Annotated in this window: 55 protein-coding genes, 4 tRNA genes and 2 pseudogenes (1 of these 61 only partly in view); 41 read left to right on the top strand and 20 right to left on the bottom strand. The window is 58.9% G+C overall.

Annotated elements, in window-relative coordinates:
• On the bottom strand, nt 1–1297 hold the 5' portion of the coding sequence (locus AGR2A_RS12415; RefSeq protein WP_080822951.1) for an ATP-binding protein. 710 nt of this gene lie to the left of the window's left edge; 1297 of the gene's 2007 nt are visible here — the first part of the coding sequence; the start codon lies at nt 1295–1297; its stop codon lies beyond the left edge, outside the window.
• Between the two features lie 381 nt (nt 1298–1678).
• On the opposite strand from AGR2A_RS12415, the gene AGR2A_RS12410 reads away from it, so the two are divergent.
• From AGR2A_RS12410 to AGR2A_RS12395, 4 genes are all read left to right on the top strand, one after another.
• Nucleotides 1679–3472, top strand: coding sequence for an acetolactate synthase 3 large subunit (locus tag AGR2A_RS12410; RefSeq protein ID WP_004442729.1), 1794 nt, complete (start codon nt 1679–1681; stop codon nt 3470–3472).
• A gap of 19 nt (nt 3473–3491) precedes the next feature.
• A complete protein-coding gene (gene ilvN, locus AGR2A_RS12405) occupies nt 3492–4064 on the top strand; it encodes an acetolactate synthase small subunit (protein WP_004442728.1) in 573 nt (190 codons plus the stop codon).
• Nucleotides 4065–4197: 133 nt separating this feature from the next.
• A complete protein-coding gene (locus tag AGR2A_RS12400; protein WP_006697797.1) occupies nt 4198–4566 on the top strand; it encodes an ArsR/SmtB family transcription factor in 369 nt (122 codons plus the stop codon).
• Nucleotides 4559–5092 (top strand): SRPBCC family protein, encoded by a 534-nt coding sequence (locus AGR2A_RS12395; RefSeq protein WP_035209722.1) that lies wholly within the window; start codon nt 4559–4561, stop codon nt 5090–5092. Before AGR2A_RS12400 ends, AGR2A_RS12395 begins: the two co-directional genes overlap by 8 nt.
• Nucleotides 5093–5256: 164 nt before the next feature.
• Here AGR2A_RS12395 and AGR2A_RS12390 read toward each other — a convergent pair whose 3' ends face one another.
• The gene (locus AGR2A_RS12390) at nt 5257–6102 is read right to left on the bottom strand and encodes an aldo/keto reductase (RefSeq protein WP_072494618.1); all 846 of its coding nucleotides are present in this window, start codon (nt 6100–6102) and stop codon (nt 5257–5259) included.
• A 162-nt stretch (nt 6103–6264) separates the two neighbouring features.
• Between AGR2A_RS12390 and AGR2A_RS12385 the strand changes: the two genes are divergently transcribed.
• Complete coding sequence (locus AGR2A_RS12385) at nt 6265–6858, top strand: LysE family translocator (RefSeq protein WP_004442723.1); 594 nt, start codon at nt 6265–6267, stop codon at nt 6856–6858.
• Between the two features lie 18 nt (nt 6859–6876).
• Here AGR2A_RS12385 and AGR2A_RS12380 read toward each other — a convergent pair whose 3' ends face one another.
• From AGR2A_RS12380 to AGR2A_RS12370, 3 genes are read right to left on the bottom strand one after another with little or no spacing between them, the layout of a single operon-like run.
• A complete protein-coding gene (locus tag AGR2A_RS12380) occupies nt 6877–7665 on the bottom strand; it encodes an anti-sigma factor family protein (protein WP_072494617.1) in 789 nt (262 codons plus the stop codon).
• Nucleotides 7662–8213, bottom strand: a complete 552-nt coding sequence (locus AGR2A_RS12375) for an RNA polymerase sigma factor (RefSeq protein WP_072494616.1) — start codon at nt 8211–8213, stop codon at nt 7662–7664. The genes AGR2A_RS12380 and AGR2A_RS12375 overlap by 4 nt, the downstream gene beginning before the upstream one ends.
• Nucleotides 8197–8577 carry a COG4315 family predicted lipoprotein gene (locus tag AGR2A_RS12370; RefSeq protein WP_048902723.1) on the bottom strand — a complete coding sequence of 127 codons (381 nt, stop codon included), beginning with the start codon at nt 8575–8577 and terminating at the stop codon, nt 8197–8199. Before AGR2A_RS12370 ends, AGR2A_RS12375 begins: the two co-directional genes overlap by 17 nt.
• 207 nt (nt 8578–8784) lie before the next feature.
• Here AGR2A_RS12370 and AGR2A_RS12365 point away from each other — a divergent pair, with 207 nt between their 5' ends.
• A complete protein-coding gene (locus tag AGR2A_RS12365; protein ID WP_006697803.1) occupies nt 8785–9912 on the top strand; it encodes an ATP-dependent DNA helicase in 1128 nt (375 codons plus the stop codon).
• Between the two features lie 6 nt (nt 9913–9918).
• Here AGR2A_RS12365 and AGR2A_RS12360 read toward each other — a convergent pair whose 3' ends face one another.
• Entirely contained in the window at nt 9919–10617 is a 699-nt protein-coding gene (locus AGR2A_RS12360) for a MerR family transcriptional regulator (protein WP_072494615.1), read from the bottom strand.
• Nucleotides 10618–10851: 234 nt separating this feature from the next.
• Here AGR2A_RS12360 and AGR2A_RS12355 point away from each other — a divergent pair, with 234 nt between their 5' ends.
• Both AGR2A_RS12355 and AGR2A_RS12350 read left to right on the top strand, forming a co-directional pair.
• The gene (locus AGR2A_RS12355; RefSeq protein WP_072494943.1) at nt 10852–11607 is read left to right on the top strand and encodes a pyridoxine 5'-phosphate synthase; all 756 of its coding nucleotides are present in this window, start codon (nt 10852–10854) and stop codon (nt 11605–11607) included.
• A 174-nt stretch (nt 11608–11781) separates the two neighbouring features.
• Nucleotides 11782–13047 (top strand): NAD(P)/FAD-dependent oxidoreductase, encoded by a 1266-nt coding sequence (locus tag AGR2A_RS12350; RefSeq protein WP_080822949.1) that lies wholly within the window; start codon nt 11782–11784, stop codon nt 13045–13047.
• Between the two features lie 69 nt (nt 13048–13116).
• On the opposite strand, the gene AGR2A_RS12345 is transcribed toward AGR2A_RS12350, so the two are convergent.
• A complete protein-coding gene (locus tag AGR2A_RS12345) occupies nt 13117–14163 on the bottom strand; it encodes an NAD(P)-dependent alcohol dehydrogenase (protein WP_072494613.1) in 1047 nt (348 codons plus the stop codon).
• 189 nt (nt 14164–14352) lie between these two features.
• Here AGR2A_RS12345 and AGR2A_RS12340 point away from each other — a divergent pair, with 189 nt between their 5' ends.
• The 5 genes from AGR2A_RS12340 (at nt 14353) to AGR2A_RS12320 (ending at nt 18036) form a co-directional block, all read left to right on the top strand.
• Nucleotides 14353–15258, top strand: coding sequence for an AraC family transcriptional regulator (locus AGR2A_RS12340; protein ID WP_004442707.1), 906 nt, complete (start codon nt 14353–14355; stop codon nt 15256–15258).
• Nucleotides 15259–15655: 397 nt separating this feature from the next.
• Nucleotides 15656–16309 carry a TetR/AcrR family transcriptional regulator gene (locus AGR2A_RS12335; RefSeq protein WP_004442706.1) on the top strand — a complete coding sequence of 218 codons (654 nt, stop codon included), beginning with the start codon at nt 15656–15658 and terminating at the stop codon, nt 16307–16309.
• Between the two features lie 49 nt (nt 16310–16358).
• Entirely contained in the window at nt 16359–17378 is a 1020-nt protein-coding gene (ilvC, locus tag AGR2A_RS12330; RefSeq protein WP_003495030.1) for a ketol-acid reductoisomerase, read from the top strand.
• Nucleotides 17379–17515: 137 nt separating this feature from the next.
• Nucleotides 17516–17770 (top strand): type II toxin-antitoxin system Phd/YefM family antitoxin, encoded by a 255-nt coding sequence (locus tag AGR2A_RS12325; protein WP_037089948.1) that lies wholly within the window; start codon nt 17516–17518, stop codon nt 17768–17770.
• Entirely contained in the window at nt 17767–18036 is a 270-nt protein-coding gene (locus AGR2A_RS12320; RefSeq protein WP_037089950.1) for a Txe/YoeB family addiction module toxin, read from the top strand. Before AGR2A_RS12325 ends, AGR2A_RS12320 begins: the two co-directional genes overlap by 4 nt.
• A gap of 4 nt (nt 18037–18040) precedes the next feature.
• On the opposite strand, the gene AGR2A_RS12315 is transcribed toward AGR2A_RS12320, so the two are convergent.
• A complete protein-coding gene (locus AGR2A_RS12315) occupies nt 18041–18490 on the bottom strand; it encodes an RbsD/FucU family protein (protein ID WP_072494612.1) in 450 nt (149 codons plus the stop codon).
• 272 nt (nt 18491–18762) lie between these two features.
• Between AGR2A_RS12315 and AGR2A_RS12310 the strand changes: the two genes are divergently transcribed.
• From AGR2A_RS12310 to AGR2A_RS12290, 5 genes are all read left to right on the top strand, one after another.
• On the top strand, nt 18763–20007 hold the full coding sequence (locus tag AGR2A_RS12310; RefSeq protein WP_080822948.1) for a PLP-dependent aminotransferase family protein: 1245 nt from the start codon (nt 18763–18765) through the stop codon (nt 20005–20007).
• Between the two features lie 335 nt (nt 20008–20342).
• Entirely contained in the window at nt 20343–21326 is a 984-nt protein-coding gene (locus tag AGR2A_RS12305; protein ID WP_004442696.1) for an ABC transporter substrate-binding protein, read from the top strand.
• Nucleotides 21327–21335: 9 nt separating this feature from the next.
• Nucleotides 21336–23030: an ABC transporter permease gene (locus AGR2A_RS12300; RefSeq protein ID WP_072494611.1), complete on the top strand. Its 1695-nt coding sequence runs from the start codon at nt 21336–21338 to the stop codon at nt 23028–23030.
• A complete protein-coding gene (locus AGR2A_RS12295) occupies nt 23018–24046 on the top strand; it encodes an ABC transporter ATP-binding protein (protein ID WP_072494610.1) in 1029 nt (342 codons plus the stop codon). Before AGR2A_RS12300 ends, AGR2A_RS12295 begins: the two co-directional genes overlap by 13 nt.
• A 75-nt stretch (nt 24047–24121) precedes the next feature.
• A complete protein-coding gene (locus AGR2A_RS12290; protein WP_072494609.1) occupies nt 24122–25231 on the top strand; it encodes an endonuclease/exonuclease/phosphatase family protein in 1110 nt (369 codons plus the stop codon).
• A 29-nt stretch (nt 25232–25260) separates the two neighbouring features.
• Here the strand turns inward: AGR2A_RS12290 and AGR2A_RS12285 are convergent, their stop codons facing one another.
• Nucleotides 25261–27000: a GGDEF domain-containing protein gene (locus tag AGR2A_RS12285; RefSeq protein WP_004442688.1), complete on the bottom strand. Its 1740-nt coding sequence runs from the start codon at nt 26998–27000 to the stop codon at nt 25261–25263.
• 212 nt (nt 27001–27212) lie between these two features.
• Between AGR2A_RS12285 and AGR2A_RS12280 the strand changes: the two genes are divergently transcribed.
• A tRNA-Thr gene (locus tag AGR2A_RS12280) sits at nt 27213–27288 on the top strand.
• A 61-nt stretch (nt 27289–27349) separates the two neighbouring features.
• Here AGR2A_RS12280 and AGR2A_RS12275 read toward each other — a convergent pair.
• A complete protein-coding gene (locus AGR2A_RS12275; protein WP_004442686.1) occupies nt 27350–27703 on the bottom strand; it encodes a nuclear transport factor 2 family protein in 354 nt (117 codons plus the stop codon).
• A gap of 394 nt (nt 27704–28097) precedes the next feature.
• On the opposite strand from AGR2A_RS12275, the gene AGR2A_RS12270 reads away from it, so the two are divergent.
• Entirely contained in the window at nt 28098–28700 is a 603-nt protein-coding gene (locus AGR2A_RS12270) for a J domain-containing protein (protein ID WP_072494608.1), read from the top strand.
• Between the two features lie 7 nt (nt 28701–28707).
• Here AGR2A_RS12270 and AGR2A_RS12265 read toward each other — a convergent pair whose 3' ends face one another.
• Together AGR2A_RS12265 and AGR2A_RS12260 are read right to left on the bottom strand one after the other, a co-directional pair.
• Nucleotides 28708–29274, bottom strand: a complete 567-nt coding sequence (locus AGR2A_RS12265; protein ID WP_153776300.1) for a DUF922 domain-containing Zn-dependent protease — start codon at nt 29272–29274, stop codon at nt 28708–28710.
• Between the two features lie 201 nt (nt 29275–29475).
• Nucleotides 29476–29931, bottom strand: coding sequence for a PRC-barrel domain-containing protein (locus AGR2A_RS12260; RefSeq protein ID WP_004442682.1), 456 nt, complete (start codon nt 29929–29931; stop codon nt 29476–29478).
• 140 nt (nt 29932–30071) lie between these two features.
• Here AGR2A_RS12260 and AGR2A_RS12255 point away from each other — a divergent pair, with 140 nt between their 5' ends.
• Nucleotides 30072–30491, top strand: coding sequence for a DUF1801 domain-containing protein (locus AGR2A_RS12255; protein WP_004442680.1), 420 nt, complete (start codon nt 30072–30074; stop codon nt 30489–30491).
• A 40-nt stretch (nt 30492–30531) separates the two neighbouring features.
• On the opposite strand, the gene AGR2A_RS12250 is transcribed toward AGR2A_RS12255, so the two are convergent.
• Entirely contained in the window at nt 30532–31500 is a 969-nt protein-coding gene (locus AGR2A_RS12250; RefSeq protein WP_037089963.1) for an alpha/beta hydrolase, read from the bottom strand.
• 181 nt (nt 31501–31681) lie between these two features.
• Between AGR2A_RS12250 and AGR2A_RS12245 the strand changes: the two genes are divergently transcribed.
• Nucleotides 31682–32278, top strand: coding sequence for a hypothetical protein (locus tag AGR2A_RS12245; protein ID WP_004442676.1), 597 nt, complete (start codon nt 31682–31684; stop codon nt 32276–32278).
• Nucleotides 32279–32368: 90 nt separating this feature from the next.
• On the opposite strand, the gene uvrB is transcribed toward AGR2A_RS12245, so the two are convergent.
• Nucleotides 32369–35338 (bottom strand): excinuclease ABC subunit UvrB, encoded by a 2970-nt coding sequence (gene uvrB / locus AGR2A_RS12240; RefSeq protein ID WP_072494942.1) that lies wholly within the window; start codon nt 35336–35338, stop codon nt 32369–32371.
• A 264-nt stretch (nt 35339–35602) separates the two neighbouring features.
• Between uvrB and AGR2A_RS12235 the strand changes: the two genes are divergently transcribed.
• Together AGR2A_RS12235 and AGR2A_RS12230 are read left to right on the top strand one after the other, a co-directional pair.
• A complete protein-coding gene (locus tag AGR2A_RS12235) occupies nt 35603–35956 on the top strand; it encodes a DMT family protein (protein WP_003507620.1) in 354 nt (117 codons plus the stop codon).
• A gap of 102 nt (nt 35957–36058) precedes the next feature.
• The gene (locus AGR2A_RS12230) at nt 36059–36481 is read left to right on the top strand and encodes a GNAT family N-acetyltransferase (protein WP_080822947.1); all 423 of its coding nucleotides are present in this window, start codon (nt 36059–36061) and stop codon (nt 36479–36481) included.
• Between the two features lie 39 nt (nt 36482–36520).
• Here AGR2A_RS12230 and AGR2A_RS12225 read toward each other — a convergent pair whose 3' ends face one another.
• Nucleotides 36521–36904: a winged helix-turn-helix transcriptional regulator gene (locus AGR2A_RS12225; protein WP_004442667.1), complete on the bottom strand. Its 384-nt coding sequence runs from the start codon at nt 36902–36904 to the stop codon at nt 36521–36523.
• 145 nt (nt 36905–37049) lie between these two features.
• On the opposite strand from AGR2A_RS12225, the gene AGR2A_RS12220 reads away from it, so the two are divergent.
• Nucleotides 37050–37661, top strand: a complete 612-nt coding sequence (locus AGR2A_RS12220) for an NAD(P)-dependent oxidoreductase (protein WP_072494606.1) — start codon at nt 37050–37052, stop codon at nt 37659–37661.
• Nucleotides 37662–37673: 12 nt separating this feature from the next.
• Nucleotides 37674–38150 carry a nuclear transport factor 2 family protein gene (locus AGR2A_RS12215; protein WP_004442663.1) on the top strand — a complete coding sequence of 159 codons (477 nt, stop codon included), beginning with the start codon at nt 37674–37676 and terminating at the stop codon, nt 38148–38150.
• A gap of 65 nt (nt 38151–38215) precedes the next feature.
• On the opposite strand, the gene AGR2A_RS12210 is transcribed toward AGR2A_RS12215, so the two are convergent.
• The 3 genes from AGR2A_RS12210 to AGR2A_RS12200 form a co-directional block, all read right to left on the bottom strand.
• Nucleotides 38216–38809 carry a hypothetical protein gene (locus AGR2A_RS12210; protein WP_035209760.1) on the bottom strand — a complete coding sequence of 198 codons (594 nt, stop codon included), beginning with the start codon at nt 38807–38809 and terminating at the stop codon, nt 38216–38218.
• Nucleotides 38810–38814: 5 nt separating this feature from the next.
• Nucleotides 38815–39207, bottom strand: coding sequence for an acyl-CoA thioesterase (locus AGR2A_RS12205; protein ID WP_004442658.1), 393 nt, complete (start codon nt 39205–39207; stop codon nt 38815–38817).
• Between the two features lie 76 nt (nt 39208–39283).
• Nucleotides 39284–40171, bottom strand: coding sequence for a TrmH family RNA methyltransferase (locus AGR2A_RS12200; protein ID WP_006700352.1), 888 nt, complete (start codon nt 40169–40171; stop codon nt 39284–39286).
• A 209-nt stretch (nt 40172–40380) separates the two neighbouring features.
• Here AGR2A_RS12200 and AGR2A_RS12195 point away from each other — a divergent pair.
• Both AGR2A_RS12195 and AGR2A_RS12190 read left to right on the top strand, forming a co-directional pair.
• Nucleotides 40381–40465 (top strand) — tRNA-Tyr (locus tag AGR2A_RS12195).
• A 25-nt stretch (nt 40466–40490) separates the two neighbouring features.
• Nucleotides 40491–40564, top strand: a tRNA-Gly gene (locus tag AGR2A_RS12190).
• Nucleotides 40565–40702: 138 nt separating this feature from the next.
• On the opposite strand, the gene AGR2A_RS12185 is transcribed toward AGR2A_RS12190, so the two are convergent.
• Nucleotides 40703–41023: a BA14K family protein gene (locus AGR2A_RS12185; RefSeq protein WP_072494605.1), complete on the bottom strand. Its 321-nt coding sequence runs from the start codon at nt 41021–41023 to the stop codon at nt 40703–40705.
• 263 nt (nt 41024–41286) lie between these two features.
• On the opposite strand from AGR2A_RS12185, the gene AGR2A_RS12180 reads away from it, so the two are divergent.
• Together AGR2A_RS12180 and AGR2A_RS12175 are read left to right on the top strand one after the other, a co-directional pair.
• Entirely contained in the window at nt 41287–41736 is a 450-nt protein-coding gene (locus AGR2A_RS12180; RefSeq protein WP_004442652.1) for a hypothetical protein, read from the top strand.
• A 499-nt stretch (nt 41737–42235) separates the two neighbouring features.
• The gene (locus AGR2A_RS12175) at nt 42236–42643 is read left to right on the top strand and encodes an MliC family protein (RefSeq protein ID WP_080822945.1); all 408 of its coding nucleotides are present in this window, start codon (nt 42236–42238) and stop codon (nt 42641–42643) included.
• A 416-nt stretch (nt 42644–43059) separates the two neighbouring features.
• Here the strand turns inward: AGR2A_RS12175 and AGR2A_RS12165 are convergent, their stop codons facing one another.
• Complete coding sequence (locus AGR2A_RS12165) at nt 43060–43692, bottom strand: TerC family protein (protein ID WP_004442646.1); 633 nt, start codon at nt 43690–43692, stop codon at nt 43060–43062.
• Between the two features lie 400 nt (nt 43693–44092).
• Here AGR2A_RS12165 and tuf point away from each other — a divergent pair.
• The 11 genes and pseudogenes from tuf to AGR2A_RS12110 all read left to right on the top strand — a co-directional run.
• Nucleotides 44093–45267: pseudogene (tuf, locus tag AGR2A_RS12160) on the top strand (elongation factor Tu).
• Nucleotides 45268–45409: 142 nt separating this feature from the next.
• Nucleotides 45410–46303: an NAD-dependent epimerase/dehydratase family protein gene (locus AGR2A_RS12155; RefSeq protein ID WP_072494603.1), complete on the top strand. Its 894-nt coding sequence runs from the start codon at nt 45410–45412 to the stop codon at nt 46301–46303.
• 125 nt (nt 46304–46428) lie between these two features.
• Nucleotides 46429–46504, top strand: a tRNA-Trp gene (locus AGR2A_RS12150).
• 183 nt (nt 46505–46687) lie between these two features.
• Nucleotides 46688–46888 (top strand): preprotein translocase subunit SecE, encoded by a 201-nt coding sequence (gene secE, locus AGR2A_RS12145; protein WP_004442643.1) that lies wholly within the window; start codon nt 46688–46690, stop codon nt 46886–46888.
• Nucleotides 46889–46909: 21 nt separating this feature from the next.
• Nucleotides 46910–47440 (top strand): transcription termination/antitermination protein NusG, encoded by a 531-nt coding sequence (gene nusG, locus AGR2A_RS12140; protein WP_003523721.1) that lies wholly within the window; start codon nt 46910–46912, stop codon nt 47438–47440.
• 144 nt (nt 47441–47584) lie between these two features.
• Nucleotides 47585–48016: a 50S ribosomal protein L11 gene (gene rplK / locus AGR2A_RS12135; RefSeq protein ID WP_004442641.1), complete on the top strand. Its 432-nt coding sequence runs from the start codon at nt 47585–47587 to the stop codon at nt 48014–48016.
• Between the two features lie 2 nt (nt 48017–48018).
• Nucleotides 48019–48714, top strand: coding sequence for a 50S ribosomal protein L1 (gene rplA / locus AGR2A_RS12130; protein WP_003507704.1), 696 nt, complete (start codon nt 48019–48021; stop codon nt 48712–48714).
• Between the two features lie 355 nt (nt 48715–49069).
• Nucleotides 49070–49588 carry a 50S ribosomal protein L10 gene (rplJ, locus tag AGR2A_RS12125; RefSeq protein ID WP_004442637.1) on the top strand — a complete coding sequence of 173 codons (519 nt, stop codon included), beginning with the start codon at nt 49070–49072 and terminating at the stop codon, nt 49586–49588.
• A 59-nt stretch (nt 49589–49647) separates the two neighbouring features.
• Complete coding sequence (gene rplL / locus AGR2A_RS12120) at nt 49648–50025, top strand: 50S ribosomal protein L7/L12 (protein WP_004442635.1); 378 nt, start codon at nt 49648–49650, stop codon at nt 50023–50025.
• A gap of 263 nt (nt 50026–50288) precedes the next feature.
• Complete coding sequence (gene rpoB / locus AGR2A_RS12115; RefSeq protein ID WP_022556539.1) at nt 50289–54425, top strand: DNA-directed RNA polymerase subunit beta; 4137 nt, start codon at nt 50289–50291, stop codon at nt 54423–54425.
• A 180-nt stretch (nt 54426–54605) separates the two neighbouring features.
• Nucleotides 54606–55773: pseudogene (locus tag AGR2A_RS12110) on the top strand (DNA-directed RNA polymerase subunit beta'); the annotation flags it as partial.

Here is a 55773-nt window from a genome sequence, read left to right as displayed (position 1 = left end):
CCTTGGCAATCTGGGCGATGGATTGCCGGGTGGGGAAAAAGCCGCGCTCGGGGTCGGCGGGAACATAACGGTGCGCTTCCTCGCACACCACGAGCATATGCAGCGAACCGCGCGCCAGCACCGCCAGTTCGAAGGACATACGGCAAAGAACGGAAACCACCGAGTTTACCACTTCGGACGGGATGCCCGACAGTTGGAATACCGAAATCGGTTTGCCTTCCCCGGGAATGCGGAAAATATGCGCCACGGTTTCCAGAATCGTGTCGCTGATCGTATTGCTGGAGAACATGAAATTATAACGCGTGTCGTTGATGGCCGAAAGAATGCGGCCTTTCAGCGTGCGTAGCGCCGGTTTTTCGCCACGCCCCTCCAGCCGCCCGATGCGCTCGTCGATGAGGGCGAGAAGATCGGCGATGCGGTAGGGAACCGGCGTGTCCGGTGTGATCGCGCTCTTGTCGGAGGTGCGGCGAACGGCCGAACCTTCGGTTCCGCGAAACGCTTTTTTCGCCTCGGGAATCAGATCCCGCAGAACATCCATTTCCTCCGGCACGGGTTTGCGGCCGCGGAACACAACTTCCGCGAACTCCTCAAGGCGCATCAACCAGAAGGGAAGGTCCAGCGTATCGGTGTCGATGACGACGGAATGATCTGGGAAGGCGGCGGCGAATTCGTTGTGCGGATCAAGAATGAGGACACGCAGTTTCGGGTCGGTCTCGATTGCCTTGTTCAAAAGCAGGGAGACCGCAGTGGTCTTGCCCACACCGGTCGAACCGACAACGGCGAAATGTTTGGCCAGCATCTGCGGAATATTGATGGCGGCATTGATCGTATCGTCCTGCGTCAGCTTGCCGATGACGCAGGCGTCGCGCTTGCCGCCGTCGTAAATCCTGGAGAGGTCGCTCGCACGGATACGATGCGCGACCGCGCCGAGATAGGGATAACGGGAGATGCCGGTGGAAAAGCGTTCGCTGCCATCTTCGGTGCGATAAACCTCGCCCACGAGTTCAACGTCGATCAGCAGCCTGTTCGGCTTGTCTGGCGCCCAGTATTCTTCGCCGGTCCGCATGGCAAAGACAAGCGCGGCGACGCGGCTTGTGCCCATTTCAATGGAGATCAGGCGTCCGACGGACCAGAGCTGCGATACGTCTGTGGTGCCCGGTTCGGTTTCCGCAACAATGGTGGCGCGTGCGCCGTCGCAGGCGATGACACGGCCGAGCATGCGGTTCGCCGGCTGCTCGCCGGATCGCCGTTCGTTTTCGCCCATGCGGGACGCGTTATGAAACGTGTCGTTACTCACATTTTTTCCCGGTACATGCGGATGATCGCGGTGGTTCCGGCAGCATCTGCCTTCCCGGTATAAAAGATTATGCTTAACAACAGGTGTATCGCTTGTGTTCGAAAATTTCGCGCAGCCGCGCTTTCCGGCAATAAAAGAAGGCGACGGTGATTTTTTCATGCAATATGCGTTGACGGCTGGGGCTTTTGTGGCTAACACTCCGGCCCATGAAAAATCTTAACGTACTTATCGTGGTGGGACGGCGCATGGGCAGGATGGTGTAACCATCCGGCGAAAGCACCCATGCGCTGAACGAGGCTCCTCTAGGGGCCTTTTTTTATGTCTTCAAACAGGCCCTCGGGCTCCTCGATATCCAAAGCCAAAGCGGGATGGAAACAGGCAATGACGGATAAGGACAATACGGAAAACAGCAATCGCATGACAGGTGCGGAGATCGTTCTGCAGGCGCTGAAGGACAACGGCGTCGAGCACATCTTCGGTTATCCCGGCGGCGCCGTACTTCCGATCTATGACGAGATTTTCCAGCAGGAAGACATCCAGCATATTCTCGTGCGCCATGAGCAGGGCGCTGGCCATGCGGCTGAAGGTTATGCCCGCTCGACCGGCAAGGTCGGTGTCATGCTCGTCACCTCAGGTCCCGGCGCGACCAATGCGGTCACCCCGCTGCAGGATGCGCTGATGGATTCCATTCCGCTCGTCTGCCTGTCCGGCCAGGTTCCCACCACGCTGATCGGCTCGGACGCGTTCCAGGAATGCGATACTGTTGGCATCACGCGCCCCTGCACCAAGCACAACTGGCTGGTAAAGGACGTCAACGAACTGGCTGGTATCATCCATGAGGCTTTCCGCATTGCGCAGACCGGCCGCCCGGGTCCTGTCGTTGTCGATATCCCGAAGGACATCCAGTTCGCCACCGGCACCTACACGCCGCCTTCCGCCGCCGTCCAGCAGAAGAGCTACAAGCCGAAGGTTCAGGGTGACCTTAATGCCATCCATGCCGCCATCGAACTGATGTCGAAGGCGAAAAAGCCGGTTTTCTACACCGGCGGCGGCGTCATCAATTCCGGCCCGGAAGCAACCCGGTTGCTGCGTGAACTGGTCGAGCTGACCGGCTTCCCGATCACGTCGACATTGATGGGTCTCGGTGCCTATCCGGCGTCCGGCAAGAACTGGCTCGGCATGCTGGGCATGCACGGTTCCTACGAAGCCAATATGACGATGCATGATTGCGACGTTCTCGTCTGCGTCGGCGCGCGTTTCGACGACCGTATTACCGGCCGCATCAACGCTTTCTCGCCGAATTCGAAGAAGATCCATATCGATATCGATCCCTCCTCGATCAACAAGACGGTTCGCGTCGACGTTCCGATCATCGGTGATGTCAGCCATGTCCTGGAAGACATGGTTCGCCTGTGGCGCGCTTTGCCGAAGAAGCCTGAGAAGGCGCAGACGGCGGATTGGTGGGCGCAGATCGAGCGCTGGCGTGCCCGCAACTCCTTCGCCTACAAGAATTCCAACGATGTCATCATGCCGCAATATGCACTGCAGCGGCTTTATGAGGCATCGAAGGGGCGTGACACCTACATCACGACAGAAGTCGGCCAGCACCAGATGTGGGCGGCGCAGTTTTTTGGCTTCGAGGAGCCGAACCACTGGATGACCTCGGGCGGTCTCGGCACGATGGGTTATGGCCTGCCTGCTGCCATCGGCGTTCAGGTCGCGCACCCCGAAGCGCTGGTTATCGACATTGCCGGTGACGCCTCGATCCAGATGTGCATTCAGGAAATGTCCTGCGCCATCCAGTATGGCCTGCCGGTGAAGATCTTCATCCTCAACAACCAGTATATGGGCATGGTGCGCCAGTGGCAGCAGCTGCTGCACGGCAACCGCCTGTCCAACTCCTATACGGAAGCCATGCCCGATTTCGTGAAGCTGGCCGAAGCCTATGGCGCGGTTGGCATGTATTGCGACGACCCGAAGGAATTGGATGACAAGATTGCCGAGATGATCGCAGTCAAGAAGCCGGTCATTTTCGATTGCCGCGTTGCCAATCTCGCCAATTGCTTCCCGATGATTCCGTCTGGTAAGGCTCATAACGAGATGCTGTTGCCGGATGAGGCGACGGATGAAGCAGTTGCCAACGCCATTGACGCCAAGGGCCGTCAGCTAGTCTGAGCCGGGAGAGGAAAAGGACATGAACGCACACCTACAACCCACCGGCTCCGCCTACTTCATCCAGAAGGAGACGGCCGCCGTCGAAAACCACACGCTGTCGGTTCTCGTCAACAACGAGCCGGGCGTTCTCGCCCGGGTCATCGGCCTGTTTTCGGGCCGAGGCTACAACATCGAAAGTCTGACGGTTTCGGAAACCGAACATGAGGCGCATCTCTCGCGCATCACCATCGTCACGCGCGGCACGCCCATCGTGCTGGAGCAGATCAAGGCGCAGCTGGAACGGATCGTGCCGGTGCACCGGGTTCTCGACCTGACCGTTCGCGCCCGCGAACTGGGGCAGGAGCGGCCGATCGAGCGGGAAGTGGCGCTGATCAAGGTTGCCGGCACCGGTGAAGTCCGTGCCGAGGCGTTGCGGCTTGCCGATGCGTTTCAGGCCAAGGTCGTGGATGCGACGGTGGAGCATTTCATCTTCGAAATCACCGGCAAGTCGTCGAAGATCGACCAGTTCGTGGCGATCATCAAGCCGCTCGGACTGATCGAAATCTGCCGCACGGGTATTGCCGCGATGAACCGTGGGTCGCAGGGGATGTAATTTCTCCGAGTGCAGAGCAGATGTTGGAATACAAGCCCGCGGTTCGCCGCGGGTTTTTTTATGGCCTGCTCTTGGCTGATATATATTCAACCATATGGTTGACTTTCTTGGGCGGGAGTCTATATTCAACGACATGGTTGAATTATCCGCTTCACATCTAGACACTGTCTTTCATGCCTTGGGCGACGCCACGCGACGCACGATGCTGCGGGATCTTTCCCGCGGTGAGCGAACGGTGACACAGTTGGCTCAGCCGTTCGACATCTCGCTCGCTGCGGCTTCAAAGCACATCAAGGCGCTGGAAAATGCGGGGCTCATCCGCCGCGAGGTGAGGGGGCGTATCCATGTCTGCCGCCTAGCGCCGGAACGGCTGGAAGAAGCGCATGAATGGCTGGATTTCTACCGGCAGTTCTGGGGCAGCCGCCTCGATATTCTTGAGCAGATGCTCAGGGAGGAAGATCAGGGAAAAACCCCTGCAGATGGAGGAAATGACAATGGCTGATATTGCAATGCCTGACACTTATGGTCGCCTCGTTGAACCGACGACCCTGAAGATCGAGCGGCTGCTGCCGGGGCCGGTCGAACGGGTATGGGCCTATCTGACGGAAAGCGACCTTCGCCGCCGCTGGCTGGCTTCCGGCGAGATGCGGCTTGCCGCCGGCGCACCATTCGAGCTGGTGTGGCGGAATGATGAACTTTCCAATCCACCCGGACGCCGCCCTGAGGGCTTTTCCGAAGAGCACAGGATGGCTTCCCGCATCATTACGGTTGTTCCGCCGCACCGCCTTGTCTTCACATGGGGCGAGGGTGCCGAGGTTTCCATCGAACTCCAGGCTCTTGGTAAGGACGTGCTCCTGACGCTGATCCATCGCCGGCTGGCGGATCGCACCACAAGGCTCAATGTCAGCGCCGGTTGGCACGTGCACCTTGATGTTCTCGCTGCCCGCCTTCAGGAGGAGGAACCGGGACCCTTCTGGGAAACATGGCTGGGTCTGAAAGAGGAATATGAGCACCGGATACCGCAATAGGCACGGTGCGTTCTCGTGATGCAACGGCGCGGCTTGCCGCGCCGTTTCGATTGCTCCGCCTGATCTTCCCTGGGCGACAGGGCTGCCTATGGGACTTGGCGTTCACATTCCGATTCAACCGCTTGAGCGATTGATTCAGAAGTGTTTCCTAACCGTTTGTTACGTCACAGCATTTCCAGCGCCGTATTGCGCGTTGGCGGGGGGAAGACAGCGTCCAGTGCGGCCCAGTCCTCCTCGGTTATATCAAGATCGGTCGCGCCGCGATTTTCTTCGACGCGCGCGGGATTCGAGGATTTCGGGATCGCGATGACGCCTTCCCTTTCCAGCAGAAAGGCCAGAGCCAGTTGCGCCGGGGTCGCCTGATAGGCCTTGGCGATGCGTATGAGTTCATGGTTCTTGAGAATACGGCCCTGTTCTATGGGAGAATAGGCCATCAGTGGCACGCCGTGTTGCTGGCACCAGGGCAACAGCGAAAACTCCGGCCCGCGTCGGGACAGATTGTAAAGTACCTGATTGGCGGCGCAGTTCCTGCCGTCAGGAACAGCGAAAAGCTCTTCCATGTCGTCCGTGTCGAAATTGGAGACGCCCCAGTCGCCGATCTTGCCGTCCCTCTTCAGTCTTTCGAAAGCCGCCACGGTTTCTTCGAGTGGGTGCTCTCCGCGCCAGTGCAGCAGATAGAGATCGATGTGGTCGGTGCCGAGCCGGGCGAGGCTGCGCTCGCAGGCGTCAACAGTGACGGTGGCACTGGCATTCCAAGGATAGACCTTGCTTACCAGAAACACGTCTTCGCGATGATTGACGATAGCCCTGCCGACTATCTCTTCCGATCGGCCGTCCGCGTACATTTCCGCCGTGTCAATCAACGTCATGCCAAGGTCGATGGCCCGTCGGATACTTTCGACCTCCTGCTCGGCGGATGATCTCGTCTCCCCCATGTTCCACGTCCCGAGGCCGAGGGCTGGGACCTCTTTTCCGGATGGGAGGGCAACGTAGGGAATGTCATCATACATCGTTTCGCTCCAGGGTTTTCGCGGAAAGAATAAGCCTTTGTTCCGACTTCTCAACCCGGCACGGGCGGGATCGATCCATCAAAAAAATTGACCTCGTCGATCGGTTTGCCGGGCTGGTCTGATGGCGGTCCCGTGGGTAGGGTTGCCTTCACAGGAGAGATCATGACTGCCGAGACATTTATCGCGCTGGTGCTGTTTGCCTTCACCACCTCCATCACGCCCGGTCCGAACAATATGATGCTGTTTGCTTCCGGCGTGAATTTTGGTTTCCGTCGCACCGTCCCGCATATGCTCGGCATCGGTGCGGGCTTTCTTTCGCTGCTGATCGGGGTCGGATTTGGCCTCGGGGCACTGTTGCATTCGGTACCGGCACTTTACACCGGGCTGAAATTTGCGGGTGGGCTTTATCTCGTCTGGATCGCGTGGAAAATCGGAACGTCCCGCAGCCTCCATGAAGGCACGGCGGCTTCGCAGCCGATGAGTTTTCTTGCAGCAGCGGCGTTCCAGTGGGTCAATCCCAAGGCGTGGGTGATGGCGGTTACGGCAATGGCGACATATACGGACGAGACGCAGTATTTCCTTACCGTAATGCTTGTGGGGGTGGCCTTCGCTGCCGTCAATCTTCCCAGTGTTTCCACCTGGGCCGGTTTCGGCTCGGCGCTTCGCGACTGGCTCTCCGTTCCAGTCCGGCTCAAATGGTTCAACATCAGCATGGCCGTGCTTCTCGTCATCAGTCTCTGGCCGATGCTGAAATAACGGCTCCACTCGGCGACCCTATGTCGGGAACTGCCGGTAACATTCCTCGGCGATCGCCTGTACCTCGGCTCGCGTCAGTTCCGCGGAGACGGCGTAACCCAGCTCGTTGTCGATCCAGTAGAAGGTCTCGATTCCGTCGGCGCTGGCCATGCGGAAACTGGTGGTGCGGTTTTCCTCGTTGTGGCCTATCAGCACCGTCACCCGCCTGCCGGTCCTGTCCTGGTACATCAACATCGCACCCGGCTTGCCGCTGACGGGGATAAGACGCCCACCGACGAGGTCATATCCAATCTTCGAAAGATCGGGAATCGCGAAGGGGTAGCCGAGCCGCTTGCCAAGCCAGGTTGCCAGATGCTGCTGTTCCCCGGCCCCCACCTCTACGGGATGACGCACTTCGCTCGCGTAGATGAGATAAGCGGATTTCGCCTGGGCAGGAATGTCCGTCGTCAGCGATGCCAGCACCACATCCTGCGGTGTGGAAACGGACCAAGGCAGAAGCCTGCCGGCTGCCGCGCCCGCCGTGAAGATCAGGAAGGCTGCCGCGGTTCGCAGGAGAAGGGGTTTAAGCCGCCAGGCGCGTGCGACCTTTTCGCAAGTCAGCATCGATGCGTCACGCGGATGTGCGGCGGCATAGGAGGCGAAGGCATTTCTCAGGCTGTCGGCCTGTCTCTTCCAGTCTTCCACCCGGCTCTGCTCTTCCGGTCTTTCCGCGAGCCATGCCTCGACAGCCGCGCGGTCATCGTCGGAGAGAAGCCCGTCGACATAGGCGTGCAGGTCGTCTTCGGTTATGGCATCAGCCCGTTTCATCGTGGTCTCCGCAGGGGAATGATATTATCCGCCGCCAGATTCTGGCGAAGGGTTTCGCGGGCGCGGGACAGTCTGGACATGACGGTGCCGAGCGGGATCGACAATGTCTCCGCCGCCTCCTGATAACTGTAGCCTTCCACCGTCACCAGCATCAGTACGGCGCGCATCTCAGGCGAAAGCAGCGCAAGCGCGCCGTGCAGGCGGTCGTTCTCCAGCGTATCGCCCAGCGTTTCGGCAGCGGCGATCGTTTCATCGAGACTTTCCGAAGGATGCCGTTTCTCTGTCCGGTGGCGGTTGCGATAAAGATTCGTCATTATCGTGTAGGCCCATGATTTCAAACCGGTTCCGCGCCATGTTGCTTTATTGGCCAGCGCCTTTTCGACGCAGTCCTGCAACAGGTCCTCTCCATCGGTATCTGAGCGCGAAAGGCTACGGGAATAACGGCGCAGCATCGGTATCAGGGCCAGCATCTCCGCTTCGAAGCTGCCGGCCGCGGGGGACTGTCTCCCCCGCGTCGCAGCTTCCATCTCGTCAGGGTTTTGCTGCATCCCACACACCGTTCACGCCGTCGCCGGTGGCATCGCCCTTCTTGGTGTCCTTGATCCAGTAATAGAGCGGCATGCCGTCCTTCGCCCATTGCTTCTTGCCGTCCTTGCGCGTCACGATGGAGTAAACCCCTTCGGCTTTCGCATTCTCCGCAGCGAAGAAGGGCGGCCAGTTCGTGGCGCATTTGTCATAACAATTGGATACGCCCTTCTTGTCGTTCTTGAAAGTGTAGAGCGTCATGCCTTTTTCACCTGCGAGCACATTGCCTTTTGCGGTCTTGACCGTTTCGACCGCCGGGGCGGCATAGGCTGTTCCGGCAAAGGCCAGAACGAGGGCGGGGACGATGAAGCGGATTTTCATGGACATATCCTCCTTGGTTCGGGCGGGCTCGAGCCGCCGGCACAACAAGAGACACCGTTGGTCCGTGGTTTATTCCCTTCGCAAAATATTTTTTTCAGCAGCCTGAAGACGAACGGGGAAAACCGGGCGTGAACCTGCGCTTCAGCGCTCACGATATTCATCTTTCGTTCTTTTTCTGTTGCGTAACGGGCTCGAATCCTGCGATGAGGGCGCATGTTATTTTCACCGCAACAGGACGAAGCGCTCAAGGCTGTTTCCCGCTGGCTCAAGGAAGGCCGGTCGCCGGTTTTCCGGCTGTTCGGTTATGCCGGAACCGGCAAGACCACGCTTGCCAAGCATTTTGCGGAAAACGTCGATGGAGAGGTGCTGTTTGCGGCCTTCACCGGCAAGGCGGCGCAGGTGCTGCGTTCGCGCGGCGCGACCAATGCCCGCACCATCCACTCCCTGATCTACCGCCCGCGCGGAGAGGAGACGGTGGAAGACGAAGAAACCGGCAAGACCTCGATTGCCCCGATGTTCTCCATCAACCGCCAGAGCCCGCTCGCCAAGGCGGCGCTCATCATCATCGATGAATGTTCGATGGTAGACGAACAGCTTGGCAAGGATCTGATGAGTTTCGGCACGCCGATCCTCGTGCTCGGCGATCCCGGCCAGCTGCCGCCGGTTTCGGGCGGAGGCTTCTTTACCGAGCAGGAGCCGGATTATCTGCTGTCGGAAATCCATCGCCAGGCGAAGGACAATCCCATCATCCATCTTGCCATGGATGTGCGGGAAGGCCGGGAGATCATGCGCGGCGATTATGGTTCCGCGCAGGTGATCTCCAAATCCGAGGTGACGCAGTCGCTGGTGCTCGATGCCGATCAGGTGCTGGTTGGCACCAACCGCACCCGCCGCCGCTACAATCAACGTCTTCGCGAGCTGAAGGGTTTTACCGCCGATTATCCGCAATCGGGCGACAAGCTGGTCTGCCTTCGCAACGATCCGGCCAAGGGCCTGCTCAACGGCTCGCTGTGGCAGGTGATGAGTTCGTCGCGCGAGACGGTGAAGCCTGGCATCAACCTGATGATCCGGCCTGAAGACGACGATATGGATCGCGGTGCGGCCAAGATCAAACTGCTGAAGGCGGCCTTCGAGGACGTGGAGGCCGAAATTCCGTGGTCCACGCGCAAGCGTTATGACGAATTCGATTTCGGCTATGCGTTGACGGTGCACAAGGCCCAGGGTTCGCAATGGAATAACGTGGTTCTCTTCGATGAGAGTTATGCGTTCCGGGACTCGCGCGAGAGGTGGCTTTACACCGCCATTACCCGCGCGGCTGAGACCCTGACCATCGTTCGCTGATCCTGGTCAGGCGCGGATGACGCCGAGCAGAACCGCCTTGGCCACCGCCTGAAAACGGTTGCTGGCGCTGAACTTGCCGATAATCTTCGCTTCGAGGATGTTAAGCTCGTTTGCCGAAAGGCCAAGGGCGCGGGCGAGCCTGACAGGGGCGTATCCTTCCGCCATGAGTTCGAGACATTTCCGTTCAGGATCGGTTAGCGCGATGTCGTTTGCCTGTCCCCGCTCGGCCGCGTCCGCGCCATCTTCGTCGCTATCGGTGACGAGCAGTTCCTCGATCTGCTGGGCCTGGCGCTGGAGCGTGGAAAGCTCCGCCGTCAACTCTCGCTTTCGCTGCCTTAGTGCGTCGCGAAATATATCGTCTGCCTCTTCCTGCGAGAGAGAACGGACCAGTTTTTCCATGATCTCCGTAATCGAAGCCACGGAAATACCGACTTCGCGGCAAACGTTGATAACGGCCATGCGCTGGACGTTGCGGTGAGAATAGACCCGCATCTGTCCGATGCGTTTAGACGTCAGCAGTGCCTTTTCTTCGTAAAAATGCAGGGTACGGTGGGTCACTCCGAAGATATTGGCCATGTCGGCGATCGGAACCGGTTCCGCGGGCAGCGATGAGGGCAGGCTTATATCCGGTAGAAAGCTGTTGACCCTTAGATTGGGTTTGTCCTCGTCGCCGTGACTTTCGAACGGCATCCGGCCATCCTGCATTGTCTCCCCCTTCGCGCTCTCCGGCAGCGTGTCTGCCTTTTTAAAGGCGTCTGTTGCTTATTCCCCCGCAACAGACCGTTTTTCGATAAAAACATAATGCCAAACGCTACATCAAAACCGGAACGTGTCATGCGCACTTTCGTTCCCGGTATGATAAAAAATTTATCAGCCTCCTTGCGGTCGGCGTCAACCTGCGTGAAACAGGATGTCAATTCCGAACCGGAGCCCGATGCCATGCCCGCAAAACTCTCTGTCAATCTGAACGCAATTGCCATGTTACGCAACCGCCGCGATCTTCCGTGGCCGGATGTCGCGCATTTCGGGCATATTGCACTGGAGGCGGGGGCAAGCGGGCTGACTGTACACCCGCGGCCTGACCAGCGCCATATCCGCTTCTCGGATCTACCGGCCCTGCGCGCGCTGATCGATGACAGGTTTCCCTCCGCGGAGTTCAACATTGAAGGATATCCGAGTGAGGATTTTCTCCTTTTGTGCGAAAAGACCCAGCCCGAACAGGTCACACTCGTACCTGACGATCCGTCGCAGGCAACCTCCGATCATGGCTGGGATTTCCGCGCGCATGCGAAATTTCTGAAGCAGGTCGTCGGACGGCTGAAATCGGGCGGCATGCGGGTGTCGCTTTTCGCAGATGGCGACGGCGAACGCGAGCCGGTGGAACTGGCGGCTGAGACGGGCGCTGCGCGTATCGAACTTTATACCGGGCCCTATGGCGGCTGTCATGACGATCCGCACAAGGCCGATGTGCTCGTCGAGACGCTTGGGCGGACGGCGGACCATGCTGCGGCGCTCGGACTTGCCGTCAATGCGGGCCATGATCTCACCGTCGCGAACCTGCCAAAGCTGATGAAACGTATCCCTTATCTGGCCGAGGTTTCAATCGGCCACGGGTTGACGGCGGATGCCCTGGAATATGGCATGGCGGAAACAGTCCGGCGTTTTCGGCAGGCCTGCGGTCAGGCTATTTCATAACCAAAGCCAATTTTTTCGCCTATGTTCTGCCTTGCGCATGCTCCGTGCGCGAGGGCGGCGGGAGATATGTCGGAACCGGTCCCGCCGAACTAGGTTCTGGGTTGAGTATCGGCGTTTCCGATAGTCGGAATTCACTTTCCGGACCGATGCTCGGGCTTTTGAAGGCAGAGACATATGCAAGAACATCATGTTGTCGTCGTGGGTGGAGGCTTCGGCGGTTTGCAGCTGGTACACGGGCTGGAGGGGGCCCCTGTCCGCATCACATTGATCGATCGTCGCAATCATCATCTTTTCCAGCCATTGCTTTATCAGGTTGCGACGACTGCGCTGGCGACATCCGAGATCGCGTGGCCGATCCGTCATCTCTACCGCGATCGCAAGGAGGTCACGACGCTGCTTGCCGAGGTGACCGGCGTGGATCGGGCGGCCCGGACCGTGCATCTCAACACCGGTGAAACGATCCGCTTCGACACTTTGGTGCTGGCTACAGGCGCACGCCACGCCTATTTCGGTCACGATGAGTGGGAGCGTTCCGCGCCGGGTCTCAAGACGCTGGAGGATGCAACGACAATTCGCCGCCGCCTGCTTCTTGCCTTCGAACGGGCCGAACTCGCGACCAGCGAAGAGGAACGACAGGCACTGCTAACCTTTGTCATCATAGGGGCAGGCCCGACCGGCGTGGAAATGGCAGGCATGATTGCAGAGCTTGCCCATAAGGCGCTGCCGGCGGAATTCCGCAACGTTGACACCCGAAAGACCCGCGTGCTGCTCGTCGAGGCTGGTCCCCGCGTGCTGCCGGTCTTTACGGAGGATCTTTCGGCCTATGCCAAGGAGGCGCTTGAGAAACTTGGCGTCGAGGTTCTGCTCGGAACGCCGGTGACGGCCTGCAGCGACGAGGGCGTGACGGTGGGCGAGACCCATTATTCATGCCGTACGGTCGTCTGGGCCGCCGGCGTGCAGGCTTCTCCCGCGGCCAAATGGCTCAATGCCGCCGCCGACAGGGCAGGGCGCGCCATTGTCGGGCCGCAGCTTAATCTGGAAGACGATCCCGATATCTTCGTCATCGGCGATACCGCCGCCGTCAATCAGGAAAACGGCAAGCCGGTGCCGGGTATTGCGCCTGCGGCAAAGCAGCAGGGCGCTTATGTCGCGAAGGTCATCAAGGCGCGGCTTGACGGCAAGCCGTTTCCTTCACCCTTCCGCTACAGCCATCAGGGCAATCTTGCCACGATCGGCAAACGCGCTGCGGTGATCGATTTTGGCCGGTTCAAGCTCAAGGGCGTGCTGGCATGGTGGATATGGGGACTTGCCCATATCTATTTCTTGATCGGAACGCGTTCGCGGCTGGCCGTGGCGTGGAGCTGGCTTTGGATTTACTTGAGTGGCCAGCACAGCGCGCGGCTGATCACCCAGAAAGAAACGCTGAAGGACGAGGCGTGAGGCAAGCGACAAAGAAACGGCGGGAAGCATGGCTTCCCGCCGTTTCCTGTTTCGCCGTTTCCGGACGCATCAAGCGTCGAGCGACGCCATGTCGATGACGAAGCGGTAACGTACGTCGCTCTTCAGCACGCGCTCATAAGCCTCGTTGACGTCCTTGATGTCGATCTTTTCGATTTCGGACACGATGTCGTGCTTGCCGCAGAAATTCAGCATCTCCTGGGTTTCCTTGATAGAGCCGATCATAGAGCCAGCCAGCGAACGGCGGCCGGGGATGACCGAGAAGGCGTGCACGGGGATCGCATGTTCAGGCACACCGAGAAGCACCATGGTGCCATTGACCTTCAGCAGGCCGAGATAGGCATTCCAGTCGATTTCCGCCGAAACGGTGCACAGGATCAGGTCGAAGGTACCGGCGAGCTTTTCGAAGGTCGAGGCATCGCTGGTGGCATAATATTCCTTCGCACCAAGCTTAAGGCCGTCTTCCTTCTTGGAGAGTGTCTGCGAAAGCACGGTGATATCCGCACCCATGGCTGAACCGATCTTCACGCCCATATGGCCAAGACCGCCCATGCCGACGATAGCCACCTTCTTGCCCGGGCCGGCATTCCAGTGCTGAAGCGGCGAATAAAGCGTGATACCAGCGCAGAGCAGGGGAGCGGAGGCGTCGAGCGGCAGGTTTTCCGGAATGGAGAGGACGTAATCTTCCCGCACGACGATATGGTCGGAGTAACCGCCCTGCGTGGCGGTCTTGCCGTCGCGTTCGACGGAGTTATAGGTCTGCACGAGACCCGGCATGTACTGTTCATTGTCGAGATCGCGGGTGGCGCATCCGACGCAGGAATCGACAAAGCAGCCCACGCCGACATGATCACCGACCTTGAATCTGGTGACCTTGGAGCCAACGGCGCGGACGACACCGGCGATTTCGTGGCCCGGAACGATCGGGTAGACGGCGTTCTTCCATTCGTTGCGGACGGTATGAATGTCGGAATGGCAGATACCGGCATATTTGATATCGATGACGACGTCGTCATCATTCGGCTCGCGGCGTTCGAAGGTGAACGGGGTAAGCGGCTTCGACGCATCTGTCGCAGCGTAACCTCTTGCAATAGCCATCTGAATATCCTTTCGGGAGTTGGGGACGGCGGAATATGCAATGGAAGAACGAACGGGCGTTAGAGCGATCCTCCTAGCTTTTTGCACGATCCTGCAAAAATATGATGGTGCACTCTTTGCGCGGGCCGAGAGGCTTTCTAGATAGATGACATCAAACACACCTCTTCCGTCAGTCAAGGGATTTCCCCTATGTCCTTGTCGTTCAATGTCTATCAGGAAATTGCTTCCATCGCCGCGCGGCATGCCACCAGCGACGGCGAGGTGCAGACGGCAATCGGCTCCCTTGGCATCAGCCGGCGTACGACTCCGAGCGCTCCCTGCCACGGCAGTTATCGCCCTTGTCTCGCCATGGTGATCCAGGGATCGAAAAGCGTCCAATTGGGGACGGACACCATCAACTACGGTGCCGGCGATTATCTCCTGACATCGCTTGATCTGCCGGTTGCGTGGCGGGTGGTGGAGGCGAGCAGGGAAGTGCCGCATTTCTGCATCTCGCTTGCCATCGACAGTGAAAAGCTGCTCGATCTCATGCGGCGTGTTCCTATCGATCCACCGGTGGAGCCGACGAATGCGCAGCGCGGCATCGTGGTCAATACAGCCACGCCGGAACTTCTCGATGCAGCCATCCGCCTGCTGCGCCTGCTCGATCGTCCCGCAGACATTGCCGCCGTGGCGCCGCTCATCGAACAGGAAATCCTTTATCGCATTTTGACCGGACCGGCCGGCGGGCAGCTGATGAACATCATTGCCGCTGGAAGTCACGGCAACCGCATCGCCCGCGCCATCGCATGGCTGCGCGAGAATTTCGCACGCCAGCTGCGCGTCGAAGACCTTGCAGATCACATCGGCATGAGCGTGTCGTCCTTCCATCATCATTTCAAGACGATCACGGCCATGACGCCGGTCCAGTACCAGAAGCAGCTTCGCCTGCATGAGGCCCGGCGGCTTATGCTGCTGGAGCGACTGGATGCCGGTACCGCGGGCCATCGCGTCGGTTATCAGAGCCCTTCGCAGTTCAGCCGAGAATATAGCCGCTTTTACGGGCTGTCGCCGTCACGGGACGTCGATGCATCGCGCGAGATTGCGGCGGGGTAGATTGGGGCTGTGCATTCGTAGCGGGTCGTCGGTAGGTGTGGCTTACCCCCCTTTGCCCTGCCGGGCATCTCCCCCACAGGTGGGGAGATAGATATGCGGCAAGGTTTTGCCCATCTCGACGTTAGAGAATGAAGTGGCGATAGCGCATCTTGTCGATCTCCCTCCTTGTGGGGAGATGCCAGGCAGGTCAGAGGGGGGTAAGCCACACCTACCGACGACCCGCTACCACACACAACCGCCTGAAGACGCACCCGCGTTGCTATTCATCCCCACGCCGCACCGCGTCAATTCTCATCCCCCTCTAAAGAATCCGCTTGACCCCAACGCCGCCTCCGCTTAAATGGCGCTCGAACCGTACCGTACGGTACATCAATCGAGCCCCTTGGAGTGGAAAGACTTGGCTTCCGACCCGATCACAGCGCAGGAATTTTCGCCGCGCCAGAACGCCGTTCTGGACCAGGCATTGCGTCTATTGGTCGAAGGCGGCGAGAAAGCGCTGACCACATCGGGACTGGCGCGCGCCGCCAACTGTTCCAAGGAAAGCCTCTACAAGTGGTTCGGTGATCGCGATGGCCTGCTGGCAGCGATGATCACCTTTCAGCAGAGCAAGGTCCGCACCTTCGAAAAGGCAGGTGACCGCGTCTCCGCACCGCAGCTTGCCGATCACCTCGAGGTTTTCGCCCATGATCTGCTGGATGTGCTGGCAGGCGACGTGTCATTGGCGCTTAATCGTTTGGCGATAGGGCAGGCGAGCCGGGATGGCTCGAAGCTCGGTGATCTGCTGCTGGAACGTGGTCGTCGCCAGATCGACCGCCGCGCCCGTGGGCTGATCGAGGCAGGTCGCCGTTCCGGTTACCTGCGTTTCGATGATGCGGAAGAGGCATATCGCAGTTTTTACGGCCTTATCGTTTCGGATCTGCATGTGCGCATGCTGCTGGGCGAGGCGCCGGACAAGGATTTTTCTGCCCGGGCGAAGAAGGCTGTCATTGCCTTCCTGACCCTCTACGGCACGGAAAAGGTACATTCGGAACTGGGCGGCAAGGTCGCTTAAGCTTCCGGTTCAGACAACTGAGAGACAAGCATTAGGGAAGGACCATAAAATGCGCGTTTATTATGATCGTGATGCCGATCTCAATCTCATCAAGTCCAAGAATGTCGTCGTCGTCGGTTACGGCTCCCAGGGCCGCGCCCATGCGCTGAACCTCAAGGATTCCGGTGCCAAGAACGTCGTCATCGCTCTCAAGGCCGGTTCTCCGACCGTCAAGAAGGCCGAAGCCGATGGCTTCAAGGTCATGACCGTTGCCGAAGCCGCCAAGTGGGGCGACCTGCTGATGATGGCAACGCCTGACGAACTGCAGGCCGACATCTACAAGGCCGACATTGCCGGCAACATCCGTGATGGCGCAGCGATTGCTTTCGCACACGGCCTCAATGTTCACTTCGGCCTCATTGAGCCAAAGGCATCGCTCGACGTCGTCATGATCGCACCGAAGGGCCCTGGCCACACGGTTCGCGGCGAATACCAGAAGGGCGGCGGCGTTCCCTGCCTCGTTGCCGTTCACCAGAACGCTTCGGGCAACGCCCTTGAACTCGCTCTCTCCTACGCCTGCGGCGTTGGCGGCGGCCGTTCCGGCATCATCGAGACCAACTTCAAGGAAGAGTGCGAAACCGACCTCTTCGGCGAACAGGTCGTTCTGTGCGGCGGTCTCGTCGAACTGATCCGCGCTGGTTTCGAAACTCTGGTCGAAGCCGGTTACGCTCCGGAAATGGCCTATTTCGAGTGCCTGCACGAAGTGAAGCTGATCGTTGACCTGATCTATGAAGGCGGCATCGCCAACATGAACTACTCGATCTCCAACACCGCAGAATGGGGCGAATACGTCACCGGTCCGCGCATCATCACCGCCGACACCAAGGCTGAAATGAAGCGCGTCCTGCACGACATCCAGACCGGCAAGTTCACCTCCGAGTGGATGCAGGAATGGAAGGCTGGCGGCGCTCGTTTCAAGGGCATCCGTCGCAACAACGACAGCCACCAGATTGAAGAAGTCGGCGCCAAGCTCCGCGGCATGATGCCCTGGATCGGCAAGAACAAGCTGGTCGACAAGGCCGTCAACTAAGCTTCGTTGCTTGATGAAAATTTTGGAGGCCGGGGCGAAAGCTCCGGCCTTTTCCGTTAGGGAACGGGCCGGTTTAGCTTGACTCTCGATCAACGATACGTACATAAATCTGTACATATCTACGAGAGGCGGTTCTCATGGCAAATGTGCGATTCACGGAATTCCGGCAGAACTTCGCGACCCATTTCGACCGGGTTCTGGAGACGCGCGCGCCGTTGCTGGTTACTCGGCAGGGGAAGGAGGCGGTCGTGGTTCTCGCTGAGGGGGAATACGAGAGCATGCAGGAAACGCTGCATCTTTTATCCAACCCGGCAAATGCCTTACGACTTCGTACTTCCATGGATCAACTTGAACGCGGCGATATCATCGAGCGGGATCCAACCGAAGAATGAAGCTCGTCTGGACGCTGAGTTCATGGGACGATTACGAGTTCTGGCAAAGAACCGATGCCCGTATGGTAGAGAAAATTAACGACCTCATCCGGAATGCCAAACGGACGCCCTTTGCTGGGCTCGGAAAACCGGAGCCTCTGAAGGGCGATATGGCAGGATATTGGTCTCGGCGGATTTCCGCCGAGCATCGGTTTGTCTATCGTGTATCCGGGTCCGGCAGCGAACAAAGGCTGGAGATCATCCAGTGCCGCTTCCATTACCAGTAATCGGTCACTTGGGCGGGATGACGCCCTTCGTCAGAAGAAAGCAGCCGTAAAACCGCGTCTCGCCCGTCGTGACGACGCAATTGGCCTGCTTGGCTTTTTCGTAGAAGGCAAAGCGTTCAATGCCGTACATGGGGGCGGATTTTCCTTCCGCCGCGTCTATTTCCTTCTGCACTTCGGCCTGTACCGGTTCCAGTTGATCGGGCGCGCCCATTACTTCCATGCGGCCGACCGAGGGCTGCAGCGGGGTATCGAGGGGCAGGACGGACAGGATCGCTTTCATTGCGCGGGCAGCGGAGACGTTGTCGATGTGAAGAACCTTGCCGACTGTGGTGTGGCGGGCAACAGAGTCGGAGGGGAAATTGGTGTCCGAGATCACCAGCGTGTCGCCGTGACCCATGGCGCGCAGCGCGTGCAGAACGTCGGCATTCAGCGCCGGGTCGATATTCTTCAGCATGTCCTCAAACTCCCATGATGCTTTCGCCGTGTCGTGGCTCGCGTGCAATCCAGCCGGAAAACCCCGTGGCGTCAATCGCAAAGGTGTGATTGTGAAGCTTTGCGCAAGGGTGTATTTGGCTTTGTCCGCGAAATCGGCCTCGATTGAGACCAGTTAAGGGCAATGTGCAGGGAGGCAGAAATAATTCGAAAAACTGATAAGTCAGTATTGCTGACGTATCGACATTTCTGTAAAGATGCACGCATAAAAACGACACAAGAGGAAACGTACCCATGCTCAATTGGGAACAAATTTTCGCCACGCGCTCTTCGCGCATGAAAGCGTCTGAAATCCGCGAGCTGCTGAAGCTGCTCGAGCAGCCTGATATCATTTCCTTTGCCGGCGGTATTCCGGACCCCGCTCTTTTCCCAGCAGAGGAGTTTCAGCAGGCTTACGCGGAGATTTTTTCCGGCGCGCAGGTCAACGCCGCGCTGCAATATTCCGTCAGCGAAGGTTACAAGCCGCTGCGCGAATGGCTGGCGGGCGAAATGGACAAGATCGGCATCGAATGCACCGCCGACAACGTCTTCATCGTTTCCGGTTCGCAGCAGGGTCTCGATTATCTCGGCAAGCTGTTCCTGTCGCCAAAGGATACGGCGCTGGTCACCTGGCCGACCTATCTCGGCGCGCTCTCTGCATTCAATGCCTATGAGCCCAACTATGACCAGCTGAACCCCGGCGGTAACCGCACGCCCGAGGCTTACCGCGAAACCGCGGCCAAGCTCGGCGGTTCGGTGAAGTTCGCTTATCTATCGGCTGATTTTTCCAATCCGACCGGCGAAACCGTCGATCTGGCCGGACGGCAAAAGCTTCTCGAGCTTGCTGACGAGCTTGATATCGCCGTCATAGAAGACGCGGCCTATCAGTCGCTGCGTTATGATGGCGAAGCCGTTCCGCCGATCATGGCGCTCGACATTGCCCGTTCGGGCGGCATCGAAAACACCCGCTCCATCTATTGCGGCAGCTTCTCGAAGACGCTCGCTCCGGGTCTGCGCGTCGGTTACATCGTCGCTTCCGCTCCTGTCATCCGTAAGCTGGTGCTGATGAAGCAGGCCGCCGACCTGCATTCCTCGACGATCAACCAGATCGCCATCGAACGCGTCGCCTCGCGCGGCTTCGACAAGCAGGTGGCCAAGATCAAGGCAGCCTATAGCGCACGCCGCGATGCGATGCTGGCGGCGCTCGAGAAGTACATGCCGAAGACGACCAGCTGGACGAAGCCGGAAGGCGGCATGTTCATCTGGGTGACGCTGCCTGAGGGCATGGATGGGGCGGCGCTGCTTGCCAAATCCATCGCCACGGAAAAGGTCGCTTTCGTTCCCGGCCGTGCTTTCTTTGCGGATGGTTCGGGCACGAACACGCTGCGCATCAGCTTCTCCTGCGCCAACGAGGCGATGATCGAGGAAGGCATGAAGCGCCTCGGGCGGTTGATTGCGACGGCTCAGGCGGAAACGGCTGAGGTAGTTCCGGCGATTTGAGGGTTGCGAGGTTTTTCGGCGGCGACGGGGGTTGTGGCTTCACCCCCCTCTGTCCTGCCGGACATCTCCCCCCTCAAGGGGGGAGATCGACTCGCGGTTAAGGTATCGCCTATCGCAACAGTTGAAAATGAAGTGCTGTCAACGCCTCTTGCCGATCTCCCCCTTGAGGGGGAGATGCCCGGCAGGGCAGAGGGGGGTGAGCCGCAAGCACCAAGAGGCACTGTTCCCCTCAATCCCGCTGGCCCCAACAGATCACACCACTAAAATCCTGCCTGTCACATACATGTTATGCAATCATGTTTAAGCGGTCCCACCGAACAACAGGGACTGGATCCATGAAAACGCTGCTCTCCGCTTTCACCGCCATCGTATCGCTTGGCTTCATCGCCACTGCTGCCAATGCCGCCGATCTGGTGCTTTATACCAGCCAGCCGAATGAGGACGCGCAGGCTACCGTTGACGGGTTCAAGGCTGCCAATCCCGGTCTCGAAGTCGAGTGGGTGCGTGACGGAACGCCGAAAATCATGGCCAAGCTGATGGCGGAAATCAGCGCCGGCAATCCGGTTGCCGACGTGCTTCTGATCGCCGATACCGTGACGCTGGAGCGCATGAAGCAGGCCGGTCAGCTGCTCGCCCACAAGTCTCCCGAAGCCAAGAATATCGATGCCACGCTCTATGATGCAGACGGCTTCTATTATTCCACGAAGCTCATCACGACAGGCATAATGTACAATACGGCCGCCGCGATGAAGCCGACGAGCTGGAAAGACCTGGCGAAGGCGGAAGCCAAGGGTCTCGTGACCATGCCGAGCCCGCTGACGTCGGGTGCGGCACTGATTCACGCGCAGACGCTTGCCGCAGCAAATGGCCTCGGCTGGGATTACTACAAGCAGCTGAAGGCCAATGAAGCCATTGCCGGCGGTGGCAACGGCGCGGTGCTGAAGTCCGTCGCTTCGGGCGAAAAGGCTTACGGCGTGGTGGTCGATTACATGCCGATCCGTGAAAAGGCCAAGGGCGCACCGGTCGAATTCGTTTTCCCGGAAGAGGGCGTTTCTGCTGTCACCGAGCCGGTCGCGATCATCAAGGGCACCAAGCACGAGGAAGCGGCCAAGAAGTTTGTCGATTACGTGCTTTCGGAAAAGGGCCAGCAGGGCTTCGTCAAGCTCGGTTACATCCCTGTCCGTGCCGATGCCGGCATGCCGGAAGGTTTCCCGGCCCGCGACAAGATCAAGGTTCTGCCGCTCAGCGCTGCCGATGCACTGAAGAATTCCGAACAGGATCTCAAGACCTTCTCCGATATTTTCGGTTCCAAGGGCTGATAAATCGGAATGACCCGTTCCAAGGCTTATGGAAACAGCCAGCCGCGCTGGCTGTTTCCTTTTGTGGTGAGTGTTGTTTTTGCGCTGAGCGCGCTGCCGCTCGGACGCCTCGCCTATATCGGCGTCGTTTCGTCGCTGAATGGTGATATATGGCGACTTCTGGCCGATCCGGCGCTCTGGGATGCGGCGCTGAACACGCTCTCCACCTCGTTTTCAGGCATGCTGATTTCACTCGGAATCGGCGGCGCTTTCGCGCTTGCCCTGACGCTCTGCGACATCCGCGGCAAGTCGATCTTAAGCTTCCTGTTCATGCTGCCGATGATGATCCCGCCGCAGGTGACGGCGCTGTCGTGGATCGGCATGACCGGCCCGTCGAGCACGCTGCTGAAGGCCATCGGTCTTGCGCCGGCGATGGGTTCGCCGCAGCCGCTTTATTCCATCGCTGGCATCGCACTCTTGCTCGGTGTGCAGCACGCGCCGCTCGTCTATCTGTCGCTGCGCGCCGGGCTGCTCGCCTTACCGCAGGATGGCATAGAGGCCGCCAAGCTTTCCGGGGCTTCACCACGGCGCGTTTTGGGCGATATCATCCTGCCGCTTTCCACGCCTGGACTGATCGCCGGTGCGGCGATCTCCTTCGTCTCCAACGTCGGCAATTTCGGCATTCCGGCGATCCTCGGCATACCCGCTTCGATCTTTACCTTGCCGACGCTCATCTACAGCCGTTTTGCCAGTTTCGGCACAAGCACATTCGGCGATATCGCCATTCTCTCGACCATGATCGCCATCATTTCCGTCGCCGGGCTTGCGCTGCAGGAACGGGCGATGAAGGGGAGGGACTATCGCATCATCGGCCTTTCCGGCAAGGCGGCGACCTTCCGGCTTGGGCTGTGGCGGGTGGCGGCGGAGCTTGCCTTGTGGCTCGTGCTGTTCTTCATGCTCATCGCGCCGCTGACGGCGCTGGTGGCAAGCTCGCTCGCTCCCGCCTACGGCGTGCCGCTCAGCCTCAAGACCGCAACGCTGCATGCCTATGAGGAACTGCTTTACCGGCAGAGCGTGACCCGCACGGCCTCCCGCAATTCGCTGTTTCTGGCGACGGCGACATCCTTGTGTCTCCTGGCGGTGACAGTGCTGACGGCTTATTTCCTCGTGCGTGGCAAAAGCCGGTTCATGTTCCTGCTCTCGGCGCTGGTGGATATTCCCTATGCGCTGCCGGGGGTGGTGATTTCCGTCTCTTTCGTGCTGCTTTTCGCCGCTCCCATTCCATTGCTCGGCATTACGCTTTACGGCACGATCTGGATCATTCTGCTTGCCTATTTCTCCTCCTTCTTCGCCGTCAGCCTGAAACCCATGGTCAGCGCCTTCCTGCAATTCGATCCGTCACTGGAAGAGGCGGCAAGGCTCTCCGGCGCCGGTTTCTGGCGGCGGCTGAAGGATATTATCCTGCCGCTGGTCGGGCCCGCGGCAGGGGCTTCCGTCATCCTCGTGTTTCTGATCGCCTGCAACGAGCTGACGGTTTCGGCGCTCCTTTGGTCTGCCGGCACACAGACGCTCGGCGTGCTCATCTACAACCTCGATGACAGCGGCAGCTTCGATCTCGCCTCGGCGCTATCGGTGCTTGTCGTCATCATGGTGATTTTCCTCATGCTGCTGCTCGAAATTCTGGGGCGCTATCTGCCAAAAGGAGTTGTGCCTTGGCGAAACTGATCCTTAACCGCCTGTCGAAGAGCTTCGGTGCCGGTTCGAAACCGGCCGTGGACGATGTTTCTCTCACTGTGCGGGAAGGCGGCTTTCTGGCGCTGCTCGGACCCTCCGGCTGCGGCAAGACCACGGTGCTGCGCATGGTCGCCGGGTTCGAACAGCCGACGGATGGTTCCATCCTGCTCGGCGAGCGGGTGCTGGCCGATGCCGGCAGCATGGTGGCGCCGGAGCGGCGCAACATGGCAATGGTGTTCCAGTCCTATGCGCTGTGGCCGCACATGTCGGTTGCCGACAATGCCGGCTACCCTTTGAAGGTGCGCGGTATTACGGGCGCAAAATACCGCGAGAGAGTGCATCAGGCGCTTGCCGCCGTCCGACTTGAGAGCTTCGCGGATCGCCGTCCCGCTGAACTTTCCGGTGGCCAGCGGCAGCGTGTTGCGCTCGCCCGCTGCCTCGTCACCGAGCCTGACGTCGTATTGCTCGATGAACCGCTCGCCAACCTCGACCGGCATCTGCGGCAGGAAATGGAAGAGACATTTCGGGATTTCCATGCCCGTTCCGGCGCGACGATGATCTATGTCACTCACGATCAGGCGGAAGCCATGGCGCTGGCAACCGATGTCGCCGTCATGTCGCACGGCAAGCTGCTTCAGGTCGCGGCGCCGGCGGAGCTTTACGCGCGGCCGGAGGGCAGGCTGGTCGGGTCGCTGGTCGGGCAGGGGACGATCCTCAGCCTCCCACTGCCGGAAGGGGCATCGCGCGACCTCGACTGGTCCGCACTTCGGGCGGCGATGGAGAGAGGTGCGGGAGCATCGCAGGCCGACGTGCTTGTGAGGCCGCAGGATGTGGTGCGGGATGCGGAAGGCATTGCCTGCACCGTCACCTCGGTTCTGTACGAGGGCGAGCGTTATGCCCTTCGTCTTGACCTGCCGGATGGGCAGGCGGTCAGGGCCTATTCGCGTGAAGTCGCAGCTGTGGGTGACAGGCTTCCGGTCGCCATTCGCAGCGGGTGGCGGCTTTAGAGCGCACGCACTGCCGAACGCTGGAAAGGCGGAGCGACACCGGCTAAGCTGGGGTCGCAGCAATAGGAATGATTCATGTCGCTTCGGCTTGCCACCTTCAATATCGAAAATCTTCTCACCCGTTTCGATTTCACCGGCTTTCGCAACCAGACGCGACGCGACAGGGCGATCCAGCTTTTTGATATCAGGGACGAGGCGACCTATCAGGCCCTTGAAAGTGCGCGGATGGTCTCATCCACCGACGATACGCGCCAGCTTTCGGCGCTCGCCATCGCCGACGCGGATGCCGATATTCTCTGCCTGCAGGAAGTCGACAACATGGCGGCCCTGCAGGCCTTCGAATATGGCTATCTCTATCGCATGGTCGGCAATGGCTATCTGCAGAAATATCTGGTCGAGGGCAATGACAGCCGCGGTATCGATGTCGCGGTCGTCATGCGCGAGGAGACGCGGGATGGCGAGAAGATCGAGGTGGTCGACATCAAGAGCCATGCGGCACTGACCTATCGCAATCTCGATCTCTTCAATCCGGAACTCGCCGCGACCAACCAGATCGATGACAAGATATTCAAACGGGATTGCCTTGAAATCGATCTGAGGATCGGCGGCAAGCCGCTGACGCTTTACGTCACGCATTTCAAGTCCATGACCAATGCCCGTGAAGCATTGGACGCCCGGCTCGGCACCATGCCGATCCGCGAGGCGGAAGCCATGGCTGTGCGCCGCATCATCGAAAATCGCTGGGGTGCGGGCAATACGCGCAACAAGAATTTCGCGATCTGCGGCGACATGAACGACTATCAGGAACGCGTCGCGATTGCCGGTGACAGGCGCAATGGCTACAGCTTCACGCCCGTCGAAGAGGCAAGAAGTGCGCTCGATGTCTTCACTGCCGACGATTTCGTCATCAATCCTATGCTGCGTCGCGATGTCATGGACCGCTGGACGCTCTATCATTCGCGGGGCCCACAGGAGCAGCATTTGTGCCAGCTTGATTACATCTGGCTTTCTCCGCGCCTAGCCGAAAGCAACGCGACGCGGGTTCCCGAAATCGTCCGCGCCGGCCAGCCTTATCGCACCATCTTTCCGCCGGGGCAGGAGGTGGAGCGTTATCCGCGCACTGGCTGGGACCGCCCCAAGGCTTCCGATCATTGCCCAGTCGTGATGACGCTGGACCTGATCTGACGTCGTCGGCGGTCGGAAACCGGTGGCTTCTAACCGTTGGCGGCTTTCGGGAAATAGGTGGCCCAGACCCGGTTGCGACCTGCGCGCTTGGCTTCATAAAGCCGGTCATCGGCAATCGCGATCAACTCGTCCCAGCTGTTGACCGCCCGCGCTTCCTGCCAGACGACGCCAAAGCTCGCCGTCAGCGACAATCCACTTTGTTCATCCACGATCTGAGCTTCGATCAGGCGGCGGAGGCGGTCGGCCGTTGCCGTTGCCGTGGCATGGCTGACATCCTGCAGCACCACGACGAATTCTTCGCCGCCATAGCGGGCAAGAATGTCGTTCTTGCGCAATGCGCCCCGCAACAAAGCCGCGGTCTTTTGAAGTGCAATGTCACCCATGGCATGGCCATAACGGTCATTGATCGATTTGAAATGGTCGATGTCGACGATCATCACGCCGAGCGACTGACACTGGTCCTCGCCCGTCAACAGGGAACGAACGGCCTTTTCGAGCGCCCGTCGGTTGAACACGCCCGTCAGCGCATCCGTCTCGGAAAGTGCGCGTAACTGTTCGGCCAGCGCGCGCTGCTGGTTCTCCATTTCGCCCTTCTGGCGAAGCTGCTCCCGCAGGAAGTCGAGTTCCTGGAACATCTTCTTCACCTCCGGGGCAACCCTGTCCTCATGCTGCGCCTCTGAAAGATCGCCCGCGGCGATGGCCGCAATCTGTGCCTGAACGGATTGCATGGGCCGGAACAGCGCTGTTTTGTAGACAGATGTGAGCCGCAGCAGGACCAGAACCGCAATACCTGCGAGAAAAAGCGATGTGGCGCCGTAGATCAGGGCTTCCTGCTGCTTCTTTTCGAGTCGCGCGCGTGTCTCGGCCAGAATGAGATCGCGCAACGTATCGGATGAACGCATCCCCGAAATATAGTTCCTGGAAAATTCAAGCACGCTCGGCTGGGCGGACGGCATGGCGATCACGATCGTATTCTGCGCGTAGCGCAGCGCCTGTCCGAAATAATAGGTTTCGAGATCGCGGAATGCCCTGTCCAGTCGCGGCGTGGAAAGATAGGCGGCGGTGTAGTTGGTCAACGATGCCTTCAGTGATAGCAGGCTCTGCATCTCCGCATCGAACTTGGCGCGATAACCCAGCTTTTCCTGTCTGTTTGCCCGCAAACCCATGATCACATAGGAGCCGAGGCGGCCGATCCTGTCCCGCATGACACCGGCGGTGCCCGTCATCGCGATGTCTATCGCCACATCGGGCGTCACCTTGATGATGGCACGCGCTGCCTTGCCACGCAGCAGATTGACACTGTCGGCGGCCTTGAACATCGATGATATGGCGCCCGACATGGCCGTGTGGCTGCGTGCCGACAACGGCAGGGCGGCTACCTGATCCACCGCGTTGCGGGACTGCGCGAGTTTCTCGCGGGTCTCGGCCAGCGATTTCGCCAGCTCCGGCTGGGTCCTGATGTCGTCGGCGAAGGAAGCTTCCAGTTCCGACAGCTTGTCGTCCGTTGCCTTGCGCGCGGCAGCGAGAGCTGCGACCAGATCCTGTTCAGCGGTGGATGCGCCCATCACATTGTTCGCGGGACCGCGCTCCGCCGAAACCAGCCATGCAGACTGGAGAGCGGTTTCGAAGCGGGTGAGCTGCGCCGCGTTGGTACGGTAACGCAGATAGTTGGAAACGCTTGGCAGCGCGGCAAGTGTGGCCAGCAGGATGGAGCTCGCGGCGATGACGATCGTGCCCGTTAGCTGAATTTTCTGTATGCTTGCGCGCATTTGATGCGTTGTTCTCACTCAATCGGGTATAATTCATCACCATTTTAGCCGCGCCGCGTAAATACTTCGCTTATATTGCTGCGCTTTTGCCGTCTTGACGATCCTGCCGCCCGGCCTGCGGGCATGGTGTGGAAAAGCGCGCCGCCCGTGCTGCGTGATCAGTTTTCGCTTTACACCCGGTCAGAATCTGATAGTTGGCAAGGCACTGGATTGCCCTTGTAGCTCAGTTGGTAGAGCACCTGATTTGTAATCAGGGGGTCGCGGGTTCGAACCCTGCCGGGGGCACCAGTATTTTCAAGGATTTGCCCTGTCTTTCATACGCACTGCACGATTGATGTTCGTGCAGCGGCTATGGCTTTATGTGATAGAGCTTGTGCACGATCGTCCAGTTGCCGTCGTGCTCCAGCAGGGACAGATATTCGTAAAAATCCATACCGTCGAACCGGGTTGTCAGCTTTACCGAGGCGCTGTCTCCCTCCTTGTCGATGCCGAGGATTTCGAAGGCGGGGTCGTGATCGGGAAGGCCGCGTTCGGTTTTGCGGACCTGATCGACAAAATCCTCCAGAGACAGCCATTCAGTCGCGCCTTCGAATGTGCCGACGATGCTGGCGCGCGGGTCAAAAACATCGCGCATCAGGCCTTCATCCGCATAGGCCATGGCGTGCACATAATCCGTCACGGTCTGGGTAATGGTTTGCGGCATCGGATCGTCCCTCCCTCGGATCCAAAAGGGGAGCTTACACCCCTTGGCGACATTCCACCATAACCTCCTGAAAATGCGCCTGTTCGGGGCACATGACGATCTCTCGTGGCGGCCAGCGCTGGAGGCGGTTCCGATGCCGGTCGACGTTTTGCGGCCACTGTCCACAATTTTGTCCCGGCTGTCGTTATAGTCGCCTTGGGTCCGACAAATTTCGGCATCAAGGGCTTTTTCGCCAGAGAGACCCTCTCGTGCGGGAGCGCGTAAATTCGTGTTCTGCCGGTTTAAGCGCCGTCGCGGGGTGCCGCACGGGGCGGATTTGGCCTATGATCCGGTTGCTGACCGGTTGAGAGTGGTAGCAGCGTGCGGGTAACAGTTTGCGTTTGAAGGTGTTTTTGTGATTGATCCCTATGTTTTGCTTGGCGTGGAGCGGGATGCCGACGAGGCGGCGATCAAGTCGGCCTACCGCAAGGTTGCGAAGGCTGCCCATCCCGACAGCGGTGGCGATGCCGAGCAGTTCGCGCGCCTGCAGACAGCCTATGAACTTCTGAAGGATCCCGTGCGCCGCAAGGTCTTCGATGACACGGGTTACGATCCGCAGCTTGCCGATGCCAAGGATCTCAAGGGCCTGCTGATGCTGGAAACGCTGGTCAATGAATTCATTCTGGATGAGCGGGAACCCGGCAGTTTTGATCCCGTGGCTGCCATGCGCCGGAAGCTGACCGACGATATTCTGAAAAGCCGCTTCCATATTCTGGAACTCGAACGGCACCGTACCCGGGTGCGTAAACATATGGACCGTCTCGGACGGAAGCCGGAAACCGATGTGCTGAGTTCGATGCTCCGCTCCCGAAGCCAGTCCATAGCCGAAGCCATACGCAACGCGGAGGCGCAGATCGAGGCGATAGAACAGGCCTATACCATGCTCGAGGGCTATTCCTACGAGCTGGAGAGCGTGACGCTCGCCGAGCCGTTGCTGAAGGGCGAGGCGGCGGAGTAACTGCCTGTCATGGGCCGTTGACGAGGGCGAGTATGAGCTGGTGAACCCGCCCGCCCGGGGACAGTTCATCCCGGTCGAAATCTCGGCCGCGTTGGCGCTGCTCGTTGGAAAGCTCACCTAACCTTTGCTGCAGAACAGCGCGCACCTTCTGGCATTTGGGATCGTCTTCCGCCCGTAGCCCGGTGCTGAAGGCTTCGATCTTTCTCACCATATCGAGAATGTGCTCGCCATGAACTCGCTCATGGGTTTCCACCCCGGAAATGAAGGTCTTCCAGCTGGCGGCGACGGCGGCCGGCAGATGGGCAGGCGCCTTTGGCCAGGTGTAGATGATGGTGAGATTGGGTCTGGCACTGGCCAGCACACAGGCACCGTCGGGCTGCGGTCGGTAGTCTCTCCGCCACGTCAGCTTGAAGGTGGTGTGGGCAATGGCCTGCACGCCCGCAGTCGGGCCGCGCTCGCCGATGGACTGATAAAGCGCACCGCCCGTATTGCCGCTGACGGCATAGGTCTTTATCTGCTCGGCGGGTTTCCAGCCGGTGGACTGTGCTGATAGCGGGAGAGCGCTCAGCAACATGATTGCGGCGCTGAAGGTGATTTTGGGGAGGCTGTTGACGGGCACGCATCGATCCTTGCAGGTTGCGCGCCGAAGATAGGCGAGAGGCGGGCAGTGAGGCAAGGGTGCGGGCGGTGGGAATGCTGCCTGATGTTCAGACTTCCACGCATGAAAAACCCCCGCGCCGGAGCGCGGGGGGACAAGCCTCGACTGCAGGGGTAATCAGTCGTCCAGCTTGTCGTAATCGAGCTTCGGAGCGTTCTGCAGTGCATCCTTGGTGGTATCGACAAAGGCCTTCCATGTGCCGTTGTCATTATGAACGGCCACGGAGGCCGGATCGAGCACCACGTAGCTTTTGTCGATGCCCAGGAAGCCGCCGACGCTGGCCACGAGGCCGATCACCGCCTTGCCATCGCCGATCACGACGTCTTCGATTTCGCCGATGTTTTCATTCTGGGCGTTATAGATATCCATGCCATCAAGCTGGGAAGCGGTGAGATCGGTCTTCTGGACATTGACGAACTTCAGCGGGCCGGTTGCCTTCGTACCCATGGTAATGCCGGGGCCCGACAAGGTCGCATCCGCGCCGGCAGCAGGAGCCGTGGCAGCCGTCTGGGCAAATGCCACGGAAGAGGAGAGCGCTGCTGCGGCAGCGAGAGCGATGACATTGATTTTCATGATGTTTCTTCCCTTTTTATGCTGAACATTGCGTTCGGGGAAGAAACGGCAAAGGGCGGATTTGGTTCCTCATGGGATGACAGGAAAATTTGGTCTATGGTGAAAAAGAAACAGGCGTGCGTCGAAATCGGGAGGATGTCATGGCGAAAAACACGGTGACTGAAGATGCAGAGCAGACCGCACCATCAGACTTCATCGACCGGAAGATCGCGGAGCTGGGCGACTGGCGCGGCGAGACGCTCGCGCGTGTTCGCGCGGTGATCCAGAAGGCCGATCCGGAAGTGGTGGAAGAGGTGAAGTGGCGCGGCGTTCCGGTCTGGTCGCATGCGGGCATTCTCTGCACCGGCGAAACCTATAAAAGCGCGGTGAAGATGACATTTGCGAAGGGCGCCTCTCTGGAGGACCCGTCAGGCCTGTTCAATTCGAGCCTTGAGGGCAACACGCGGCGCGCCATCGATTTTCACGAGGGCGATGTCGTTGATGAGGAGGCGCTGGCAGCGCTGATCCGCGCTGCGGTGGCGTTGAACGTGGCGGGAAAAAGCGGAAAGAAGCGGGGATAAAGCCGGGCGGTGTCACCGGCAAAGAACGACAGATCGTGATTTAATCGCGGTTGGCATCCGCTGTCTTGTCCCACTCTCCGTCGATGAATTTCAGCGCATCGATGATCGAAACCTTCCACACGGACCAGACGTGATCGCCATCCGTCACCCGCAGTTCGGATTTGCGGTTGTCCGCCTGCAGGGTCTCATGCAGGGCAATGGCACCGCGCCAGAGGAAGAAGCCATCGTCATCTCCCACAGTCAAATAGGTGGCGGGGAGATCCTGACTTTCTGCGACATGCTGTGCGACGAGGGTGAAGACATTCTTTTCGTTAAAGAGACGTGCATCGAAAGGGGTGCCGAAGGCGCCGGAGAAATGATCGCCGGTTGAGGGAAGCACGATGCCGCTGGTGACGGTGGTGCGGTCGACGCGGTGGAAAAAGGCGCTGTCCTGAATGAGCTTGAGTTCGGCGGGTGTCTTGTCGAGATCGGAGGCGGGCACGTTTTGCCAGATGGCGCCCGACAGGCTGGCGACGGCGCCATAGAGGTCCTCGTGGCCATAGGCGAGATGCAGGGCGCCGAAACCGCCCATGGAAAGGCCAACAATGGCGCGGCCTTGACGATCTTTTCGCACCGGCAGCGTTTTTTCGATCTGGTGGCGCAGATCGCCGGTGAGGGCGGTCTCGTAATCGCCGGGACCGCCGACGGCGGCAGAATCCACATACCAGCTGTTTTTCACGCCGGGCATCACGACAACCAGAGGGCGGATGGCGCCAGCCTCGATGAGCGTATCGAGCGTCTTTTCGATATTGCCGAGATCGCGCCAGCTGTTCTGGTCGCCGTCATGGCCGTGCAGGAGGTAAAGTACAGGCCAGCCGTTTTCGGGCGGCGGACCTTCGGGGCGATAGATATTGACAGGGAGCGGCGCGTTCAGGGCGGCGCTGTGAAAGGTGGCGTCTTGGATATGGCCGGCGAAAGCTGAACCGGAGGACATGAACAGACAGAAGGCCATAAGTTTTTTTCGATACATATGGGTCTCCTGTCATCATTCCCGAAAACGATCAACGTTCCCCGGGCCTACGCGTTCCTGATTTCATAATGTTACGGCAATGTTGTTCGCGCAAGTTTGCGCGCGGTCTGGCGATTGCGACGCCGCAAACGTGGTTTGACAAGCCCACTTCATTAAGCTGCTTTTTTCAGGTTCCAACAGGATGACATTGCCATTATCGCGTTTTGCCTGCCTGTCTGTTTTTCTACTGTTCCTCGCCGGTTGCATGACCGTACCGATTTCCAGCATTCCCAAGCTGATGCGGCAGGATTTTCTGACGATGGATTTCGAGCATGTGCGGGTCGGATTGCAACTGCCAGCCAATCTTTCCCTCCGGTCCGGTGACGCCGTGATGATCACCCGGAGCAGGACAGACGGCGCAGCCGAAGAAACCGTTGCGACCTACGCGCTGGTGGCGGATACGGATGCGGCTGCGCTCGCTAAATTCCGGCCGGAAAAACGGGATGGTATGTTGGCGAGCGTATGGCGGGTAAAGCCCGAAGACGTCGGAAGGCTCGCGGAGCTACAGGAGCGGGTGCGCCGTTCCCGCGCTCAGGGTCCCCGTATCAGAGGCAGCACCGAGATCAAGATCGTGAAAGCCTGCTTCAAAGGCACGTTTCCCGCTGGCCCGATCTATTCCTCGATCTATATGAAACCGGCGGAAAACGAAGACTATATTCCCACATCGCTTGATGCGGATCTGGTCAAGCTGTTCGGGGCAACCGCGGTCAAGTCGCTGATCACGCCTTGTGAAGGCTGACAGGCGCCGCCGGCATGCGCAGACGGCGCTGACATGAACGATGGGAGCCTTAGCCGCTGTTCATGTCAGGCGGGCTTTGCACAAAGCGCATCAGCGGCCCGGACGGCCAGTCTTGCCCTTGGTCCGGCTTTTGCGCTTCTGCTCGCCGGCATCTTCATAGGAACCGGCGCCGATCTTGCCACGGACCAGCGGCCGCGGATCGTCCGTGGCGCGTTCGGGCTGGCCTTCCAGCAACGGGGAGAACCTCTTGCCGGGTTCGGTCGCGGGCTTATCGGGCACCGCGCCCCTTACGGGCTTTTCGGTCCGACCCACGGTCATCTCGTCCAGCGTGTTCTTGCGGAAAAGCGGTTTTCCTGCGTCGGAGCCCGGACCCATCTCGTCCAGCGAAGGTTTGGCGAAGAGAGACTTTCCGCTTTCGTTCGTGGAAGCGGCATCCCCGTCTGCCCTGCCGGATGTCTCCCCCTCAGGGGAGGAAATCGACAAGTGGCTCCGTCTGTTGTTTTTCCCGCCGCCTTCGACCGCACGTGCTTCTTCCTTGGCCATGGGGTCGTCCATGGTGGCAAGTTCGGCTGCCTTGAGGCGTTTGATTTCGTCGCGCAAGCGGGCTGCCTTTTCAAAGTCGAGGTCCGCTGCGGCGTCGCGCATGGATTTTTCCAGCGCGTTGAGATGCGCCTGGAGATTGTTGCCGACCAGATGACCGCCATCGGCGAAGCCCTTGCCGGAAACGCCTGAAATATCGGCTCTTACGTGGTCGCGTTCATATACGGAATCAAGAATGTCGGAGATCCTCGCCTTGACCGATTCCGGCGTGATGCCATGTTCCTGGTTATAGGCCATCTGCTTTTCACGGCGGCGGGAGGTTTCCTCCATCGCCCGCTTCATCGAACCGGTGATATTGTCGGCATAAAGGATGACCTTGCCATCGACGTTACGCGCGGCGCGGCCGATGGTCTGGATCAGCGAGGTCTCCGAGCGCAGGAAGCCTTCTTTGTCTGCGTCGAGGATGGCTACGAAACCACATTCCGGAATATCGAGACCCTCGCGCAGCAGGTTGATGCCGACGAGCACGTCGAAAGCGCCGAGGCGCAGGTCGCGGATGATCTCGATGCGCTCCAGCGTGTCGATATCGGAGTGCATGTAACGAACGCGGACACCCTGTTCATGCAGATATTCGGTGAGGTCTTCGGCCATCCGCTTGGTCAGCACGGTGCAGAGCGTGCGGTAGCCCTTGGCGGCGGTCTCGCGGATTTCGCCGAGAACATCGTCCACCTGGGTGCGGGCGGAGCGGACTTCGACCGGAGGATCGATGAGGCCGGTCGGACGGATGACCTGTTCGGCAAAAACGCCGCCGGATTGCTCCATTTCCCAGCCTCCGGGGGTGGCGGAGACGGAAATGGTCTGAGGGCGCATGGCGTCCCATTCCTCGAAGCGCAGGGGACGGTTGTCCATGCACGAGGGCAGGCGGAAGCCATATTCGGCCAGCGTTGCCTTGCGGCGGAAGTCGCCGCGATACATGCCGCCGATCTGAGGAACGGTGACGTGGCTTTCGTCGATGAAGATCAGCGCGTTGTCGGGAATATACTCGAACAGGGTCGGCGGCGGCTCGCCCGGATTGCGGCCGGTGAGATAGCGTGAATAGTTTTCGATGCCGGCGCAGGAGCCCGTGGCCTCCAGCATCTCCACATCGTAGCGCGTGCGCTGTTCCAGACGCTGGGCTTCCAGCAGGCGGCCGGCTTTTTCAAGCTCGGCGAGGCGCAGCTTCAGCTCTTCCTTGATCGACTTGATCGCGCCGTTCAGCGTCGGGCGCGGTGTCACATAGTGCGAATTGGCGTAAATCTTCACTGATTGCAGGTCGCCGGTCTTATGGCCGGTCAGCGGGTCGAATTCGGTGATGGATTCAATCTCGTCACCCCACATGGAAATGCGCCAGGCCGCATCTTCAAGGTGGGCGGGGAAGATTTCGATCGTATCACCGCGCACGCGGAAGGAGCCGCGCACGAAGTTGATGTCCTGCCGCTTGTATTGCTGGGCCACGAGGTCGGCAAGAAGCTGGCGTTGATCCAGCTTGTCGCCCACCTGCATCTGGAAGGTCATGGCCGTATAGGTCTCGACCGAACCGATACCATAGATACAGGAAACCGAAGCGACGATGATACAGTCGTCACGTTCGAGAATGGCGCGGGTTGCGGCGTGGCGCATGCGGTCGATCTGCTCGTTGATCGACGATTCCTTCTCGATATAGGTGTCGGAACGCGGCACATAGGCTTCCGGCTGGTAATAATCGTAATAGGAAACGAAATACTCCACCGCATTGTTTGGAAAGAAGTTTTTGAATTCGGAATAGAGCTGGGCCGCTAGCGTCTTGTTGGGCGCCAGAATGACGGCCGGGCGCTGTGTGGCCTCGATCACCTTGGCCATGGTGAAGGTCTTGCCGGAGCCGGTGACGCCGAGCAGCACCTGCGAGCGGTCGCCGGAATTGAGGCCTTCGACGAGATCGGCAATGGCGGTCGGCTGATCGCCGGATGGCTTGTAGTCCGTCACCATCTCGATGGCGATGCCGCCTTCCGATTTCGGCGGACGGGCCGGCCTGTGGGGTGTCCACAGCTTGCCATCCTTGAAGAGCGGGTTGCCGCTTTCAATCAGTTTGGAAAGCGCGTCCACCGTCGCCGTCACCGCGCCCGGTGCCAGGGACTGGGCATCCTCCAAGGAGACATCGAGCCCTGCCACAGGATTGAGACCCGCGGCGGCGCGCGTTTTCGGATCGCTCGACGCGCCGATCGAAACGCCGCGTGCCGTTTTTGACGCGGTGGTCTTTTTCGCCGTCTTTGTGGCGGCTTTTTCCGCTTCCTTGCGCGCTTCTATTTCGATCTTCTTGCGGTGCTTGCCCGCCTTCGAAGCGATTTCGCGCTGGGTCTCCACGGAGGATGCTTCCGCTTCCGCCTCAAGTTGCTTGACCCAATCGGCAACGCTGCCGCCGAGCGGCGCGCCTTCGAATGACGATTGCGGAGCTTCCTCGAAGCCCGAGGGCGAGGAGGTGGAGTTTTTCTGTGATCTGGCCATGGGCGAAATATGGAGAGAGTCACGCGCAAAGGGAAGGGGAGACAGTGAAAAAATGAGTACAAAAAGGAAACGGAGCATGCGGAACAAAATTCCGCCGGATGCGTTGCGTAGCGGCTGAACACGGCCTTGCCGCGATCCGTAGAAATCGATTCCGGTTTTCGGTCGGATGCGCTAGAGCAAATCCATTACGGCGGGATGAGGGATCCCCTCAGACTGCCTTCTTCCGCTGCATTTTCAACATCCCTCTTTTTTCCAGGACCCATCATGCCGTTCTCAATCAGCCCTGCCCACATCTGGCCTGTCCTGATGCTCATCGCCTCCAATGTTTTCATGACCTTCGCCTGGTACGGCCACCTCAAGCACAAGGGCAGCGCGCTCTTTCTGGCGATTGTCGCCAGCTGGGGCATCGCCTTTTTCGAGTATGTGCTCGCCGTTCCCGCGAACCGCATCGGGTCGGAGGTTTACTCCACCGCGCAGCTCAAGACCATTCAGGAGGTCATCACGCTCGCGGTCTTCGCGCTGTTTTCGATCTTCTGGCTGAAGGAAAGCATCACCATCAACCATGTCATCGGCTTTGCGCTGATCGCTTTCGGTGCTTCCTTCATTTTCCGGTCCTGAATAGGAGGAGACCCGCGCTTTGCCTGCCCAGAACCATCGCAACGGACAAGAGGTGATGTATCGATGAAAATACGGCCTGCGAGACTTGACGATGCAAAGGGAATGGCAGCGGTTCAAAACGAGATATTCGCGGCCGGCCTTCGAAAAGCGCCGACGGACGTCGCGGCGGTGCTGGAGAATTACATCCAGCACGCCGACCGTATCGAGTGTTCGGTCGCGGAGGATGAAGACGGGCATATCCTGGGCTTCCAGTCGCTGCGTTATGCACGGGCGGACAATCCCTATGGCGTGGCGGAAGGGTGGGGCATCATCGGCACCCATGTCAGTCCGCAGGCGGCGCGAAGAGGCGTTGGATCCGCCCTCTTCGCCGTGACGCGCAGGGCGGCGGAGGCGCGGGGCCTCAAGAATATCGACGCCAGCATCGGCGCGGACAATGCGCTCGGGCAGAGTTATTATGATGCCATGGGCTTCATGACCTACCGCCAGCCGGAAGGGTTGGTCTGCAAGGTTTACCGACTGGACTAGATGCGGCGTGCCGCTGCCGGTCAGGTATTGCTCTGATGGTCAGCTGCGATTGTCGTTTTCGGAATATTGCAGGCGGGCCTTGCAGATGCGGACGTGGTTTTCGTCGGCCCATTGGACCAGCAATTGCATCGGTACCAGAAACGAGCGGCCAAGACCTGTCAGCTCATACTCCACGCGCGGCGGCACCTCGGCATAAAGCGTGCGCCGGATGAATCCATCCTCCTCCAGCCGCTTCAGCGTACGGGACAACATCTGCTTGGAAATGTCGTCAATCCTGCGGTTCAACTCGTTGAAGCGCAGCACGCCGCCCTGCAGCGCTTCGAGAACCAGAAGGCTCCATTGGTCTCCGATGCGGTCCAGCACATCCCGAATGGGGCAGGGCTGCTCGAAGTCGAAGATTTCTTTCGTCTGCGTATCCGACATTTCGATTACCCCATATCCTTGCAGGTCATCGCCATGTGACCAGATCACCGGCTGCTGACTTCTTGCGGCCGGGGACGCGATACCATAGCTCTTTCTTTCGGTCTATTATTTAGACCAACGACAATAGCAACAAAAGGAAGAAGCCATGGCTAAAATCGCGCTCATCGGTGCTTCCGGCAATGCCGGGTCCCGTATTCTCAAGGAACTTTCCGACCGGGGGCATCATGTTACGGCCATTGCCCGCAGCCCCGAAAGGATTGCCGCCCTGCCGAACGTCGTTGCAAAGAAAGGCGATGTCTTCGATCAAACCGGACTTTCAAAACTGCTTGCAGGTCACGATGCCGTGATCAGTTCGGTGCATTTCACGGCGAGCGACCCGGTGACGCTGATCGAGGCCGTGCGTGCCTCCGGCGTTCCACGCTACCTCGTGGTTGGTGGCGCCGGCAGTCTTGAAATCGCGCCCGGCCAGCGTGTCGTCGACCTGCCGGATTTTCCTGCCGCTTACAAGGCCGAGGCCACCAAGGGTGCGGAGTTTCTTGATTTGCTGAAACAGGAAAAGCAGCTCGACTGGACCTTCCTTTCGCCTTCCGCCGAGTTCGTGCCGGGTGAAAGAACGGGCAAATTCCGCATCGGCAAGGACAATCTTCTGAGCAATGAAGAGGGTAGCCGCATTTCCTTCGAAGACTACGCGATTGCGCTTGTCGATGAAATCGAGAAGCCGCAGCATTCCCGCCAGCGCTTCACCGTCGGTTATTGAGAGGTATCACCCATGAATGTCATGACACGTCGTCTCGCCATCGCCGCTCTCGCTCTTGCGCCCGCATTGACAGCCGTTCCGGTGCTGGCCGAAACCGCCGGGCGGGATTTCGCCCGGGAAGAGGCCAATCGCAAGCTGGTGATCGAGTTTTACGATACCGTCTTCAACAAGCACGAAGTGGAAAAGGGTGCTGCCGTTATTGTCGACAGCTACAAGCAGCACAATCCCATGGTGCCGGATGGCAAGAAACCGTTCGTGGATTACTTCACCGGCCACTTCAAGGAAAACCCGCAGTCCAAGGCGCGGATCGTGAGAAGCGCCACGGATGGCGACCTTGTCTATCTGCATATTCATTCAACAGAAAAGGACGGAGACCGGGGCAGGGCCATCGTCGATATTTTTCGGGTGACCGATGGCAAGATCACCGAGCATTGGGATGTAATCCAGCCCGTGCCGGAGACGGCGGCGAACAACAATACGATGTTCTGAGGCGACGAACTTTTGAGGCAGGCGGGCACGCCGGGATCGTGCCCGCTTGCCGGAACGGGTAAACTTCAGGCCAGAAGATCGTAAGTACGGAAAATCCAGGCGATCTGGTAAATCAGCGCAAAGATGACGAGAAACCGATGGAAACGGCGGTTCTCGATGAAGATCGCCAGCGTGAACAAAATGACGTAGATGGCGGTGCGTATAAGGTATTCCGGACCAAGTGAGGCGAGATAGTCCTGGCCTTTCAGCAAAGTATCCCCGACATCGGTGACGAAAAGCGCTGCCAGAAAGGCGAAGAACCAGCTTTTGCGGGAAAGGAAATAATCCTCATATCCCTTGTACTCCTTCATCTCCGTGGGAAAGAGCAGAACGCACAGGAAATAAAACAGCGAGCAGAACAGGATCAGGAAAAGGAACGCGCCGAAGCCCAGTACATGGCCTGTGGCAGAAAGCCGGTGCTCCCACCACCAGAAATGCACCAGCATCAGAAACAGGAACGCCACCCAGCCGATGTGCAGGGGATAAATCCGTTCTTTTTTGGGATGCTGCACGAAACCTGCAAGGCCGGTCAGCAATCGGGCGAGGCTGAGGCCGACCACCATGCCCATGACCGCGCGGATGTGCGAATAGGCTTCTGCGGCGTTGACGGCGGCCTCCATCGCTCCTACTCCGCCGGAGGAATGGGCGTCGGTTGCCCGTTTTCGTCCATCGCCACCATGATGAAGGTGCCGGCGGTTACCTTTTCCAGCTTGTCGTAACGCGACCGCTGCGCCCAGGCCTCTACCGTCAGCGTGATGGAGGTGCGGCCGACGCGGGCAATATCGGTATAGATGGACAGCGTGTCGCCGATCTTCACCGGCAGTTCAAAGGCCATTTCCTTGACTGCCGCCGTGACCACGCGACAGCGAGAGCGTTCCGCCGCACGAATGCCGCTCGCCAAGTCCATCTGTGACATGACCCAGCCCCCGAAAATATCGCCGGCCGGATTGGCGTCGGCCGGCATGGCGAGCGTTCTGAGCGTCAGCTCGCCGGTCGGTTTGATGGTCTGGTCGGTCATGTTGAGATGTGCTCCGTGCGAATGACAAAGGCGCAGCATGCGATGCGCTTTGTGATTTCGCAAGGAATGGCAAGCGTCAGGACGACGCTTTGCCCAGAAATTGCTGCGTTGCGTAAAGGGCGATGGCCGCCGCGTTCGACACGTTGAGCGATTTGATCGCTCCCGGCATATCGAGACGGGCGAGCGCCGAGACGGTCTCGCGGGTCTTCTGGCGCAGGCCCTTGCCTTCGGCGCCGAGCACCAGTGCGATTTTTTCGCCGCTGAAGGTCCGTTCAATCGGGGCGGGGCCCTCCGAATCGAGGCCGACCGAGAAGAAGCCGAGCTTGTGCAGTTCACCCAGCGCATCGGCGAGATTGGTGATCTGGATATAGGGGATGAGTTCCAGCGCGCCTGAGGCGGATTTCGCCAGCACACCCGACTCGGTCGGGCTATGGCGCATCGTGGTGATGACGGCGCCCGCATTGAAGGCGACTGCCGAGCGCATGATGGCGCCAACATTATGCGGATCGGTGACCTGATCGAGCACGAGAATGAGTGGGCTATCCTTCAGCGCGCCCAGCCGCTTGACCGGCAGCGGCCGGGTCTCCAGCATCACGCCCTGATGGATCGCCTCAGGCCCCAAAACCCTGTCGATATCCTGCGGGGATACTATCTCGACCGGGAAGGGCTGCGCCTCCGCCTCGCCGATATCGAGACGTGCAAAGGCATTCTGGGTAACAGAAAGCTTGACAATCTGCCGCTCCGGATTGGCAAGGGCTGCGCGTACGGTATGCAGGCCGTAAAGGTGCACCTGGTCGGGCGCAAGTTGCGGCGGCTTCCAATCGTCGGCGCCGCGGTTCCGGCGCTTCGACTGCTGCGGGGTCGGAATTTCACCGCGCTCGCGCTTCGCGTCGCGCACGGCACGACGCAGGTTGGCGTAATGTGTGTCGCGGGTGGATTTGTTGTTGGGATCGTCTTTGCTCATGGCGCCTTATATCTCCGGCGCGTGCCGCGCACCAGCCCCCGTGATAATCCACAGGGCTGCAAAGGGGATTGAATTTTTTCCCGAAAATTCGTGAAAGGGCGTGTTGACAGAAACGAACGAGGCCGTCATATACGCGCCACAGACGACGCAACGGCGCTTCGCCGCAGCGAAATCTGAAGAGCTTGGTCGCTTGATCCTCGCAGATAACTGGAGGGATGCCCGAGTGGTTAAAGGGGACGGACTGTAAATCCGTTGGCTACGCCTACGTTGGTTCAAATCCAACTCCCTCCACCATTCTGCACGGATCGAAATCGCCACCGCGGGTATAGCTCAATGGTAGAGCAGCAGCCTTCCAAGCTGAATACGCGGGTTCGATTCCCGCTACCCGCTCCAGCTTCCTCTCAGTAAATCACCTTATCGCTGCGCGACGTGTTTCGCGTCTCCGGGTATTTGTGCCGTGAGCATTCAGCCGATGCGGTGATGGGCTCTAATTTATCCTATACGCCATAAATGCCGCGCCCCCAGTCACGCTCAGTAAGGCGAACGGCACTGGCTTCTTGTGCCTGCGGGCGCCAGGTAGCTATTGTCAGTAGGATGATAGGAGGCGTAACGCGCCGCGCACCATTTTACGTGATTTATTTCGGCCTGCGACAGGGCGTATCTGTCAGGCGTGGCTTCTTCCCCGGTTCCCGCAGCAAAGGCGGATGCGGGATAACCGCGCTGGCCTGAATTTTGTGCCTGCGTTTCATAGGCTGGCTGTATGAGGCTCAATGCCTCAGCGGGCATAACAAAAGCGGCAGATAATGCGACGCCAAGAGCGAGCGCGGAGATGGTCTTCGGCATCCTCAACATCGATAAATCCTCATTATTCGTTCGGGATGCTAACGAAAATTTAGGAATTTCGTTCCGATGGAGGCTTGACGCCACACGAAGACGTGATTCTTCGGCTTGATCGGAGAGCGTGGGTTCGGAGCGGGCCTCATGGGGAATCCGAGGCGCGGCAGGATGGATTTATGCTCGCTCAACCAGACTTTGTATCCATGCCGCACTGCTCGTTGACAAGCGGAAAATCCGGTCAGATAGTCGACCGGCAATCATGCAAACGGGAGTCTTCAATGTTGAACAGGGTTGTCATTCTCTCATCCTTTGCGCTGCTGGCATCGGCGGCGTTTGTCTCCCCCGCTGCGGCACTCACCATGAAGGAGTGCAGCGTAAAATATCAGGCAGCGAAAGCTGACGGGTCCGCCAAGGACATCAAGTGGAACGATTATCGCGCCAAGTTCTGCGGCAGCGAGGCGGCGGCTGAAGATGCGGCCGACGACAAGCAGGTCGCGGCCACAACCGAGAAGGAACCCGAGAAAGCGACGATCAAGGCTCCGAAGGGCGTCGCTTTCCCGAGCGCTGTTGACAAGAAATATTCAAGCGAGACGCCGGCAAAGGCCCGCCTGAAAACCTGTGTCGACTCCTATCACAAGAACAAGAATGACGGTACGCTCGGCGATCTGAAATGGATCCAGAAGGGCGGCGGCTACTGGAGCCTGTGCAACACGGCGCTGAAGAGCTGAGGCGGGCAGGGGCGGCGGTCGGTTTCCGCCGCCCTGTCCCGAGCCGATATCGCATGAAGCGTGTAGCGCTGGAGGCGAAGACCCTCGCGCTGGCGGATCTGTGCGTCCTGCTCCGTCCACCGACCCCATTTCGGGCGGGTAAAATATGCGAATAGCCTGTGATTCAGCCTCTTGGTAGACAGGCTGATCCCTGCGGTTTATCCGCATCCAGCAATTCAACGGTTACGGTTGTCGAGCAACGGCCGTCCGGCGATGGGGGCGGATGACCAGACGGTTTCGAAATTATCTCGTAGTTCTGGCCATATCCTTGGCGATGTGGGCTGTGATTCTCGGCATTGTTTACTGGCTGTTTCGATAGCCAGCCCCCGCTTGGGGTGGATTGCAATGATGCACGCGTCCAGCGGCAATGAATCGGGGATATGGCGGCGGTTCCTGGAGCTGCCGCAATTTGGCTTTGCTGGCGTGACCTTATGACGGGGTCAAACCAGGAAGGCCCATCATGAAGAAATCCGTTGCAGCCCTCTATCTTGCCGCTCTGTCCCTGCCGGCTGCCTCCAGCGCGCTTGCCGAGGATCTGGTGATTCCGCTTCCCGGGGATACAACGGTTGAAAAAACCGATGCCGTCTATCGGTGCGGCGCCGAGACGGTGGAGGCGGTTTATTACAATGCCGGCGACATCAGTCTTGTTCGGCTGGGCTTGAAGGACGGCGTTATCGTCGCCGCCAATGTTGTTTCAGGCTCCGGAGCAAAATACCAGGGCGGCGCTCGTGTCTGGTGGTCCAAAGGAGACGAAGCCGATCTCTACGATGTGATGGCGGATCCGGACATGAAACAGCCGGTTCACTGTGTGGAAGAGAAAAAACCTGATCGCCATGATATTCATGGAGCGGCGGCAGGGCGGTTTTGAAAACCGTGCCATGCCGCCGGTCAGTGTCAGGCTGCATGCTCAGCCAAGAACAAGCGACGCTACAAGCGCCAGCAGAATGAGAGAACTGGCGACGACGCCAAGCTTCATTCGGCGAAGACGACGGGTACGTCCGCCGCTCCAGTCATAAGCCATTGGGAGCTCTACCTTTCTTTTTATTATTATGACTTATAAGTAGCTCCCTAGGCTTGCCCGTGGCTGACCTCAATTGCCAGAATCCACCGGCGACAAATCACGATTTCCCAATCTTCTCCGGATGTTGCAGCGAAGGCGACAGCTGATTCCCTGCTCGTTCCACCAACGCAAAGGCCGGGTGGTCGGTGAGCTGGCCCCCGTCATGCAAAAGGCCCGGAAAGCGAGGCTTCCGGGCCTTTTGAAAGTGTGTTTCTGCAGGTGGCTCAGCCGAGATAGGCCTGAATGTAGGGCAGGACTTCGAGCGTGCCGTGATACAGCATGTTGAGCGCCACGTAGATGATGACCATCAGGCCGAGATAGGAAATCCAGCGGTAGCGGTGCAAAAGCTTGGCGACGAAGTTGGCTGCAAGTCCCATCAGCGCGATCGAGACGATGAGTCCGATGACCAGAACAGTCACATGTTCCTGCGCGGCGCCGGCGACGGCGAGCACATTGTCCAGCGACATGGAGACGTCGGCGATGACGATCTGGGTCGCTGCCTGGAAGAACGTCTTGTGGCCCTTGGTCAGGTCGGCCTCTTCATCCGTCACCTCGTCCTCGATGGAGCCCGAAGCTTCGCGCAGTTCGCTCCACATCTTCCAGCAGACCCAGGCGAGCAGCAGTCCGCCAAAAAGTTGCAGGCCGACGATGGCAAGAAGCTGTACGGTGACGGCGGCAAACCCGATGCGGAGAACCGTGGCGGCGATGATGCCGACAAGGATCGCCTTGCGGCGGAGATGCGCGGGAAGACCGGCGGCGGCAAGGCCGATGACGATGGCGTTGTCGCCTGCCAGAACGAGATCGATCGCAATGACCTGTAAGAATGCCGTGAAACCGGCGGCTGTGAAGATTTCCATTGGCTGGTCCTGAAACGGATAGAGAGGCGGCGCGGGGAAAAGCGGCGGTCGAGACATGCATGGCAGCGCGGCAGCGCCCGTTTCCGCTCGCCCGTCTCCCCCCGGCGATGAGTGTCCTTAAGCCATCGAGCCGCCCCAGGTAAAGAAGTTGTGATGGAAATATCTTAATTAGTGATCGGCTGCGACTGAAAAGGCAGCTCGTCTCTATCTCTGTGTGATGCCACGGCGCGGGTTTGAATGTCGCAAAACATACACCATATACGCCCCACAAGGCACGCTTAGAGCGCGCGCGAAGGCGCTTTCACAATTAAGTCTTGCGCATTCGCTTACAAAGCCTTAAACGGCGACACCAAACCGGTTCGCCGGGGAAACTACTTCACGTTCACAGGAAGCAATTCACATGGCAAAGAGCAAGTTTGAGCGGACGAAGCCGCACGTCAACATTGGCACGATCGGTCACGTTGACCATGGCAAGACGTCGCTGACGGCAGCAATCACGAAGTTCTTCGGCGAGTTCAAGGCGTATGACCAGATCGACGCGGCTCCTGAAGAGAAGGCTCGTGGTATCACGATCTCGACGGCACACGTTGAGTACGAGACGGCCAACCGTCACTACGCTCACGTTGACTGCCCCGGCCACGCCGACTACGTGAAGAACATGATCACCGGTGCTGCCCAGATGGACGGCGCGATCCTGGTTTGCTCCGCCGCTGACGGCCCGATGCCGCAGACGCGCGAGCACATCCTGCTTGCCCGTCAGGTTGGCGTTCCGGCCATCGTCGTGTTCCTCAACAAGGTCGACCAGGTTGACGACGCCGAGCTTCTCGAGCTCGTTGAGCTTGAAGTTCGCGAACTTCTGTCGTCCTACGACTTCCCGGGCGACGATATTCCGATCATCAAGGGTTCGCGCTTGCTGCTCTTGAAGATTCCGACAAGAAGATCGGTGAAGACGCGATCCGCGAGCTGATGGCTGCGGTTGACGCCTACATCCCGACGCCTGAGCGTCCGATTGACCAGCCGTTCCTGATGCCGATCGAAGACGTGTTCTCGATCTCGGGCCGTGGTACGGTTGTGACGGGTCGCGTTGAGCGCGGTATCGTCAAGGTTGGTGAAGAAGTCGAAATCGTCGGCATCCGTCCGACCTCGAAGACGACTGTTACCGGCGTTGAAATGTTCCGCAAGCTGCTCGACCAGGGCCAGGCTGGCGACAACATCGGTGCACTGGTTCGCGGTGTTAACCGTGACGGCGTCGAGCGTGGTCAGATCCTGTGCAAGCCGGGTTCGGTAAAGCCGCACAAGAAGTTCAAGGCAGAAGCCTACATCCTGACGAAGGAAGAAGGCGGCCGTCATACGCCGTTCTTCACGAACTACCGTCCGCAGTTCTACTTCCGTACGACGGACGTCACGGGCATCGTTACGCTTCCGGAAGGCACGGAAATGGTTATGCCTGGCGACAACGTCACCGTTGACGTCGAGCTGATCGTTCCGATCGCGATGGAAGAAAAGCTGCGCTTCGCTATCCGCGAAGGCGGCCGTACCGTCGGCGCCGGCATCGTCGCCTCGATCGTCGAGTAATCTTAAGGCCTGAAAAGGCTTGACGAAAACCCCGCTGGAGACAGCGGGGTTTTTTGTTTTGTGTCTTGCGCCTGGAGGATGGGAGCTTTCGTTCCTCGGTCCCGGCTGCTACTTCATTGCTGGGGAGATGATGAGGAGTATCATGAAGAAGCGCATTCTGTTTACCGGTGGTTCCGGCAAGGCCGGACGACATGTGATCCCGTGGCTCATCGACAAGGGATATGAGGTCCACAACATCGATCTCGTTCCGCTCGAGAGGCCGGGCGTGACCAATCTCATCGTCGATATCACGGACAGCGGGCAGGTTTTTAATGCCCTTTCCATGCATCGGAACTTCGCGGAGCTCGAAGGCGGGAAGGGTGTTCTGCCCTTTGATGCGGTGATCCATTTTGCTGCGGTTCCACGCATTTTGATCAAGCCGGACAACGAGACGTTCCGTATCAACACCATGGGAACCTATAATGTCATCGAGGCCGCGATAAAGCTTGGCATCCGAAAGGTAGTGATAGCATCGAGCGAGACCACATACGGGGTCTGTTTCGCCGAGGGCGAGAAGGATTTTCACCACTTCCCGCTTGAAGAGGACTACGATGTCGATCCGATGGATTCCTACGGGCTGTCGAAGGTGGTGAATGAAAGAACCGCGCGGGCCTTTGCCGAGCGAAGCGGATACGACATTTACGCGCTGCGAATCGGCAATGTCATCGAACCCCATGAGTATGAGAAGTTTCCCGATTTCTTTGCCCATCCGGAAACACGCAAACGCAACGCCTGGGGCTACATCGACGCACGTGATCTCGGCCAGATCTGCCATCTTTGCATCGAAAAGGATGGCCTCGGTTATCAGGTCTTCAATGCCGTTAATGATACAGCTACGGCAACGGTCCCCACGCGCGAGCTTGCCCGGACATATTTCCCTCAGGTGCAATTCCGCCGAGAGATCGGAGAGCATGAGGGATTGATCTCCAACCGCAAGATTCGCGAGATCCTTGGTTTCAAGGAAGAGCATGACTGGCGGAAATACGTCAAAACCTGACGGGTGCATGATTTTCGGGGGCAGAGTGGAAAAAACAAAAAACACACTTGCCATTCTTTTCCCTGCACCTTAAAGGAGCGCATACCGAATTGGCCAAGCGATTTCGCGGCCGGTTCAGGTGATTAAGGGGTATAGCTCAGTTGGTAGAGCGGCGGTCTCCAAAACCGCAGGTCGGGGGTTCGAGCCCCTCTGCCCCTGCCACTTTCCATTCGCAAGCGCGGTTTTCGCTGCATGGCAGATGGGGCCGGTTTACCGGCGAATTTCGCCGAATGTCGATTTCCTCTTGTTAAAAGTGGAATCGGTGTTTATGTAGGGTCAAAACAGACACGCGGTGCGTGGGGCTGATTAGTTCGGCTTTACGCGCCGTAATTGCGTGGGCAGTCAATGGCATCCAAAACCAATCCGTTTACGTTTCTGCAGCAGGTTCGCGCCGAAGCGTCAAAGATCACTTGGCCGTCGCGCCGCGAGACCATGATTTCGACGGCTATGGTGCTGGTGATGGTCATTTTCGCGGCTCTGTTCTTTTTTGCTGCTGACCAGCTCATTGGCTGGATTCTCAGCCTTGTGCTGAACGTCGGCCGGTAACGGATTGAACGGAGAGTAAAGATGGCAGCGCGCTGGTATATCGTTCACGCATATTCGAATTTCGAAAAGAAGGTCGCTGAGTCGATCGAGGAAAAGGCCCGTCAGAAGGGTCTGGACCATCTTTTCGAGAAAATCCTCGTGCCGACCGAAAAGGTGGTCGAGGTGCGCCGCGGCCGCAAGGTCGATAGCGAGCGCAAGTTCTTTCCGGGTTACGTGCTGGTGCGCGCCAACCTGACGGATGAGGCTTATCACCTCATCAAGAACACGCCGAAGGTTACCGGTTTCCTCGGTTCGGACAGCAAGCCTGTTCCGATTCCGGATTATGAAGCCGAGCGTATCCTTGGTCAGGTTCAGGAAGGTGTCGAGCGTCCGAAGTCTTCGGTTTCGTTCGAGATCGGCGAGCAGGTTCGCGTCTCCGACGGTCCTTTCGCGTCATTCAACGGCGTGGTTCAGGACGTGGACGAGGAGCGTTCGCGCCTGAAGGTGGAAGTTTCGATTTTCGGCCGCGCAACGCCGGTCGAGCTGGAATACAATCAGGTCGAGAAGGTCTGATTGGCGGGGCGATGCCCCAAGCGCGTGGAAGGCTAACTGGCTCTTTAAGCCGGGGCAGGGCGCCGCACCACGCAACCGCAGCCGCCGGAGAAATCCGGCTTAAGAGAAGCCGGGCAACCGGTTTGAATTGAAAGGCAGAGAGATATGGCTAAGAAAGTTGCAGGCCAGCTCAAGTTGCAGGTAAAGGCTGGGTCGGCCAATCCGTCCCCGCCGATCGGTCCGGCACTTGGTCAGCGTGGCATTAACATCATGGAATTCTGCAAGGCGTTCAATGCCGCCACGCAGGAAATGGAAAAGGGTATGCCGATCCCGGTCGTCATCACCTATTACCAGGACAAGTCCTTCACCTTCGTCATGAAGCAGCCGCCGATGACGTACTGGCTGAAGAAGGAAGCAAAGATCACCTCCGGTTCCAAGACGCCTGGCAAGGGCGCCAAGGTCGGCTCCATCACCAAGGCTCAGGTCAAGTCGATCGCTGAAGCCAAGATGAAGGATCTGAACGCAGCCGACATCGAAGGCGCAATGGCAATGGTTGAGGGCTCTGCCCGCGCCATGGGCCTGGAAGTGGTAGGTTGATCATGGCCAAGGTAGCAAAGCGCATTCAGAAGATCCGCGAAGGCGTGGATCCGAACAAGCTCTACGTTCTCACCGACGCCATTTCGATGGTCAAGGAACGTGCAGTCGCCAAGTTCGACGAAACCGTTGAAGTTTCGATGAACCTCGGCGTTGACCCGCGCCATGCGGACCAGATGGTTCGTGGCGTTGTCAACCTGCCGAACGGCACCGGCCGTGACGTTCGCGTCGCCGTCTTCGCCCGTGGCGCCAAGGCTGATGAAGCCACGGCTGCCGGCGCTGACGTTGTTGGTGCGGAAGAACTGGTTGAAATCGTTCAGGGCGGCAAGATCGACTTCGATCGCTGCATCGCAACCCCGGACATGATGCCGCTCGTCGGCCGTCTCGGCAAGGTACTCGGCCCGCGTGGCATGATGCCGAACCCGAAGGTCGGAACCGTGACCATGGACGTTGCCGGTGCTGTCAAGGCATCCAAGGGTGGCGCTGTCGAATTCCGCGTCGAAAAGGCCGGTATCGTACACGCTGGCGTTGGCAAGGCTTCGTTCGACGCTAAGGCTCTTGAGGAAAACATCAAGGCTTTCGCTGATGCGGTCATCAAGGCAAAGCCGGCTGGCGCCAAGGGCAACTATGTCAAGCGCGTCGCCATTTCCTCGACCATGGGTCCGGGCGTCAAGATCGACCCTTCGTCGGTTACGGCTTAATCAATTCTCGCGCTTCCGGAGTGAAGTGTGAATAAAAGAATTTCCGGCTCCCAGGAGCCGGAGATTTCCGGGGAAACCCGGAACTCCTGTCCGAGATTGCGGGTGGCCATGTCCTTCGGGGCCCGGCCTTAATCATTTAGCCTGCATGAGACGGGTGAGGCTGGATTTGAGGCATCTGTCGATGCCTGACTGTCCGGTTCGAACCTGGTGTGCCTGTGCCTGAAGCCGTTTGCGGCGACAGAGCGGGGGACAGGATCCTCGAGCGTCGCTCGGGATCTTTGTAAAAAGGTCCCTTGGGGCAAAGGCAAACCCGACGGGTTCACAATCATGTGGCCCCGTCTACTGGAGACAGACAGTGGAAAGAGCGGAAAAACGCGAATTCGTCACGGAGCTGAACGAAGTCTTCAAGGCTTCCGGTTCGGTTGTCGTGGCCCACTATGCTGGTGTCACCGTTGCGCAGATGAACGACTTCCGTTCGAAGATGCGCGCTGCCGGAGGCACCGTCAAGGTCGCGAAGAACCGCCTGGCCAAGATCGCTCTTCAGGGTACGGAGTCGGAAGGGATGACCAATCTCTTCAAGGGACAGACGCTGATTGCATACAGCACTGACCCGATGATCGCTCCGAAAGTCGTCATGGATTTCGCCAAGACAAACGACAAGGTCGTTGTTTTGGGCGGCGCCATGGGCGCAACCACGCTCAACGCCGAAGCAGTCAAGTCGCTCGCGACCCTGCCTTCGCTGGACGAGCTGCGCGCAAAGCTGCTGGGCCTTCTCAATGCCCCGGCAACTCGCGTCGCTACGGTTGTCGCCGCACCTGCAAGCCAGCTGGCTCGGGTGTTCTCGGCTTACGCCAAGAAGGACGAAGCCGCTTAAGGCGGTTTTTCGCTGTAAATATTCAAACTGGTTCGAACTGAACAAAAGGAACTATCAAAATGGCTGATCTCGCAAAGATCGTAGAAGACCTCTCCTCGCTGACCGTTCTGGAAGCTGCAGAACTGTCCAAGCTTCTCGAAGAAAAGTGGGGCGTTTCCGCTGCTGCTCCGGTGGCCGTTGCTGCTGCTGGCGGCGCTGCTGCTGCTGCTGCTCCGGAAGAAGAAAAGACCGAGTTCGACGTTATCCTGGTTGACGCTGGCGCCAACAAGATCAACGTCATCAAGGAAGTTCGCGGCATCACCGGCCTCGGCCTCAAGGAAGCCAAGGACCTCGTTGAAGGCGCTCCGAAGCCGGTCAAGGAAGCCGTTTCCAAGGCTGAAGCTGCTGATCTCAAGAAGAAGCTTGAAGACGCAGGCGCCAAGGTTGACGTTAAGTAATCTTGCGATTGCTGGCGGGAAGGGGCTTAATGCCCCTTCCCGTCGTCATCGTTTTTAAAACTCATTACCCAAAAGCCGCGTGAAAATGGCTTTTGGGTAATGGGTTCTTCAAGAGAATGGTTCCGAACCGGCTCATCAAGGCAATCCGGCCTGATCGATCCGGGATGTGGAACGAGATTGAGGATACCCATTGATTGACGGGATCGACTGGCCATCGGTTCCCGTCCGTTGCAGGCCCGGATGCAATTTTTAAAGGAGCGACGATGGCTCAGACCCTTTCGTTTAACGGTCGCAGGCGCGTACGCAAGTTTTTCGGCAAAATTCCAGAAGTAGCGGAAATGCCGAACCTCATTGAGGTTCAGAAGGCTTCGTACGACCAGTTTCTCATGGTTGACGAGCCCAAGGGTGGCCGTCCCGACGAGGGATTGAATGCCGTTTTCAAATCCGTATTCCCGATCACCGATTTTTCCGGCGCCTCCATGCTCGAATTCGTATCCTACGAATTCGAAGCGCCGAAGTTCGACGTCGAGGAATGCCGTCAGCGCGATCTGACCTATGCAGCGCCGCTCAAGGTGACGCTGCGCCTCATCGTGTTCGATATCGATGAAGATACGGGCGCGAAGTCCATCAAGGACATCAAGGAACAGTCCGTCTACATGGGCGACATGCCGCTCATGACCAATAACGGCACGTTCATCGTCAACGGCACCGAGCGCGTCATCGTTTCGCAGATGCACCGTTCGCCGGGCGTGTTCTTCGATCACGACAAGGGCAAGAGCCATTCTTCCGGCAAGCTGCTCTTTGCTGCCCGTGTCATTCCGTATCGCGGTTCCTGGCTCGACATCGAGTTCGACGCCAAGGATATCGTCTATGCGCGTATCGACCGTCGCCGCAAGATCCCCGTGACCTCGCTGCTGATGGCGCTTGGCATGGACGGCGAAGACATTCTGTCGACCTTCTACACCAAGGCTTCCTATGAGCGTGACGGCGACGGCTGGCGTATTCCGTTCCAGCCCGAAGCGCTGAAGAACGCCAAGGTCGTCACCGACATGATCGACGCCGATACCGGCGAAGTGGTCGTCGAGGCGGGCAAGAAGCTCACGCCGCGCCTTATCCGCCAGCTCTCCGAAAAGGGCCTCAAGGCGCTGAAGGCGACCGACGAAGACCTTTACGGCAACTACCTGGCCGAAGACATCGTCAACTACGAGACGGGTGAAATCTATCTCGAGGCCGGCGACGAAATCGACGAGAAGACCCTCGGTCTGATCCTGCAGTCCGGTTTTGACGAGATTCCGGTTCTCAACATCGACCACGTCAATGTTGGCGCCTATATCCGCAACACGCTGTCTGCCGACAAGAACGAGAACCGCCAGGAAGCCCTGTTCGACATCTACCGCGTCATGCGTCCGGGTGAGCCGCCGACCATGGATTCGGCGGAAGCGATGTTCAACTCGCTGTTCTTCGATGCAGAGCGTTACGATCTTTCGGCCGTTGGTCGCGTGAAGATGAACATGCGCCTCGACCTCGACGCGGAAGACACCGTGCGCACGCTGCGCAAGGAAGACATCCTCGCCGTCGTCAAGATGCTGGTCGAACTGCGCGACGGCAAGGGCGAAATCGACGACATCGACAACCTCGGCAACCGCCGTGTGCGTTCTGTCGGCGAACTGATGGAAAACCAGTATCGTCTGGGCCTTCTGCGCATGGAACGTGCGATCAAGGAACGTATGTCCTCGATCGAAATCGACACCGTGATGCCGCAGGACCTGATCAACGCGAAGCCGGCAGCTGCTGCCGTTCGCGAGTTCTTCGGTTCCTCGCAGCTGTCGCAGTTCATGGACCAGGTGAACCCGCTTTCGGAAATCACCCACAAGCGTCGTCTTTCGGCTCTTGGACCGGGTGGTCTGACCCGCGAGCGCGCCGGCTTCGAAGTCCGCGACGTTCACCCGACCCACTACGGCCGTATTTGCCCGATCGAGACGCCGGAAGGCCCGAACATCGGTCTGATCAACTCGCTTGCAACCTTTGCCCGTGTCAACAAGTACGGCTTCATCGAGAGCCCGTACCGCAAGATCACCGACGGCAAGGTCACGAACGACGTTATCTACCTCTCCGCCATGGAAGAGGCGAAGTATTACGTCGCGCAGGCCAACGCGCCGCTCAATGAAGACGGTTCTTTCTCGGAAGAGTTCGTCGTCTGCCGTCACTCGGGCGAAGTTATGCTCGCACCGCGTGACAACATCAACCTGATGGACGTTTCGCCGAAGCAGCTCGTTTCGGTTGCAGCGGCTCTCATACCGTTCCTGGAAAACGACGACGCCAACCGCGCTCTCATGGGCTCGAACATGCAGCGTCAGGCCGTTCCGCTTCTGCGGGCGGAAGCGCCGTTCGTCGGCACCGGTATGGAACCGATCGTTGCTCGCGACTCCGGCGCTGCCATCGCAGCTCGCCGCGGCGGTGTCGTCGACCAGGTCGACGCGACGCGTATCGTTATCCGCGCCACGGAAGATCTCGATGCAGGCAAGTCCGGCGTTGACATCTACCGTCTGCAGAAGTTCCAGCGTTCGAACCAGAACACCTGCGTCAACCAGCGTCCGCTGGTGTCCGTCGGTGATATCATCTCCAAGGGTGACATCATCGCGGATGGTCCGTCGACCGACCTCGGTGACCTGGCTCTCGGCCGTAACGCGCTCGTCGCGTTCATGCCCTGGAACGGCTACAACTACGAAGACTCGATCCTGATGTCGGAGCGTATCGTTTCCGACGACGTGTTCACCTCCATCCACATCGAAGAGTTCGAAGTGATGGCGCGTGACACGAAGCTTGGTCCGGAAGAAATCACGCGCGATATTCCGAACGTTTCGGAAGAAGCGCTGAAGAACCTCGACGAAGCCGGTATCGTCTACATCGGTGCAGAAGTTCAGCCAGGTGACATCCTCGTTGGCAAGATCACGCCGAAGGGCGAAAGCCCGATGACGCCGGAAGAAAAGCTTCTGCGCGCCATCTTCGGTGAAAAGGCTTCCGACGTTCGCGACACCTCCATGCGCATGCCTCCGGGCACGTTCGGTACGGTCGTGGAAGTCCGCGTCTTCAACCGTCACGGTGTGGAGAAGGACGAGCGCGCGATGGCTATCGAGCGCGAAGAGATCGAGCGTCTGGCGAAGGACCGTGACGACGAGCAGGCGATCCTCGACCGTAACGTCTACGGCCGTCTGATCGACATGCTGCGTGGCCAGGTTTCGATTGCCGGTCCGAAGGGCTTCAAGAAGGGTGTCGAGCTCTCCAACGCCGTCGTCTCCGAATATCCCCGCTCGCAGTGGTGGATGTTCGCCGTCGAGGACGAAAAGGCCCAGGCTGAGATCGAAGCACTTCGCGGCCAGTACGACGAATCCAAGTCGCGCCTTGAGCAGCGCTTCATGGACAAGGTCGAAAAGGTCCAGCGCGGCGATGAAATGCCTCCGGGCGTCATGAAGATGGTCAAGGTCTTCGTTGCCGTTAAGCGCAAGATCCAGCCGGGCGACAAGATGGCCGGCCGTCACGGTAACAAGGGCGTCGTCTCGCGTATCGTTCCCGTCGAGGACATGCCGTTCCTCGAAGACGGCACGCATGTCGACATCTGCTTGAACCCGCTCGGCGTGCCGTCGCGCATGAACGTCGGCCAGATCCTCGAAACCCACCTCGCATGGGCATGCGCAGGCATGGGCAAGAAGATCGGCGAGATGCTCGAAGAGTATCGCAAGACGATGGACATCAGCGAGCTTCGCAGCGAGCTGACGGAAATCTACGCGTCTGAAGCCAATGACGAGGTTCAGCGTTTTGACGACGACTCGCTCGTCAAGCTCGCCGAAGAAGCCAAGCGCGGTGTTTCCATCGCGACTCCGGTTTTCGACGGTGCGCACGAGCCTGACGTTGCCGCGATGCTGAAGAAGGCAGGTCTGCATGAATCCGGTCAGTCCGTTCTTTACGACGGCCGTACCGGTGAGCCGTTCGACCGCAAGGTCACCGTCGGCTACATGTACATGATCAAGCTGAACCACCTTGTCGACGACAAGATCCACGCTCGCTCGATCGGTCCTTACTCGCTCGTTACCCAGCAGCCGCTGGGCGGCAAGGCGCAGTTCGGCGGTCAGCGCTTCGGGGAAATGGAAGTCTGGGCTCTGGAAGCATACGGCGCGGCTTACACGCTGCAGGAAATGCTCACCGTCAAGTCGGACGACGTGGCTGGCCGTACCAAGGTTTACGAAGCAATCGTCCGTGGCGACGACACCTTCGAAGCCGGTATCCCCGAGAGCTTCAACGTTCTCGTCAAGGAAATGCGGTCGCTCGGCCTGTCCGTCGAGCTGGAAAACTCGAAGATCGAGAACCAGCCCGAAGACCAGCTGCCTGACGCGGCGGAATAAACACGACAGAGGCGGGCGCCTGAGAGGGCGCCTGCCGGTTTCCCGAGCGGTCTTTGCGGTTCGGGATACTTTCGCCGCATTATGCGGTTAATCCGTATTTAAAGCTCTGGACGGCGACCCGGGAAGAAGCCGGTCCAGATGCAAACAGGGGCAGCAGCTAGCCTCTCAAGGAGACAAGGCATGAACCAAGAGGTCATGAATCTTTTCAATCCTCAGGTGCCTGCGCAGCATTTCGATTCCATCCGGATTTCGATCGCTTCGCCGGAAAAAATCCTGTCGTGGTCCTACGGCGAGATCAAGAAGCCGGAAACCATCAACTACCGTACGTTCAAGCCTGAGCGTGACGGTCTTTTCTGCGCTCGCATCTTCGGACCGATCAAGGACTACGAGTGCCTGTGCGGCAAGTACAAGCGCATGAAGTACAAGGGCATCATCTGCGAAAAGTGCGGCGTCGAAGTGACGCTGTCGCGCGTTCGCCGTGAGCGCATGGGCCATATCGAGCTCGCAGCGCCGGTTGCCCACATCTGGTTCCTGAAGTCGCTTCCTTCGCGTATCTCGACCCTGCTCGACATGACGCTGAAGGATGTTGAGCGCGTTCTCTATTTCGAGAACTACATTGTCACGGAACCCGGTCTCACCTCGCTCAAGCAGAACCAGCTTCTGTCTGAAGAAGAGTACATGATCGCCGTCGACGAGTTCGGCGAAGACCAGTTCACCGCCATGATCGGCGCTGAAGCCATCTATGAGATGCTGGCTTCGATGAACCTCGAAAAGATCGCCGGCGACCTGCGTGCCGAACTTGCTGAGACCACGTCGGATCTCAAGCAGAAGAAGCTGATGAAGCGCCTGAAGATCGTCGAGAACTTCATGGAATCGGGCAACCGTCCTGAATGGATGATCATGAAGGTCGTTCCGGTCATTCCGCCGGACCTGCGTCCGCTGGTTCCGCTGGATGGCGGCCGTTTTGCGACGTCCGACCTTAACGATCTCTATCGCCGCGTCATCAACCGTAACAACCGTCTGAAGCGCCTGATCGAGCTTCGTGCGCCTGGCATCATCATCCGCAACGAAAAGCGTATGTTGCAGGAATCCGTCGATGCGCTGTTCGACAACGGCCGTCGCGGTCGCGTCATCACGGGTGCCAACAAGCGCCCGCTGAAGTCGCTCTCCGACATGCTCAAGGGCAAGCAGGGCCGTTTCCGCCAGAACCTTCTCGGCAAGCGCGTCGACTATTCCGGCCGTTCGGTCATCGTGACCGGTCCGGAACTGAAGCTGCACCAGTGCGGTCTGCCGAAGAAGATGGCGCTCGAACTGTTCAAGCCGTTCATCTACGCCCGCCTCGACGCCA

This window comes from Agrobacterium genomosp. 2 str. CFBP 5494, assembly GCF_900013495.1.
Classification (GTDB): Bacteria; Pseudomonadota; Alphaproteobacteria; order Rhizobiales; family Rhizobiaceae; genus Agrobacterium; species Agrobacterium pusense.
This window is presented reverse-complemented; position numbering and strand designations above follow the sequence as displayed.

Coding starts and splice junctions, on each gene's coding strand:
- AGR2A_RS12410 (WP_004442729.1), top strand. CDS start 1,679: ATGACGGATAAGGACAATACGGAAAACAGCAATCGCATGACAGGTGCG.
- ilvN (WP_004442728.1), top strand. CDS start 3,492: ATGAACGCACACCTACAACCCACCGGCTCCGCCTACTTCATCCAGAAG.
- AGR2A_RS12400 (WP_006697797.1), top strand. CDS start 4,198: ATGGTTGAATTATCCGCTTCACATCTAGACACTGTCTTTCATGCCTTG.
- AGR2A_RS12395 (WP_035209722.1), top strand. CDS start 4,559: ATGGCTGATATTGCAATGCCTGACACTTATGGTCGCCTCGTTGAACCG.
- AGR2A_RS12390 (WP_072494618.1), bottom strand. CDS start 6,102: ATGTATGATGACATTCCCTACGTTGCCCTCCCATCCGGAAAAGAGGTC.
- AGR2A_RS12385 (WP_004442723.1), top strand. CDS start 6,265: ATGACTGCCGAGACATTTATCGCGCTGGTGCTGTTTGCCTTCACCACC.
- AGR2A_RS12380 (WP_072494617.1), bottom strand. CDS start 7,665: ATGAAACGGGCTGATGCCATAACCGAAGACGACCTGCACGCCTATGTC.
- AGR2A_RS12375 (WP_072494616.1), bottom strand. CDS start 8,213: ATGCAGCAAAACCCTGACGAGATGGAAGCTGCGACGCGGGGGAGACAG.
- AGR2A_RS12370 (WP_048902723.1), bottom strand. CDS start 8,577: ATGTCCATGAAAATCCGCTTCATCGTCCCCGCCCTCGTTCTGGCCTTT.
- AGR2A_RS12365 (WP_006697803.1), top strand. CDS start 8,785: ATGTTATTTTCACCGCAACAGGACGAAGCGCTCAAGGCTGTTTCCCGC.
- AGR2A_RS12360 (WP_072494615.1), bottom strand. CDS start 10,617: ATGCAGGATGGCCGGATGCCGTTCGAAAGTCACGGCGACGAGGACAAA.
- AGR2A_RS12355 (WP_072494943.1), top strand. CDS start 10,852: ATGCCCGCAAAACTCTCTGTCAATCTGAACGCAATTGCCATGTTACGC.
- AGR2A_RS12350 (WP_080822949.1), top strand. CDS start 11,782: ATGCAAGAACATCATGTTGTCGTCGTGGGTGGAGGCTTCGGCGGTTTG.
- AGR2A_RS12345 (WP_072494613.1), bottom strand. CDS start 14,163: ATGGCTATTGCAAGAGGTTACGCTGCGACAGATGCGTCGAAGCCGCTT.
- AGR2A_RS12340 (WP_004442707.1), top strand. CDS start 14,353: ATGTCCTTGTCGTTCAATGTCTATCAGGAAATTGCTTCCATCGCCGCG.
- ilvC (WP_003495030.1), top strand. CDS start 16,359: ATGCGCGTTTATTATGATCGTGATGCCGATCTCAATCTCATCAAGTCC.
- AGR2A_RS12325 (WP_037089948.1), top strand. CDS start 17,516: ATGGCAAATGTGCGATTCACGGAATTCCGGCAGAACTTCGCGACCCAT.
- AGR2A_RS12320 (WP_037089950.1), top strand. CDS start 17,767: ATGAAGCTCGTCTGGACGCTGAGTTCATGGGACGATTACGAGTTCTGG.
- AGR2A_RS12315 (WP_072494612.1), bottom strand. CDS start 18,490: ATGCTGAAGAATATCGACCCGGCGCTGAATGCCGACGTTCTGCACGCG.
- AGR2A_RS12310 (WP_080822948.1), top strand. CDS start 18,763: ATGCTCAATTGGGAACAAATTTTCGCCACGCGCTCTTCGCGCATGAAA.
- AGR2A_RS12305 (WP_004442696.1), top strand. CDS start 20,343: ATGAAAACGCTGCTCTCCGCTTTCACCGCCATCGTATCGCTTGGCTTC.
- AGR2A_RS12300 (WP_072494611.1), top strand. CDS start 21,336: ATGACCCGTTCCAAGGCTTATGGAAACAGCCAGCCGCGCTGGCTGTTT.
- AGR2A_RS12290 (WP_072494609.1), top strand. CDS start 24,122: ATGTCGCTTCGGCTTGCCACCTTCAATATCGAAAATCTTCTCACCCGT.
- AGR2A_RS12285 (WP_004442688.1), bottom strand. CDS start 27,000: ATGCGCGCAAGCATACAGAAAATTCAGCTAACGGGCACGATCGTCATC.
- AGR2A_RS12275 (WP_004442686.1), bottom strand. CDS start 27,703: ATGCCGCAAACCATTACCCAGACCGTGACGGATTATGTGCACGCCATG.
- AGR2A_RS12265 (WP_153776300.1), bottom strand. CDS start 29,274: ATGTTGCTGAGCGCTCTCCCGCTATCAGCACAGTCCACCGGCTGGAAA.
- AGR2A_RS12260 (WP_004442682.1), bottom strand. CDS start 29,931: ATGAAAATCAATGTCATCGCTCTCGCTGCCGCAGCAGCGCTCTCCTCT.
- AGR2A_RS12255 (WP_004442680.1), top strand. CDS start 30,072: ATGGCGAAAAACACGGTGACTGAAGATGCAGAGCAGACCGCACCATCA.
- AGR2A_RS12250 (WP_037089963.1), bottom strand. CDS start 31,500: ATGTATCGAAAAAAACTTATGGCCTTCTGTCTGTTCATGTCCTCCGGT.
- AGR2A_RS12245 (WP_004442676.1), top strand. CDS start 31,682: ATGACATTGCCATTATCGCGTTTTGCCTGCCTGTCTGTTTTTCTACTG.
- uvrB (WP_072494942.1), bottom strand. CDS start 35,338: ATGGCCAGATCACAGAAAAACTCCACCTCCTCGCCCTCGGGCTTCGAG.
- AGR2A_RS12235 (WP_003507620.1), top strand. CDS start 35,603: ATGCCGTTCTCAATCAGCCCTGCCCACATCTGGCCTGTCCTGATGCTC.
- AGR2A_RS12230 (WP_080822947.1), top strand. CDS start 36,059: ATGGCAGCGGTTCAAAACGAGATATTCGCGGCCGGCCTTCGAAAAGCG.
- AGR2A_RS12225 (WP_004442667.1), bottom strand. CDS start 36,904: ATGTCGGATACGCAGACGAAAGAAATCTTCGACTTCGAGCAGCCCTGC.
- AGR2A_RS12220 (WP_072494606.1), top strand. CDS start 37,050: ATGGCTAAAATCGCGCTCATCGGTGCTTCCGGCAATGCCGGGTCCCGT.
- AGR2A_RS12215 (WP_004442663.1), top strand. CDS start 37,674: ATGAATGTCATGACACGTCGTCTCGCCATCGCCGCTCTCGCTCTTGCG.
- AGR2A_RS12210 (WP_035209760.1), bottom strand. CDS start 38,809: ATGGAGGCCGCCGTCAACGCCGCAGAAGCCTATTCGCACATCCGCGCG.
- AGR2A_RS12205 (WP_004442658.1), bottom strand. CDS start 39,207: ATGACCGACCAGACCATCAAACCGACCGGCGAGCTGACGCTCAGAACG.
- AGR2A_RS12200 (WP_006700352.1), bottom strand. CDS start 40,171: ATGAGCAAAGACGATCCCAACAACAAATCCACCCGCGACACACATTAC.
- AGR2A_RS12185 (WP_072494605.1), bottom strand. CDS start 41,023: ATGTTGAGGATGCCGAAGACCATCTCCGCGCTCGCTCTTGGCGTCGCA.
- AGR2A_RS12180 (WP_004442652.1), top strand. CDS start 41,287: ATGTTGAACAGGGTTGTCATTCTCTCATCCTTTGCGCTGCTGGCATCG.
- AGR2A_RS12175 (WP_080822945.1), top strand. CDS start 42,236: ATGAAGAAATCCGTTGCAGCCCTCTATCTTGCCGCTCTGTCCCTGCCG.
- AGR2A_RS12165 (WP_004442646.1), bottom strand. CDS start 43,692: ATGGAAATCTTCACAGCCGCCGGTTTCACGGCATTCTTACAGGTCATT.
- AGR2A_RS12155 (WP_072494603.1), top strand. CDS start 45,410: ATGAAGAAGCGCATTCTGTTTACCGGTGGTTCCGGCAAGGCCGGACGA.
- secE (WP_004442643.1), top strand. CDS start 46,688: ATGGCATCCAAAACCAATCCGTTTACGTTTCTGCAGCAGGTTCGCGCC.
- nusG (WP_003523721.1), top strand. CDS start 46,910: ATGGCAGCGCGCTGGTATATCGTTCACGCATATTCGAATTTCGAAAAG.
- rplK (WP_004442641.1), top strand. CDS start 47,585: ATGGCTAAGAAAGTTGCAGGCCAGCTCAAGTTGCAGGTAAAGGCTGGG.
- rplA (WP_003507704.1), top strand. CDS start 48,019: ATGGCCAAGGTAGCAAAGCGCATTCAGAAGATCCGCGAAGGCGTGGAT.
- rplL (WP_004442635.1), top strand. CDS start 49,648: ATGGCTGATCTCGCAAAGATCGTAGAAGACCTCTCCTCGCTGACCGTT.
- rpoB (WP_022556539.1), top strand. CDS start 50,289: ATGGCTCAGACCCTTTCGTTTAACGGTCGCAGGCGCGTACGCAAGTTT.